This window comes from Streptomyces sp. NPDC002176, from assembly GCF_044903645.1.
Lineage (GTDB): Bacteria > Actinomycetota > Actinomycetes > Streptomycetales > Streptomycetaceae > Streptomyces.
Genome location: NZ_JBJDQW010000001.1, coordinates 509,359 through 565,750 on the forward strand (window position 1 = coordinate 509,359; position 56,392 = coordinate 565,750).

Sequence of the window (56,392 nt, forward strand, 5' to 3'; positions counted from 1 at the left end):
GGCTCTCCGATCGTGCTCGGGATCGAGTCGTCGTGCGACGAGACCGGGGCGGGGCTCGTCCGTGACGGGCGCCTGCTGGGACATGCGGTGGCGTCGAGCATGGACGAGCACGCCCGCTACGGCGGAGTGGTGCCGGAGATCGCTTCCCGCGCCCATCTGCACGCACTGCGCGCCGTCGTCCGCCAGGCGCTGGACGACGGCGGACTGCGGCTCGGCGACATCGGTGCCGTCGCCGTCACCACGGGTCCCGGGCTGTCCGGCGCCCTCCAGGTGGGGCTGGCCGGTGCGAAGGGGATCGCGTACGCGCTCGGAGTGCCGCTGTACGGGGTGCACCATCTCGCCGGGCACGTGGCCGCCGACACCCTGGAGCACGGGCCGCTGCCGGACCCCTGCATGGTGCTGATCGTCTCCGGCGGCCACACCTCGCTCCTCCTGGTGCGCGATCTGGCGCGGGACCCGATCCTCCACCTGGGCGACACCCTCGACGACGCCGCCGGAGAGTGCTTCGACAAGGTCGCCCGCGTCTTCGGGCTGCCCTATCCCGGCGGTCCCGCCGTCGACCGGGCCGCCCGCGACGGAGATCCGCGCGCCGTGTCCTTCCCGCGCCCGCTGCCCGGCTCGTACGACTTCTCGTTCTCCGGGCTGAAGACCGCGGCCGCGCGCTGGGCGGAGAGCCATGCGGACCGTGAGCTGCCGGTGGCCGACGGCGCGGCCTCCCTCCAGGAGGCCATCGCCGACGTGCTGACCCGCAAGGCGGTGGCCGCCTGCGCCGAGCACGGTGTGAACACACTTGTCGTGGTGGGCGGCGTCGCGGCCAATTCACGGGTGCGTTCACTCGCCGAGGAGCGCTGCCGGGCGGCCGGGATCGAGCTGCGCGTGCCACCGCTCCGGCTGTGCACCGACAACGGCGCGATGATCGCCGCCGTGGGCGACCTCCTCGTACGGGCCGGGGCGCGCCCGGCGCCGCTCGACATGTCGATCGACCCGTCGGCGCCGCTGGAGTACGCCGCGCTGCATCCCGGCTCGGCCCTGGCGGGTGCGGGGCGATGAGCATCCGGGTGTACGCGGGGGCCGAACTCCTCGAACTGGGACCGGCCCTGCGGTCGGCCTATCTGGACACCTTCAGCGCACCTCCCTGGTACGAGGGCGAGGCGGAGGCGGACGCCTTCGCGGCGCGGCTCGTCACGAACGTCGAGCGTCCGGGGTTCGTCGCGGCGGTGGCCGGGGAGGAGGTCACCGGCTTCGCCACCGCCTGGACCACCCCCGCGCCGTTCCCCACCGACCGCTCCTACGCGCAGGCCGCGGCCGCACTCGGCCCGGACCGGACCAGCGCCTGGCTGTGCGGCGCGCTCGAGATCGACGAACTGGCCCTGCGCCCGTCCGCCCAGGGCACCGGCCTGGGCGCCCGCCTCCTCGACGCCGTCACGCGGGACTGTCCGGAGGGCAGGGCCTGGCTGCTGACCTCCCAGCGGTCCGCGCGCGCCATGTCGTTCTACCGCCACCTGGGCTGGCACCAGGCCAGCCACCCCTGCGCCGACGGTGACGGCCTCGTCGTCTTCCTCGGCCCCCGTCATCCCGCCCGGCATCTGACCGTCCAGCCCCTGTAGTCACCCGGAGGACGCGGCTCACGTTCACGACGTGGGCGGCACGAAGGTGACCGGTGCCCGGAAGCGGGCTCTGCGTGCCGCTCGGCGGAAGGTGGTGAGGACGGCGGGGCCCGCGAGCAGGACGCAGACGAAGTTGGTGACGGCGCGGCCGGTGTCCCAGCCGAGCGAGGTGGCCAGGTCGAAGGCGACGTAGCGGTGCCACTGCTCGGTGAAGGGCAGGCCGGGCAGGTAGGCGATGGAGCTGTTCGGGTCGAGGGAGAACGGCCAGAAGGACAGATTGAGCAGGAAGCCGAAGAGGTAGCCCGAGACCGACCCGTATCCGGCCAGGAGAAGGACCTCCCGGCGGCCGGTGGCCCTGGGCAGGAACCCCGCGAGCATCCCGACGAACGCGCAGCCGAACATCTGGTACGGCATCCAGGGGCCGACTCCGCCGGTGATGAGGGCCGACGCGAACAGGGAGGTGCAGCCCAGGGTGAACCCGAAGCCGGGGCCGTAGACGCGTCCGGCCAGGACGAGGACGAAGAAGACCGTCTCGATACCGGCGGTCCCGGCGCCGAGGGGCCGCAGCGCCGCGTTGACGGCGGACAGGACGCCCAGCATGGCCAGCGCCTTGGAGTCGATGCCTCCCTCCGCGATCTCGGACAGCACGACGCACAGCACCAGGACGAGCAGCACGCCGAAGATCAGTGGTGGCGCGAAGTGGGAGCCGAACGTGCCGGGGGCCACGACGAACGGCCAGAAGAAGGCGACGGCGCCCAGGAACGCGGCCAGGGCGATGACGACGCCGACGCGGGGCGTGAGCCGGATGGCGGCGTTCATGGCGTCGCCCCCTCGTGTTCCGCGCCGTCGAGCGCTGCGGTGACCTGGCCGACGGTGAGGAACGGCAGCGGCGCCAGGATCTTCGCGGTCTGCGGCGCGAAGACCGGCGAGGCCACGATCACCTCGGCGGTGGGGCCGTCCGCGACGATGTCTCCCTCGGCCATCACCACGACCCGGTCGGCGGCGCGGGCGGCGAACTCCACGTCGTGGGTGGAGACGACGACGGTACGTCCCTCGGCGGCCAAGGCGTCCACCACAGCGATGAGTTCGCTCTTCGCCCGGTAGTCGAGGCCGCGGGTCGGCTCGTCGAGGAACAGGACCTTCGGCGCGGCGGTGAGCTGGATGGCGAGCACCAGGGCGAGCTTCTGCCCCTCGGAGAGGTCCCGTGGGTGGGTGGCGTCGTCGATGCCCGGCGCGAGCCGGTCGAGGACGGCCCGTGCGCTCACCCCGGTCGCGGACTCGGCCTCCGCCTGGCCGAGTTCGTCTCCCACGCTCTCCAGGTACAGCAGATCCGCCGGGGTCTGCGGGACGAGACCGACGAGCTGCCGGGCGTCGGCGGCGCGCAGTTCGTGCGGGTCCGCCGTGCCCGCGCCCCGCGTGACGGCGACCGTTCCGGCGCGGCGCGGACCGGTGCCCTGCAGGGCCCACAGCAGGGACGACTTGCCCGAGCCGTTGCGTCCCATCAGGGCGGTCACCTCGCCCGCGCGCAGCACGAGGTCCACCTCACGCACGGCGGGCACGCCCTGGTACGCGACGGTCACCTTGCGGGCGGTGAGCAGCGCGGGCCGGTCAGCGCGAGGGGCGGGGCGCACGGGTGCCGGTGCGGTGAGCCGTGACCGCAGCGGGGCGGCCTTCCTGCGGGCGTCGCGGATGGACAGCGGCAGGGGCTCCCACCCGGCCGCACGGCCGAGGTCGACGATCGGCGGTGCGATGGACGAGGTACGCAGGATCTCGGCGGGTGCGCCGATGCGGGCGTGGCCGTCGCCGGGGAGGTGGATGATGCGGTCGGCGTACTGGACGACGCGTTCGAGCCGGTGCTCGGCCATGAGGACGGTGACGCCGAGGTCGTGCACGAGGCGGGTGACGGCGGCGAGGACCTCCTCGGCGGCGGTCGGGTCGAGCGCGGAGGTCGGTTCGTCCAGCACCAGCACGCGGGGGTGGGCGGTGAGGACGGAGCCGATGGCGACGCGTTGCTGCTGTCCGCCGGAGAGTTCGTGCAGGGCGCGGTGGCGCAGCTCGGCGAGGCCCAGCAGGTCGAGGGTCTCCTCGACCCGCTTGCGCATGGTGCCGGGCGGGATCGCCAACTGCTCCATGGCGTAGGCGAGTTCCTCCTCGACGGTGTCGGTGACGAAGCCGTCCAGCGGGTCCTGGCCCACCACGCCCACGACGTCGGCCAGTTCGCGGGGCGGATGGTGCGCGGTGTCGCGTCCGTCGACGGTGACCCTGCCGTACAGGGTGCCGCCGGTGAAGTGCGGGACGAGACCGTTCACCGCGCCGAGAAGGGTGGACTTGCCGACCCCCGTGTGCCCGACGACCAGGCACAACTCACCTTCCTCGACGGTGAGATCGACATCGCGCAGGGCCGGTGCGGGGGCTTCGTCGTAGGCGACGGTGACATGTTCGAAGGTGATCACGCGGCGGCGGCTTCCGGTTCGGTGCGAGGGGCGTGCGGTGGCGGTGCCAGGAAGGCCGCCGTCCCGGCGAGCAGGATGGCCGCGGTCGGTACCAGCGGCAGTTCGGGCCAGGTCAGCGGATAGAAGGTCGGGTTGAGCTGGGCCGCGTCGTAGCCGAGGTGGGTGAGGAGCAGGACGGCGGAGAGCAGTCCGCTGCCCGCCACCGTCCACTCGGGCAGCAGCCAGGGGTCGGGGCGGTAGGTCGTGCGGGTGACGCGGCGGCCGCCGATCCGCAGTCCGGCGACGCACAGCGCCGCGCCCACCATCATGGCGGGCAGGCCCAGGAAGGCGGGCGCGGTCGCGTCGAGGAGCCCGTAGGCCCCCGCGCACAGTCCGCACATGCCCAGCAGCATGAGGGCGCCGGTGATCCGCCGGGACCGGCGGGTGGCGGTGCCCGCGCGCCCGTAGCCGCGGGAGTCCATGGCGGCCGCCAGCCGCAGCGAGCGCTCCAGGGCGTCTTCGAGGACGGGTACGACGATGCCGCGCAGCGCCCGCAGCCCTCGGGTACGTCCGGCGCGCAACTTCCGTGCCCGTGAGACCCGTTGGACGCTCTGCACCAGTTGCGGCGCCACGCTGATGGCGACGGTGACGGCGACGCCGAGTTCGTACAGGGCGCCGGGCAGCACGCGCAGGGCCCGTTTGGGGTTGGCGAGGGTGTTCGCGGCGCCGATGCAGCACATCATGCAGGCCAGGCGGAGCCCGTCCGTCGCGGAGGAGAGCACGGCCTCCAGCGAGACGGGACCACCGATCTGGATGCCCGCGTACCAGTCGGGGGTGGGGAGGTGCGGCAGGGCGAACAGGAAGTGGTCGTGCGGGGTGATGCCGGTGGCGAAGACGGCGCGGAACACGACCCGGACGGCCACGACCGTGAGCGCCAGGTACAGGTAGTACTTGAAGCCGCGGGCCCAGGGTGCGGTGGTGCGGCGGGCCGTGACGACATGGCCGAGGACGGCCAGGACGAGGAACAGCAGCAGCGGGTTGGCGGTGCGGCTGACGGCGGTGGCCAGGGCGAGGGCCCAGATCCACCAGGCGAGCGGATGCAGGGTGCGGGGCAGGCGACGGCCGCCCTGGTCGGTCCTCGGACCGGTCCGGGCGGCCGTCGTGTCCACGGAGGTCTGGGCCACGGGCGTCACTCGTGCGGTCTGCGGCGTGCCGAGTACACGCCCGCGCCCACGATCATCAGGACGAGGGCCGCGCCCGCGACCACGGGCAGCACGGAGCCGGTGTCGTGCGGGGCGTCGGCGGCGGGCTTGGCGTCGAGTACCTGGGGCGTACGGCTGGTCGTGGGCGAGGGGGTGACGCTCACCGTCCCGGTGGGGCTGGGGGACGCCGAAGCGGACGGCGAAGGACTCGGTTCCGGCTTCTTGGACGGCTTCGGCTTCGTGGTCGCGGGCGTGGGCTTCTTCGCCTCCTCGGTGGGAGGCCGTTCCGGTGCCGGGCCGGTGTCCACGCCCGGTGGCGGCTGGTGGGCCTTGGCGGTGGAGGCGGGACGGCCGGTGCCGCTCGGCCTCGCGTTGTGCGCGCGCAGCTGGTCCGGGGTGACCGTCGGGCGGCCCTGGGTGCCCTCGATGTTGGTGCCGCCGAAGATCCACAGGTCGACGCTGCCGGGCCTGGGCTTGTAGAGCATCGCGCCGAGCTGGCTGTACGTCCAGGTCGTGGCGCCGGGGTCGGCGTGCCAGTACGACCAGTACGCGGATGCGGGCGGGGTGAGCACGCAGTCGTCCTGGGCGGCGGTCGGGTACTGCCTGCCGCTCTGGTAACCGCTGTAACCGATGCGGCAGATGAACGCCGGGCCGTCGTGACCGGTGCCGGTGGTGCGCCAGCCGCCCTGGTTGAGCAGCTCGTAGCCGGTGGTCGGTGTGGTGCCGCACGACCGGTAGACGGGACCGCCCCAGTGGCTGAAGTCCACGGCGAGGACGACCCCGGAGGTGGTGGTGCAGCGGCCCATCGCCTGCGGGTCGGCCCCCGCCGGAGCAGCGGTCGCACCGAGCCCGGCGACGGTCAGGCCGAGCGCGGCCACCAGCCGGGCCGTCGCGCGCGTGAACCGTCGGGTGCTCATCGCTTCTCCAGGGCGTCGGTACGTCGCCGTGCGAGGACGACGGTGCGCCAGCCAACGCCACACAGCAGCGCGGCGACCCCGGCGAGCGCCCCCGCCTGTACGCCGGTCGAGGCGAGGACACCGTCACCCGTGCCGCCGTTCGCGTCCACGGTGTTCGGCGCGTCCGTACCGCCCGTCGTGTCTCCGGGCGTGACGATCTCCGGCGCACCGCCGCCACCGCCGCCGGCCGTCGGGGTGGGCTGCGCCGACGTGCCGTCCAGGCTCCGCTTCAGCGTGCCGAAGGAGATGCCGGTGGCACCGCCGACGGCCTGGGTGGAGGCCCGCAGGTCGGAGCCGCGTTGGCCCTCCTTGGCGACGTTGAAGCCGCCGTCGGGGTTCTGCTGCGAGGCGAGGAACTTCAGGGCCCGGGAGATCTCGTCCCCGTACTCCGCCTTGTCCAGGGACAGGCCCTGTACGGCGAGCGCGGCCGAGTTCACCGAGTCTCCGGCCGCGCCGGGGAAGCCGCCGTCGGCCAACTGCTTCGAGGCGAGCCACTTCAGTGCCTTGTCGACGGCCTTGTCGGCCTGGTCGCCGCCCGCGAGATCGAGAGCCATCGCGGCGATGGCGGTGGAGTCGACGTCCGCGTCACCGGTCGGCGGGATCAGGCTGGGCCAGGCGCCGTCGTCCCGCTGGAGGCTCTCCAGGTAGGTGATCGGGGACCGGGCGGCCTCCGCCTCCCCGGCGCGCAGCTGGGCCATGACGTCGAGGGCCTGGGAGAAGACCGAAGGGGCGTAGGTATAGGCGCCCTTGGCGGCGCAGGAGCGGTCCGGCGCCGTGCTGGGCGCCGCGCATACGGCCTTGTCGAGGGCGGCGATCAGGTCGTGTCCGGCGAAGTCGCGCGGGTCGCGGCCCACGGCCTCGGCGAGCAGCGCGGTCTTGCCGATCGAGCCGCCGCCCGCGTACCGGGTTCCGATGCCCGTCCAGTCGTCGACGGTGCGGCCTTCGCCGTCCTTGCCGCGCTGGTCCAGGAAGTCGACGATGCCGCGCAGCCTGGCGTTGTCCAGTCCGGTGGCGGCGAGTGCGTAGGCGCCGTCGATGGTGAGGCCGAAGTCGGCGCGGCCGGAGCCGGTGCCGGTCGGGTAGTACCGGCCCTGGGCGAGCCGGGTGGCGCCGGTGAGGTAGGCGACGCCCTTCTCGAGGTCCGGCCCCTTCTCCGGTGCCGGGGTGTGGCTCGGGGTGGTGGTGGCGGGCGGGGTGGGCTCGGCCTTCTTGGTGGTGAGTGCCGTGAGGTCGGTGCGGGCGCCCGCGAGGACGGCCACCGGGGTGGCGTAGAGGGTGGAGTCGGTGGCGGCCTGGTCGAAGCCGAAGCCGCCGTCCTTCAACTGGGCGCGGGACAGCCAGCCTTCGGCGGCGTTCGCCCGCTTGGTCAGGCCGAGGGCGCGCAGGGCCTGGGCGGCGTAGGAGGTGGCGATCACATCGCCGGTGTCCGATCCGGTCCAGCCGGGGAAGGCGCCGTCGTCCCGCTGGTTCTTCGCCAGGTAGTCGCGGGCCTTCGTCACCGCGGCGGTGTGGCCGCCCGCCGTGTTCAGGGCGAGGGCGACCAGGCCGGTGGTGGCGGCGTCGCCGTCGCAGTTCTCGCCCGGCTGGATCAGGATGCTGGTGACGCCGCCGTCCCCGCACTGCACCTGGGTGAGCCGGTCCAGCGTCTCAGCTGGGGGTTTCTGGCCCGCCCGGACCAGCGCGATGACCGCGCGGGCCTGTTCGTCGGCGTAGCCGATGCCGCGGATGTCGCCGCGCGCGGTGCAGCCGTCGGCGGGTGCGGCGGCGGTGCACACACGCGCGGTGAGGTCGGCGATCAGGTCGCGTCCGCCGAAGGCGCGCGGGTCGCCCCCGGTGGACTCCGCGAGCAGGCCCAGCCGGGCGGCGGCCGCCGTCTCGGGCGCCTGGCCGTTGCCGCCCGGGGTCACATAGTCCTCGACGTGTCGCGCCAGGAAGGACGTGACCTTGTCCAGGGCGGTGCCCTTGCCGTCGGCGGCGGCCAGCGCGTAGGCGCTTTCCACGGTGAGCGGGTAGTCCGGGCTTTCGGCGCCGTCGTCGACGACGCGTTCGCCGTCGGTCAGGCGCCCCTTGAGCCAGGTGGCGGCGGCGGCCACGCCGACCGTGCCGGGAGCCCCGGTGGGTTCGCCGCCGGGGTCGGGCGTGGTCGTGCCACCGGCGCGTACGTCGTCCGGCGTGAAGGCGGGCCTGCCGCTGGTGCCGCCGATGTCGGTGCCGCCGTAGACCCAGGCGTCGACGTCACCGTCCTTGAGCTTGCGGTCCATCGCGCCGTACTGGCTGTACGTCCAGTCGTGCTGGCCGGGCGACGCGGTCCAGTAGGACCAGTAGGCGGTGGCCTGCGGGGTCAGCACGCAGGATTCCCGGTCCGGGGTCGGGTACGGGGTGCCCGAGTCGAAGGTGCCGAAGCCGATGCGGCAGATGAAGGCGGGGCCGTCGTGCTGGGTGCCGGTGGTGGTGAAACCGCCGTCGTGGAGGAGCGCGTAGCCGGTGGTGGGGCTGGTGTCGCAGCCTCGCTCGACCTTGCCGCCGAAGGGCTTGAAGTCGACGGCGACGACGGCGCCCTTGCTCGCGGTGCAGTCGCCGAGCGGGTCGGCGGCGGCGGGCGGAGCGGTGGACAGGAAGGCGAGGCTGGCGGCGGCCGTGACGAGCATCGCGGACAGCGCGGCCGTCACAGCTCTCGGCCGTCTTCGTGCGTGTGCGTCCGTGCTCCCCATGGTCCTCACCACGGCCCCCTCGGTGTGTGGCCGAGGCGGGGGAACGAACACGTGGCGCACGCCTCGCGCCGGGACGAGGCACCGGGCGGCGGAGCGGGTCGCACCACGCCGTAGTCCGCGACGGCGTCTGTTGCTGTGGATCACGCTCCAGGCATTCCGGCTCGCCCGACGAATCGGGCCCACGGTTGCGGGTCAGCGCCGGAATTCGACCGGCTTCCCCTGGAACTGCGTTGCGTATCAGGCGGATTGGAACACGGGTTCACAGAACCCGTCAAGGCGTTCGCACTGTGGCGGGATCGGGCGCGCGTCGGGTACTGTCCCGCCCTGCCGAGTGGGGGAACCCGGTGGGAATCCGGGGCTGACGCGCAGCGGTGTGGGGACGACTGGTCGTCGCCGAGCCCGAATGCCCAGACGGCACAGGTTGGTTGGAAGTCGGTCCACGCGTCCCGGACGGCGGCCATGTCCCGCCGCGTGCACCCGTCAGGGACCCGCTCGGGCCGGTCGGCGTCCCCCTATTCCTGGAGCACGCCATGCCCCGTCCCCTGTCCGTCCGCCGCGTCGCGTTCACCGCGGCCGCCGCCTGCGGCGCCTTCGCCCTGACCGTGCTGCCCGCCGCGGCCACCGCCACCCCGGCCCAGATCGCCACCTCGAAGACCAACGGCGTCGCGTACCTCAAGTCGCTTCAGGCGTCGGACGGTTCGTACGCGGGCTCGGGCCTGTCCAACGAGTGGGCGTTCAGCGCCTTCGCCGCGGCCGGGACCGCCGCGGTGGACGTCACTCCGGGCGGTGACACGACGAAGAACGCGAGAACGGTCTACAGAAACCTGCTGGCCACCGGCACCTGGCCGTCCGCCTCCCCCGTGGTCACCGACTACGAGCGCGCCACCCTCAACGCCTACGCGGCCGGGATCGACCCCGCACGTGTCTCCGCCTCCCGCAATCTGATCGCCGACGTCTACCGGTACTGGCAGACCGCCGAACCCGGCTACTTCGGCCCCTCCGCCAACTTCAACGGGACCGTCTTCGCCGCCCTCGCCCTGGGCGGCGCGAAGACCACGTCCGCCCAGCCTCGCGTCCCCCAGGCGCTGCGCGACTCCCTGATCACCCGGCTACGCGCCAACCAGCACGACGACGGCGGCTGGAACTACGGCAAGGCCGAGGGCGACCCGTCCCAGCTGGCCACCGCGAGCGACATCGACATGACCGGCGCCGCGATGGCCGCGCTCTGTGTCTCCGGCGTGCCGAACACGGACACGGACATCGCGCAGGCCAAGGCGTTCCTCAAGGGCAAGCTGATCGCCAACACCGGTGCGTTCAACGCCATGTTCGGCGTCAACACCGACTCCAACGGCTGGGCCGTCTCCGGCCTCAACGCCTGCGGCGTCAACCCACAGACCGGCGACTTCCTCACCTCCAAGGGCAAGACCCCGGTCGACTTCCTGATCAGCCAGCAGTTCAACCCGGGCGGCGGCTTCAAGTACCTGCCGAGCGACACCTCGCCGCAGGCGTACGCCTCCATCGACGGTCTGCGCGCGGTCGCCGGAGGCGGCTTCACCGCCACTCCCCCGGTGCCGGTCACCTCGGGCGCTTCGCAGTGGGTCGCGCAGGGGTCGCTGACCGCGGGGACGGCCACCTCGTTCGCGCTCACCGTGGACGACGGTTCCGGAAACCTGAAGGTCTGCTCCGTCGCCCTCACCCCGACCGGCACCACGACCACCCTCGGCGCGGTCCTCGACGCGGCGACCGGTGCGGCGACCCCCTCCGGCTGCGTCAGCGGTGTGACGCCGTCGTCCGGCACGGGTCAGATCACCTCGCTCAACGGCAAGGCCAACAGCGGCTCCAACACCTGGAAGGTGAGCGTCGACGGTTCGTCGTTCGCCTCGGCCACCCGTGGCAAGAGCATCGCGGTGGGCGACACGATCGCCGTGCGCTGGGGCGCCTGAGAACCCGCCGGGGGCAGGGCCTGCTGCCTACGGCGGCCCTGTCCCCGGTCTCAGCCGGTCTCCTCGACCACCGGATACGGGACGAACGTGCTGGCGTTCTGGTCGATCAGCAGCTCGCGCCCGAGCGGCGGGGCGGCCCGCTGGGGGCAGTCGAGGCGTTCGCAGACCCGGCAGCCCATGCCGATGGGGGTGACGGCGGAGCCGCTGGCGAGGTCCAGGCCGTCGGAGTAGACGAGCCGGTGGGCGTGGCGGATCTCGCAGCCCAGCCCGATGGCGAAGGTCTTGCCGGGTTCGCCCCAGCCGCCCCGGTGCCGGGTGAGTGCGCGTGCGGTCCACAAGTAACGCTGTCCGTCGGGCATTTCGGCGAGCTGGACATGGATGCGGCCGGGCGCGGCGAACGCCTCGTACACGTTCCACAGCGGGCAGGTGCCACCCGCCCGGGAGAAGTGGAAGCCGGTGGCGGACTGCCGTTTGGACATGTTGCCCGCGCGGTCCACCCGGACGAAGGAGAACGGCACCCCGCGCAGCCGGGGGCGCTGGAGGGTGCTCAGGCGGTGGCAGACGGTCTCGTAGCCGAGGCCGTAGCGGTCGGTGAGGCGCTCGATGTCGTAGCGCGCCTCCTCGGCGGCGGTGTGGAAGGCGCGGTACGGCAGGACCAGCGCGGCGGCGAAGTAGTTCGCGATGCCGATGCGGGCCAGGGCGTGGGCGGGAGTGCCGGGGGCGAAGTCCTCGGCGGCGAGGCGGTCGAGGCCGTCGGCGTGCTCCAGCAGGGCGAGCTGGGTGGCGAGGCGGAACGCGCGCTGGCCGGGGCGGAGCCGGGTGGAGAGGTGGAGGGTGCGGGTCGGCTCGTCGTAGTGGTGCAGCCGGTCGCCGGGGTCGCCGGTGAGGCGGACGCCGTGCTGGTCGGCGAGGCGGGCGGTGAGGGCACGTTCGACCTCGCCGGGGCGGATGCCGATGCGTGCGGCGAGGTCCTCGGCCGCGAGGTCGGTGTCGTGCAGGTAGTTGCGGCGGCGGTAGAAGAAGTCGCGGATCTCCTCATGGGGTGAGCGCGGCTGGTCGGGGTCCGGGGCGCGGCCGTCCGTGGCTCCGGTGAGGCGTTCCGCGAGCCGCTGATTGCGGCGGCCCAGGCTGATGAGGGTCTCGGCCACGGCCGGGGTGCGCCCGGCGAGTTCGGCCAGTTCGGCGGCGGAGACGCGGCCCTCGGCCAGTTCCCCGGCCAGCGCTTCCCGGAGGTCCGCTACGAGGCGGGTGGTGTCGCGCTCGGAGAAGAACCCCGGATCGACGCCGAACGCCTCGGTCAGCCTCAGCAGCACCGGCACGGTGAGTGGGCGGGAGTCGTGCTCCATCTGGTTGAGATAGCTGGGCGAGATGGCCAGCACCCGGGCCAGCTCCGCCTGGCTCATCCGGCGTTCCTCGCGCAGTCGGCGCAGCCGCGCCCCCGCGTACGTCTTGCCCACCTCGTGCGCTCCTCCCGTTGCGACCGCGCTCAGCGTAGGTGATCCACGGGCGCCGGGACCCTTCGCAACCTTGGCAGAAGGCGGCCCGAAGATTCACAGAAGTTGGCAATCGTCCACGGTTGTTGGCACTCAGTGCCAGTGCCAGAGTCGTAGTGCGGCCCGCCGGATACCGGCAATGTTGCTCACACCGCCCCATGTCAACGGCGAGCCGCACCTTCTTCAGCGACACACAGTGCCACCCCCGCTCGCGACGACGACGGGATTGGCAGACAGCGCAGACAGCACACGCAGCGCAGGCAGCACAGACAGCACAGCCAGCAAGGAACGGACCCGAGGAGACGGTGACAGTCATGGCAGAGGCGAGGACACAGGCGGCTGAGGAACTCGCGCGGCGCTGGGCCACCGACCCCCGGTGGCAGGGCATCGAGCGCACCTTCGGCGCCGAGGACGTGGTCCGGCTCTCCGGGAGCGTGCGTGAGGAGCACACTCTGGCCCGGCGCGGCGCCGAGCGGCTGTGGCGTCAGCTGCACGAGCTGGACTACGTCCACGCGCTCGGCGCGCTGACCGGCGGCCAGGCCGTGCAGCAGGTGAAGGCGGGGCTGCAGGCGATCTACCTGTCCGGCTGGCAGGTGGCCGCCGACGCCAATCAGGCCGGGCACACCTACCCGGACCAGAGCCTGTACCCGGCCAACTCCGTTCCCCAGGTGGTCCGTCGGATCAACAACGCCCTGCTGCGCGCCGACCAGATCGCCACCGCCGAGGGCGCCGGTGACTCAACGGACTGGCTGGCGCCGGTCGTCGCCGACGCGGAGGCCGGGTTCGGCGGCCCGCTGAACGCGTTCGAGCTGACCAAGGCGATGATCGCGGCCGGGGCGGCGGGCATCCACTACGAGGACCAGCTCGCCTCGGAGAAGAAGTGCGGCCACCTCGGCGGCAAGGTGCTGGTCCCCACCTCCCAGCACATCCGCACCCTGAACGCGGCCCGCCTCGCGGCCGACATCGCGGACGTGCCGACGGTGATCGTCGCCCGTACCGACGCCCTCGCCGCCAACCTGCTGACCAGCGACGTCGACGAGCGCGACGCCGAGTTCGTGACCGGCGAGCGCACGGCGGAGGGCTTCTACCGCGTGCGCAACGGCATGGCCCCGGTGATCGCCCGCGGACTGGCCTACGCCCCGTACGCCGACCTCATCTGGGTGGAGACCGGCACCCCGGATCTGGCGCAGGCCCGCGAGTTCGCCGAGGCGATCCACGCCGAGTACCCGGACCAGATGCTGGCCTACAACTGCTCGCCCTCCTTCAACTGGAAGGCCGCCCTGGACGACGACCAGATCGCCAAGTTCCAGCGCGAACTCGGCGCGATGGGCTACAAGTTCCAGTTCATCACCCTGGCCGGGTTCCACTCCCTCAACCACGGCATGTTCGACCTGGCTCGTGGCTACGCGGACCACGGCATGACCGCGTACGTCGACCTCCAGGAGCGGGAGTTCGCGGCGCAGGAGCACGGCTTCACCGCCGTGAAGCACCAACGCGAGGTCGGCACGGGCTACTTCGACCTGGTCTCCACGGCCGTGAACCCGGCCTCCTCCACCACCGCACTCTCCGGCTCCACGGAGGAGGAGCAGTTCCACTAGGCCGACCTCCGGGCGGGGGTGCCGCGCCTCCGCCCCACCCTCTCAGGAGACCCGAGATGTCCACCCGTGAACTGACCCACCACGTCCGTGTACTGGCTCCGCGGGCCGACCGGCACGACGAGATCCTCACCCCGGCCGCCCTGGACTTCATCGGCCGACTGGCCGCCGAATTCGAGCCCCGACGGCGGGAGTTGCTCAAGGAGCGGAAGCGGCAGGCGCTCCGGCTGGCCGCCGGTGCCCCGCTCGACTTCCCCATGGTCACCTCCGCCATCCGCGGCGACCCCGACTGGCGGGTGGCTCCGCCCGCGCCTGGCCTGACCGACCGCCGGGTGGAGATCACCGGCCCGCCAGAGCGCCGTATGGCGGTGCACGCCCTCAACTCCGGTGCCCGCGTGTGGATGGCCGACTTCGAGGACGCCACCGCGCCCACCTGGGCCAATGTCATCGCCGGGCAGCTCACCCTGCTCGACGCCATCGAGCGCCGTATCGACTTCACCACCGAGGACGGCAGGGAGTATCGGCTCGGCGACGATCCGGCCACCATCGTCGTGCGGCCACGCGGCTGGCATCTGGACGAGGAGCACCTGGAGTTCGACGGCCGCCCGGTCCCGGCCGCGCTGGTCGACTTCGGCCTCTACTTCTTCCACTGCGCCCGGCGCCAGATCGACGCCGGACACGGCCCGTACTTCTACCTGCCAAGCTGGAGAACCGCTACGAGGCCCGGCTGTGGAACGACATCTTCGTCCGGGCCCAGGAGTTGCTGGACATCCCACGCGGCACCGTCCGGGCCACCGTGCTCATCGAGACGATCACGGCCGCGTTCGAGATGGAGGAGATCCTCTACGAGCTGCGGGAACACAGCGCCGGGCTCAACGCGGGCCGCTGGGACTACCTGTTCAGCCTGATCAAGACCTTCGGCCACCGCACCGACTTCCTGCTCCCGGACCGCGCGAAGGTCACCATGACCGCGCCGTTCATGCGGGCGTACACCGAACTACTCGTCCGCACCTGCCACCAGCGGGGCGCGCACGCGATCGGCGGCATGGCCGCGCAGGTGCCCGGCAGGGAACCGGAGGCCCGCGAGGCCACGTTCGCCAAGGTGCGCCTGGACAAGGAGCGAGAGGCCGAGGACGGCTTCGACGGCTCCTGGGTGGCCCATCCGGCGCTCGTCCCGGTCTGCCGCGAGGTCTTCGACGGGGTGCTCGGCGAGCGGCCCCACCAACTCGACCGTACGCGGGACGACGTGGCGGTGACGGCGGCCGACCTGCTGTCCGTGCGCCGGATCAGCGGGCCGCCCACGGAGGAGGGGGTGCGCACCGACATCGCGGTGGCGCTGCGCTACTTCGCCGCCTGGCTACGCGGGCAGGGCGCGGTCGCGCTGTACGGCCTCATGGAGGACGCGGCCACCGCAGAGATCGCCCGGGTGCAGGTCTGGCAGTGGCTGCGGCACCGGGTGGTCGACCGGGAGACGGTGCTGCGGCTGCTGGACGAGGAGACGGCCGCGCTCGGCGCCGAGTATCCGTTCGCGCCGGTGGACGAGGTGCGCGCGCTGTTCGAGCGGACCGCGATGGCCATGGAGCTGCCGTTGTTCTTCACCCCCGACGCCTACGCCCGTCACCTGGTGCGGCGCGCGGACTGAGAAGCGGCCGGGTTCGAGGGAGCCCGGGCCCCGCGCGCACCGGTTGAGGGACCGGTTGGGCGCGGACAGGGGAAGGGCGGGAGACGCGCGCCGCGTCTCCCGCCCTCGGTGTTCCCGTACCGTGCGCAGGCCGGTCAGCGTTCGGGCGTGCCGTCGCTCCCGGTCGTGCCGTGGCTTCCGGCGGTGCCCTCGCTGCCGTAGGAGCGGCGGATGGCGTCGGCGGCCTTGTCGGTCTGGGAGTCGTACTTGTTGCCCGTACGCTCGTCGATCAGTCGTTCGGCACTCTCCACGCCCTTGTCGGCCTGGTCAGGGTGGCCCTTGGCCAGGTCCTTGGCCTTGTTCGCCAGATCCCCGAACTTGCTCATGGGAAGCCTCCTGCGTTTCGGTGCGTACGTCGTTCCCGGCTACGCCTACCCGCCGATTACGCCCTGAATCAGGGCGCTTTGAACAGCGTGGGGAAGCGGGGTGCGAGCCAGGGCTTGCGGCCCCAGGCGAGCACGCCTCCGCGGGCCATGGCCTGCCAGGGGCCGAGGCGGCCCAGCGCGATGAGGAGGAAGGTGACCGGCTCGGTCAGGATGGTGCAGTCGGAGCGCTCCGGCGGGCCGGGGAGCACCTCGACCGTGCCGTCGGTGAAGGTGACGCCGAACGTCTCGCCGCCCCGGACGCGCAGGGTGTAACGGGCCGTCAGCGTGGCGGGGGCGACGGCGACGCGCGGCATAGCCGCCTTCAGGAACGGCAGGCACAGTCCGACCCGCGCCGGATCGATCATGTGCGGGCGGCCCACCCCGCGGGCGAGGTCCCAGCCGTGGCCCAGCATGTGGGTCAGCAGGTACGAGGCGAGCACGTCGTTGCCCATGGGCCCGAGCGGGGTCAGCGGCGTCCGGTCCGGCTCGGCCCGGCCCACCGCGTCGAGGAACGCCTCGGCCTGCTCCACGATCATCGCGGCCAGCGGTTCCGCCGCGCGCTCGGGGAACGCCGTGAGGCTCCGCGCGTTGGCCGCCGCGAGGCTCTGCGGTGTGCCGTCGCCGTAGGGGCGTTCCTGTCCGGCCGCGAGTTCGGCCATCAGGCCGTTGGCCAGGGCCAGATGGGCCGCGGTCTCACCTACGGTCCAGTCCAGCCCAGGTACCGGGGCGCTCGGGTCCGTCGCGCCGTCCAGGAGGGCGGCGATGGCCCCGGCCGTCTCCCGAATCGCCCGGCCGAGCCCCTCGGGCAGGGAATCCCTGGTGCCGCTCTCCGTTCCCCGCTCCACGCCGTCCGCTCTCCTCATGTCCGCGTGATCATGTACTCGTCGCGCGGTACGAAACCAGACCCGCCTGCTCAGGACAAGGGGCGCGGCACCGGCAGCGGCGGTGGGACCGACCCTCGCTCCTGGGCCGGTCCCACCGCTCGCCGGGTCAGTGCCTTCCGGGAATCCTGCCGAACAGGCCCCGCCGCGCCCTGACTTGGCGCGTGGCGGCGATCCGGCGCAGGACGTCGTCCCGCGAGGCCGGGTGGGGCGCCGAGGGCGCGGCGCGGGGGCCCGTCGGGCCGTTCTCGTCGTTCGTGGTCATACGGTCCCCCTGTCGGTCCGTCGGTCCCGGTGAAGCGGACCCGCCCAGGCCGTCGGCAGCCTGGGCGGGAGCATGTCCGTCCAGGTCAGCTCTTGGGCATCAGGACGGTGTCGACGATGTACACGTTGGCGTTGGCGGTCTTCACGTTGCCGCAGACGACCTTCGAGGAGCCGTTGACGGTGTACGACTCGCCCATGCCGGAGGTCATGACCTTCGACTTCTCCAGCGTGTCGAAGGAGCCCTTCTCCAGGTCCTTCGGCGCGAGCTTCTGGCCGACGACGTGGTAGGTCAGGATCTTCGTCAGCTGGGCCTTGTCGCTGAGGACCTTGTCCAGGGTCGCCTTCGGGATCTTGTTGAAGGCGTCGTTGGTCGGCGCGAACACCGTGATGTTCTGCGCGTTGTTCAGCGTGTCGACCAGACCGGCCTTCTTCACCGCCGTGACCAGGGTGGAGAGCGCCGGGTTGTTGGAGGCGGCCGTGGCGACCGGGTCCTTGGCCATGCCGTCGAAGGAACCGGCACCGTCCTTCGGCACCGACGAACAGGCCGGGCCGAAGGGCTGGTCCATGCTGCTCATGCCCTCGCTGGCCGCCGGGGCGGACGCCGACGCCGACGCCTTGGAGTCGGACTTCGCCGAGTCGCTGTCGCTGTCGCTGCCGGAGCAGGCGCTGAGCGCGAGGGGCAGCATGACGGCGGCCGAGACAAGACCGGCGGTGCGACGGATGCGAGCGTTCATTGTTTTCTCCTGTGAGGGAAAGGCAGCAACGGGCTGCGTTGTGTGGGGTGTTGGTCAGGGGGCGGGGAGCCGGTCCGGGCTCACTCCGCGGTCACCACGACGGAGTGCCAGCCGCTGGCGCCGTCGGGGATGGTCCGTGCGCGCTTCTCCGTCTGCACGCTTCCGGTGCGGTCGGTGGCGCGCACGGTGAGGGTGTGGGACCCCGTGGTGGCCTGCCAGGGGAAGGACCACTGGCGCCAGGTGTCACGGGTGTCCTCGTCGGCGAGGTGTGCCTGCTGCCAGGGGCCGTCGTCCACCCGGACCTCGACCTTGTCGATGCCCCGGTGCTGGGCCCACGCGACACCGGCCACCATCACGGTCCCGGTCTTCGGCCGGGCGAACGGCTTGGGCGTGTCGATCCGGGACTGCGTCTTGATCGGCGCCTTCCTCGCCCAGCCGCGCTTGACCCAGTAGGGGTCGTAGGAGTCGAACGTGGTGAGTTCGATGTCCTTGATCCACTTGCAGGCGGAGACGTAGCCGTACAGGCCGGGGACGAGCATGCGGACCGGGAAGCCGTGCTCGAAGGGCAGCGGTTCGCCGTTCATGCCGACGGCGAGCATGGCGTCGCGGCCGTCCATGATGTCCTCGACGGGCGTGCCGATGGTCATGCCGTCCACCGAGCGGGCCACCAGCTGGTCGGCCGGGCCGCCGCGCGAGGGAGCCTTGACCCCGCATTCGGCGAGCAGGTCGGCCAGGCGGACGCCTGTCCAGCGGGCGTTGCCCACGTACGGGCCGCCGACCTCGTTCGACACGCAGGTCAGGGTGATGGTGCGCTCGATCAGCCGTCGGCGCAGCAGGTCGTCGAAGGTGAAGGTGGTCGGCCGGGTCACGCCCTTGCCGTGGACGCGGAGTTGCCAGGCGGTGGCGTCCACCTTGGGCACCACCAGGGCGGTGTCGACGCGGTAGAAGCTCTTGTTGGGCGTGACGTACGAGCTGACACCGTCGACCCGCAGGGCCGCTCGCTTCGGTGTCGGCCTGGCGGGCGAGCCGGGGCTGGGCAGGACGACCTGCTTGCGGGAGGCGACGGCGTCCCCGGCCCGGTTGCCGCTCAGTGTCCGGCCGACCCCGCCCACGACGGCGGACGCGGCGGCCGCGGAGGTGGCCGCGATGACGAAGCCACGCCGGTCCCAGGTGCCGGGTTCGCTGTCGGGGACCGGTACAGGAGTGATGAGGCGTCCGGCCAGGAAGTACAGGAGCAGCGCCCCAACGACGGCCCCGATCAGGGACGGCAACGCGTCCGTGAAGCCCCGGTAGTCCGGGCGGGTGAAGGCGGCCGTCGCGCCGATGGCGCCGAACAGCAGGACACCGGCCGCTCCGGCGACCCGGTGGCGGACCGCCAGTGCGCCCAGGCCCAGGGCGAGCAGTGCGAGGACGACGAGGATGCCGAGCTGGAGCACCAGCTTGTCGTTGGTGCCGAAGTGCCGGATCGCCCAGTCCTTGACGGCCGCCGGGGTCTGGTCGATGGAGGCTCCGCCGACCACGACCACCGGACTGGCCTGCGGACGTACCCCCGCCGCCACCAGCTCGGCCACCGCCAGCGCGGCGAACCCGGCCAGCAGGCCGCTCAGCGCCCCCAGCGCTGTCCGCACCGGGCCCTGTGATGTCCTGGGGTCCCTCTGTTCCTCGCTCACGGGGGGAATCCGGGGCCGGGAGGGGGGCCGGATTGGTGACTTCCTCAGATCGGAGGAAGACGCATCTCACACCAATCCGGGGGCCGTTCGGCGACGGATCATCTGGTCAACGAGTGCTCGCGCCCCTCCCCACGACCTGCCCGAACATCTCCTCCATCGACGCCTGCGCCGGGCGGTACCGCACACCCAGCTCGCGGCGGCTCTTCATGGTGTCCACACGGAGGTCGTAGCCGATGTTCCGCCGCAGGTAACCGCGTTCGAGCCCCGCCGCCGGGGCGAGGGCGACCGCCACGGGCTTGGGAAGCTCGCCGCGTGGCAGCGGGTACGTGCCGTAGACCGGCAGCAGGCGCCGGGCGAGGTCGACGATGTCGGTCGACTCCGCCACGAGGAGGTGGCGTCCCTCCGCCTCGGGCCGGAACGCGGCGGCGAGGTGGGCGTAGGCGACTTCGCGCACGTCCACGACGGTCAGCGCGACACGCGGTGCGCCCAGGCGCATCCGGCCGCTCGCCATCTGCCGGGCGATGCTGAAACTCTCGCTGGTCGGGGCGGAGTTGAGCGCGGGACCGATGACCAGCCCCGGATTGACGGTGACCAGGCGCCAGCGGTCCTGCTCCTGCGCGATCCGCCATGCCTCCAGCTCCGCCAGGGTCTTGGAGTAGCTGTAGGGCTCGCGGGTCAGCGAGGAGGTCGTGTTCCAGCTCTCCTCGGTCACGGTCCGGCCGGGGAGCGCGAGGATGTCCTTCGCGTCCCCGATCATCGCGGCGACGGAACTGGTCAGCACCACCCGCTCGACCCCGCCCACCTCGCCCGCGGTGCGGAGCACGTTCCGGGTGCCCTGCACGGCCGGGTCGACCAGGTCCCGCTGGGGGTCCCGTACGGACCGGACGAACGGGGAGGCGGTGTGCAGCACGGTCCGGCACCCGCGCATGGCCTCCGTGTACGAGCCCTCGCGCAGCAGGTCGGAGGCGAACAGGCGCAGTGTTCCGGGCGAGGCGTCGGCGGCGGCCAGCAGGTGCCCGACCTTCTTCGCGTCGCCCGGATCGCGGACGGCGGCGTGCACGGTGACCCCGGCGTCGAGCAGGGCCTGCACGATCCAGCCCGCGACGTAGCCCGTGGCACCGGTGACCAGGACCGGGGCGCTCGTGTCGACGGGCAGGTCACCGAGATCGACGTGGGTGTCCATGGGGTGCTCCCTCGCGCTACTCGTTCACCAGGAGGATCTTGCCGACGTGGCCGCCCGCCTCCATCAGCCGGTGTGCCTCGGCGGCCTCGGACATGGGCAGGCGCTGGTCGATCACGAGGCGTACCGCGCCGCTCTCGATCATCGGCCAGACCGCGTCCCGCACCTGGGCGATGATCTCGGCCTTCTGCTCCTTGGACCGCGTGCGCAGGGTGGTGCCGTGCACGGACAGGCGCTTGAAGACCAGCTCCGCCAGGTTGAGGTTGGCCTCCAGGCCGTCCTGGAGGCCGATGAGCACCAGGCGTCCGTCGGGGGCGAGGGAGCGCACGTTGCGCTCGAGATAGCTGCCGCCGACGACGTCCAGGATCACGTCGTAGGGGCCGTGTTCGGTGAAGTCCTCGGTGCGGTAGTCGATCGTGACGTCGGCGCCCAACTCCTTTGCGCGGGCGGCCTTCTCGGGACCGCCTGCCGTGGTGACGACGCGGGCCCCCAGCGCCTTGGCGATCTGGAGGGCGAAGGTGCCGACGCCGCCGGCGCCGCCGTGCACGAGGAGGGTCTCACCCTTCTTCAGGTGGGCGGTCATGACGATGTTGGACCAGACGGTGGCCACCGCTTCGGGCAGACCGGCCGCCTCGACCAGGCCGATGCCCTCGGGCACGGGGAGCAACTGCCCTTCCGGGACGGCGACCTTCTGCGCATAGCCGCCTCCCGTGAGCAGCGCGCAGACCTCGTCGCCCACCTGCCAGCCGGTCACGCCCTCGCCGAGGGCGCTGATCCGGCCCGAGACCTCCAGACCGGGGTACGGGGAGGTGCCCGGCTGGAGGGGGTACAGGCCGTAACGCTGCATGACGTCCGCGCGGTTGAGGGCGCTGGCGACGACGTCGACGACGACTTCACCGGCGGCGGGCGGCGGGTCCTCGACGTCCACCCACTCCAGGACCTCGGGACCGCCGGGCTCCTTGATCGACACTGCCTTCATGACGCTCCGTTCATCGAACCGCGGGCACCCGGGCCCGCATGTTTACAGCACACACATTAGGCAGCGAGTGTGTGCACTGTCAACATGACCTCGGCCCCTACCCGGCCGCCGACACGCTGAACAGCGCCTGCACCGCCGCGCGGACCTGGGTGTCCACCACCTCCGGCGTCGAGGAGTCGAGCTTGCCGTCCAGGTGCAGGAAGGCCAGGCCGTGGACGAGTGCCCACACCGTGGTCGCCAACGCGTCCGGGTCGGCGCCCGGGAAGGCGGCCTGCACGATCCCGCGGACGTAACCCGAGATGGCGGCGGTCGCCGCGACCCGCTCCTCGCTGTTCGGATCGCACGGCTCCGCGAACATCACCCGGAACATCGCGGGCCGGTCCAGCGCGAACCGCACGTACGCGACGGCGACCGAAGCCAGTTCGTCCGGGGTCCGGGGGTCGGGGTGGGCGGCGGCCAGGGACTCGGCGAGTTCGCGGTACCCCTCGGCGGCCACCGCGGAGACCAGGGCGTCGCGGTCCGCGTAGTGACGGTAGGGGGCCGTGGCCGACACGCCCGCCCGGCGCGCCACCGCGCGCAGCGACAGCCCGGCGCTGCCGTCCTCCTCCAGCAGCTCCCGCGCGGCACGCAGGCAGGCCGCGCGCAGATCGCCGTGGTGATACGAGCTGCTCGCTTGCGGCATAGGTCACACTCCTTGAAGTTTACGGCGCTTACATTCCTGACCTAATGTGAACGCTGCACACATTGTAAGCGATGGAGATCGAGAGGGGAAAGCAGGATGACCAGCGAACTGTTCTCGCCGTTGTCCCTGCGCTCCGGGCAGGTACTGCGCAACCGGATCGCCAAGGCGGCCATGGAGGAGAACATGGCGGCCGACGGCCAGTTGCCCGGAGCCGAGTTGTTCGGGCTGTACCGGCGCTGGGCCGAGGGCGGTGCCGGACTGCTGATCACGGGCAACGTCATGGTCCACGCCGAGGCGCTGACCGGTCCGGCCGGTGTCGTCCTCGACGAGGCCGCGCCGCTGGAGCCGTTCACCGAGTGGGCGAAGGCCGGAAAGGCGGGAGGCGGGGCGATCTGGATGCAGATCAACCATCCCGGCCGCCAGATCGGCTCCGACATGCCCGGCGTCGTTTGGGGACCGTCCGCGGTCGGCGTCGACCTGGGCAAGCACAGCGGCCGCTTCGGCCGCCCGGTCGCCATGACCGCCCGGCAGATCGAGGAGACGGTCACCCGGTACGCGGTGACCGCCCAGCGCGCCGAGCGGGCGGGCTTCGACGGGGTGGAGGTGCACGCGGCGCACGGCTATCTGCTCTCGCAGTTCCTCTCCCCCCTGGTCAACAAGCGCACCGACCAGTGGGGCGGCTCGCTGGAGAACCGGGCCCGGATGCTGCTGGACGTGGTCCGCGCCGTACGGGGTGCCGTGTCGCCCTCCTTCGCGGTGGCGGTCAAGCTCAACTCGGCCGACTTCCAGCGCGGGGGCTTCGACGCGGACGACGCGCGCCAGGTGATCGAGATGCTCGCGCCGCTCGGGGTCGACCTGGTCGAGCTGTCCGGCGGCAGCTACGAGAGTCCGGCGATGTCCGGCCGGGCCGCCGACGCGCGTACCCAGGCCCGTGAGGCGTACTTCCTGGACCTGGCGAAGGACCTGGTCGGGTCCAGCCCGGTGCCGCTGATGCTGACCGGTGGCATCACCCGGCGCGAGACCGCCGAGCGCGTCCTCGACAGCGGGGTGGCGGTCATCGGCATGGGCACCGCCCTCGCGGTCACCCCGGACCTGCCCGAGCGCTGGCGCACCGGCGGCGAGGCCGAGCGGCAGCTCCGGCCGGTGACCTGGTCGGACAAGGCGCTCGCCTCGGCCGCGAGCATGGCGCAGGTCCGCCACCAGATGCGCCGGATAGCGCGCGGCAGCCGCCCCACGCCCGGCACCCACCCGGCGGTCGCCCTCCTCGCCGAGCGCGGCAAGCAGCGCAAGGCGCTGCGCCGCTACCGCACCTGGCTGAGCACGGAACGGCTCGCCGCGTAACGCGGACCGCACAGCACAAGGCGGCGCGGCTCCCACCGGAGCCGCGCCGCCTTGTCGTCGGTTCAGCGGGAGCCGACCGCCTTCAGCACCTTCAGCGCGCCGGTCAGCAGCGCCGCCCAGGTCTCGGGCGGGATGCTCCTCGGCGGGGTGAACCCCTGGACGCGCTGGTGGGCGACGTTCTGGGCCTCGGTGTACTTGAGGATGCCCTCGGCGCCGTGCCGCCGACCGAGCCCGGAGTCCCCCATGCCGCCCATCGGCGCGTCGACACTGCCCCACGCGGCGGCGAACGCCTCGTTGACGTTGACGGTGCCCGAGTGCAGCCGCGCGGCCACAGCGCGACCCCGGGAGGCGCTGCGGGACCAGACGCTGGCGTTGAGGCCGTACGGCGTGGCGTTGGCCCGCGCGATGGCCTCGCTGTCGTCGCGGACGGGGTAGACGGACACGACCGGCCCGAACGTCTCGTGCTCGTACAGCGTCATGTCCGGGGTGACACCGGCGAGGATGGTCGGCTCGTGGAACAGCGGTCCCAGGTCGGGGCGCGCCCTGCCGCCCGCGAGGACCTTGGCGCCCTTGGCCACGGCGTCGCCGACGTGCTCGGTGACGGTCTTGAGCTGGGCGGCCGTGGTGAGGCTGCCGACGTCGCAGCTGAAGTCGTACGCGCCGCCGACCTCGAGCCGCTCGGTACGGGCGACGAAGGCGTCCACGAACTGGTCGTGGACCGATTCCGCCACGTAGAGACGCTCGATGGAGACGCAGAGCTGCCCGGCCGAGGGGAAACAGGCGGCGACGGCACCTTCGGCGGCCTTCTCGATGTCGGCGTCGTCCAGGACCAACATGGCGTTCTTGCCGCCGAGTTCGAGGGAGGAGCCGATGAGCCGCTCCCCCGCGTCCCGGGCGATCTTCCGGCCGCTGGCGGTGGAGCCGGTGAACATCATGTAGTCGGCGTTGTCCATCAGCGCGCCGCCGATGGAGCTGCCCCGCCCGATCACCATCTGCCAGACACCGGAGGGCAGTCCGGCCTCCCGCATCAGCTCCAGCGACCACAGCGCGGTCAGCGCGGTCTGGGTGTCCGGCTTCTGGACGACGGCGTTGCCCGCCATCAGCGCCGCGATCGCGTCGCTGGCAGCCATGCTCAGCGGGTAGTTCCAGGGCGAGACGACCGCGACGACGCCCTTGGGGTGCCGCAGTTCGGTGGTGTGGGTGAGCAGCGGGATCGCGCCCCGGCGCCGCTTGGGCGCGAGGTAGCGGGCGCCGTTGCGGGCGTAGTAGCGGGACACGATGGCGATGTCCACGACTTCGAGGAACGCGTCCCGGCGGGTCTTGCCGTTCTCGGCCTGCATCAGGTCCAGCGCCTCGTCCTGGCGGGCGAGGACGAGGTCGTGGAAGCGGAGCAGGATCTGCTTGCGGCGGCGCAGCGGGGTGGCGGCCCAGTTCCGTTGGGCGATCCTGGCGCGGGCGAAGGCGTCCTCGACGTCGCCGGGCGTGGAGACCGGCAGGTCGGCCAGGGGCGCGCCGGTGTAGGGGGCGGTGGTGGTCACGCGTACGGCGTCGGGCGCCGCGCTGACGCGTGCCGCCAGCCGCTCGATCCGGGCCGGTGTCAGGGACGCGGGCAGCGGGGCGTGGGTGGCTTGGGCGGTGGCCATGGCGGGGCTCCTCTCTACCGCGTACGGACCGAGGTCGGGACCGGCATGTGCAGGGCGAGCTGCCCCTCGGTCACGACGTCGAACTGGATGGTCCGCATCGGCTTGAGGGCGCGCAGATCGTCGGCCATGCGCCCCTGTCCGACCGTGAGCTGGAGGTCGCGCGGCAGGAGCGCGGTACCGGCCGAGAGCACGTTGGTCTGGCTCAGGGTGGAGTGCCAGGCGCCGTCGATCGCGGTGTACGAGGTGAGCGACGAGACGCGCTTGCCGCTCGGGAAGCTGTTCTGGGCCGGGGTCGGCGCGGAGAGCGCGAGGTCGGTCCCGCCCGCGTCGTTGGCCACCCGGGCGGTGGTGCGGTGGGCGTCGATGTCGACGTCCAGGCCGGTCACCCACTTGGGGAAGCCGTAGCCGTCGTGGCCGCGCACCTGGGCGATCTCCGTGCTGACCGGCAGGGAGAGCACGTAGGAGTCGAGGTGGTCGTTCTTCAGCGCGGCGACGAGGTCGAAGAAGCCGAGCTTGCCGTGGCGGGCGGGCTTCACCGCGATGCCGACGGCGGCCTCGGTGTAGAAGTCGATGTCGCACACGTCGTACCGGAAGAACATCGCCGAGACCAGGCCGAGCCCGGGCGCGACCTCCAGCGGGGCCAGGTCGCGGGGCAGCCGGGAGCGGATGGCGCGGGTGGGCGCGAGCATCGTGAGCCGGGCGGTGGAGACGCGGTAGTAGAAGTTCGGGGTCAGCGTGGGGCCGATCGGGGAGTCGACCCTGGTCTTCGGCAGCTTGCGGAAGAAATCCACGCCGCTGACGCGGGGGTCGCGGGCGACCTCGTCGAGGTCGGTCTCCATCCGGTACCGGTCGTACAGGCCCCCCTTGGGGACCGTGACCGAGCGGCCGCCGAGGTCGACCTTGACGGTGTCGTGCTGGGGCTGGGGCTGGGACGAGGGCATGACGCGGCTCCTGGCAACGCATGTTGACGGTGATTACATCAGCGTAGCCACCGATGTAAGCACCGTCAACACATAGCCGCGGGGGCTGCCTCAGTCGTCCTGGTGCAGCGCCGATCCGAGGAAGTCGATGGCGATCTTGCGGGCGATGTTGGCCGCCCGGGTGTCGCGCAGGCTGTCCAGGAGCAGGAAGTCGTGGACCATGCCCGCGACCCGGACCGAGGTGACGTCGTTGCCCGCCTCGCGGAGCTTGTTGGCGTACTCCTCGCCCTCGTCGCGCAGCACGTCCGCCTCGTCGGTGATGACCAGCGTCGGCGGCAGGCCCTTCAGCTCCTCCAGCGACGCCTGGAGCGGGGCGGCGTACTTCTCGGAGCGCTGGGACGGGTCGGAGTAGGCGTCCCAGAACCACTTCATGCCGTCACGGGTGAGGTAGTAGCCCTCGGCGAACTGCTCGTAGGACGGCGTGTCGAAGCCCGCGTCGGCCACCGGGTACAGCAGGCACTGGGCCTTCAGGTCGATCCCGCCGCGGTCCTTGTTCATCAGCGCGAACACCGCCGACATGCAGCCGCCGACGGACTCGCCGGTGACGGCGATGTTCGAGGTGTCGAGGCCGTGCTCCGCGCCGTGCTCGAGGACCCACTGGCCCACGGCGTAGTTCTGCTCCACCTGGGTGGGGTACTTCGCCTCCGGCGCCCGGTCGTAGACCGGGAAGACGCCCGCCGCGCCCGCGCCGACGGTGAGTTCACGGAAGAGCCGGTCGTGGGTCTTGTCGTCGCCGAAGACCCAGCCCGCGCCGTGGATGTAGATCAGCACCGGCAGCGGGCCGGAGACACCCTTGGGCCGGATGATGCGGGTGCGGACCGTCCCCCACTTCCCCGCGTCCACGTCGACCCACTCCTCGTCGACGTCCGGCCGGGGCACGCTGGTGTCGCTCTGCAGGTCGGCGAGGATGGCCCGGCCCTGCTCCGGCGGGACCTCGTAGATCCGGGGGTGCGGATCGGTCGCCTCGGTCAGCTCCTTGGCGGCGGGTTCGAGGTACGGGGTGACGGGCGGCGGGATTTCGGTCATGGCCACTCCTTGGGCTGGGCACGCGAGTGCCTCGTCGCGCGGCCGGTCCGGCCGCTGGTGGTGACGGCTACCCCGAGTCGAGGATCACCCACGCGCGGGTCCGCGCCGCAGGTCCCCTCGTCCATGTTTGGGGGCCCCGCCGAGGAGCGCAACCGGCCACCACGGGCCCCGCCCGGCTCAGGCGTGCGGGACGCGCACGAAGCCGAACACCTCACCGACGAGAACGGCCAGCGACCGGTCCTCCTCGTCCTCGGCCCAGTTCTCCAGGGCTACGTCGAAGCAGGCGAGGGCGGTGTTGACCATGGTCTGCGCCTTCAGCCGGGCGACCGGGCCGCCGGGCTCGGTCCGTGCGGCGAGCTCCGGCACGAGCATCCCGGTCCACGCGAGGTGCTTCTCCAGGTACCGGGCACGCAGGGCAGGGGTCCGGCAGATGACGCGGGTCGCCCGCTTCCAGCGCCCCGCGTCGGCGTCCATCTGCTCGGCCGCGACGACGAAGGTGTCACGCAGGGCGTCCCAGGGCGTGTTCCCGGCGAGATGGCGGCACAGCTCGTCGCGGACCTCCTCGGCGGTGGGGACGCGGTCACCGAAGACCACGTCCTCCTTGTTGCCGAAGTAGCGGAAGAAGCTGCGCGGGGAGATGCCCGCCGCCCGCGCGATGTCGGCGACGGTCACCTGGTCGAAGCCGGACGCGTCGAACAGCTCCAGGGCCGTGTCGGCCAGCGCCTCCGTGACGAGTCGGCGGGTCCTCAGTCGCAGCCCGGGCGTGGCGGTCTCCTTCATACCCGAGAGGCTAGCAGTGCCATAGCTGTCACACTGTGCCAGAAATGGCGTACGGTGCTACGCGTTGACGATGAAGGTTGGCGATGAAGGGAGAACCAGCCATGACCAAGGTCCTCTTCGTCGTGTCGGCGGCCCATCACTGGACGCTGAACGACGGAACCAAGCACCCCTCGGGCTACTGGGGCGAGGAGTTGGCGATGCCGCACAAGATCTTCAACGAGGCGGGCTGGGAGATCACGATCGCCACACCGGGCGGCAAGCCCCCGACGCTGGACCGGCTGAGCATGTCCCGCACGGCGGGCCTGCCCGGCAAGCTCCGCGAGGTGGGCCGGTATCTGGAGTCGATCCAGGCCGAGTTGGACAGCCCGCTGCCACTGGACGGCGTGCACCCGGCCGAGTACGACCTGGTCTTCTACCCCGGCGGGCACGGCCCCATGGAGGACCTGGCCCACGACGAGGTCTCGGGCGCGCTGCTCACCCGAGTCCTGCACTCCGGCAAGCCGCTGGCCCTGCTGTGCCACGCCCCGGCCGCCACCCTGGCCTCCCGGAACACGGACGGCTCGTGGCCGTTCGCCGGGTACCGGATGACGGGCCTGTCCAACACCGAGGAGAAGCTCAACAGCTTCGGCCGCAAGGCACCTTGGCTGCTGGAGGACCGTCTGCGCGAGCTGGGCGCGGACTACGGCAAGGCCCGGCTGCCGCTGCTGCCGTACGTGGTCGTCGACCGCAATCTGTACACCGGCCAGAACCCGGTCTCCTCCGAACGCCTGGCCAAGCGGCTGGTGTCCGACCTGAGCGGAAGCTGAGCCGTGGCTTCTACGGAGAACAGCCGCATCTTCCTTCTGGGTGCCACGGGCTACACGGGCGGTCTCGTCCTGGCCGCCCTCCTGCGCCGGGGCGCCCGCCCGGTCCTGGCAGGCCGCAATGCCACCGCCCTGGCAGCCCTCGCCGAACGCCACGGCGGCCTGGACCACGTGGTGGTGGACGCCACCCAACCCGGCTCCCTCCAGCGGCACTTGAGGCGTGGCGACGTACTCGTCACCACCGTCGGCCCCTTCGAGCGCCTCGGGTACCCGGTCGCCGAGGCCGCCGCCGAGGTGGGCGCCCACTACATCGACTCCACCGGCGAGGTCGGCTTCGTCCGCGCGGTGCGCGACCGGTACGACGAGCGCGCCCGGGAGACCGGCGCCGTCATGCTCCCGGCCTTCGGCTACGACTACGTCCCCGGCATCCTCGCCGGAACCCTCGCCGCCCGCCGCGCCGGTGACGCCGTACGCGCCCTGGACATCGGCTACTTCGCCACCGGCCCGCTGTGGCGCGGCATCAGCCACGGCACGCGTACGACCATGCGCGACGGCCTCACCCTCCCCTCCCCCACCTGGCGCGGGCACCGCCTGGTGGACGAACGCACGGCGTCCCGCGTACGCGGCTTCGACCTGCGCGGCCACCGGAAGTCCGCCTTCCTGGTCTCCGGCACCGAAGTCCTCTTCCTCCCCTCGGACTTCCCGTCCCTGACCGAACTCACCGTGTACAACGGCTGGTTCCCCACCTTGAGCCGCCCCCTCTCCCTGATCTCGGCTGCGGCGAACACCCTGGTACACCTCCCCGGCGGCCGCGGTCTGACCGACGCCCTCACCCTCCCCCTGACGTGGGGCCCGACAGGCGGCCCGGACCCCACGGAACGGGCCCGCACCCGGTCCTACGTCGTGGCCGTCGCCTCAACCGGCACTCCGGGCCAACCGCCGCTTGCCGAGGTCCACTTGGAGGGGCCGAGCGCGTACACCCTGACCGGGGAGCTGATGGCTTGGGCCGCGGAGTCACTCGTCGGGCGGTCCGGCGGGGCGGCGGGGGTGGTGGGGCCGGTGGAGGCATTTGGGCTGGAGACGCTGCGAGAGGCTTGCGCGGGGATGGGGTTGGCGGCTGTGTGAACGCGCCTTCGGCGTGTCACCGCCCTCGACGGCGAGATCGCCGGGGCCGTGGACCTCAGCGGGCCCAGGCCGGACCGTTCGCCTCTGTATGCAGAACCGCCGCCTCGTCGTACCGGCGCAGTACCAGTTCCGCGACCGACGGATGCGTGCCCAGAGGGGACGAGGTCCAGCGGGCGGGGGTGTTGGTCAGGGTGTGGGCGAAGTGGCCGGGGGCCAGGAGGTGGGTGGCCAGGGAGACGTCCGGGTGGCCCGAGCTGTGCCAGGCGGCTATCGCCTCGGCGGGGGTCGGGCCTTCGCCGGAGGCGAAGGACGCCGTTACCGGGGCGTTCAGGTGGGTGGACAGGAGGCGGGCGGACTCCGTGGTGTCCGCTCGTGCGCGGGGGTCGGAGGAGCCGGTGGCGGCGAGGACGACGGGGGACGCGTTCGGTGGGCGGCCTGCTTCCGCAAGGCGGGACGCCAGGGCGTCGGCGAGCAGGGGGGACGGGCCCAGGGCCGGGGTCACGCGTACCGTGCCGGGGTCCGCGGCCGCCAGCAGGGCCGGGAGGTCGGACCGTACGTGGTAGCCGCTGGCCAGGAGGAGGGGGACGGCCACGACCGGGCCGGACAGCGACGCCAGCGCCTGCGGCACGGAGGGTTCGACCAGGCCCAGCCAGGCGAGCCGCACCCGTAGGCCGGGGCGCAGGCGGCGGACCTCGTCCAGCAGGGCGCGTACCGTGCGGACGCCCGCCGGGTCGCGGGTGCCGTGGGCGACGGCGAGCAGCGTGGCGTTCATCGGGGGCATCCGTCCGGTTCCGTCGCCAGGCGGTAGCCGCGTTTGGGGACCGTGCGGATCAGGCTGGCGTAGGGGCCGAGGGCCGCGCGCAGGCGGGTCACCGCGGCCTCGACGGCGTGTTCGTCCGCGCCCCGGCCCGGCCATACCCGGCGCAGCAGTTCGGGGCGGCCGACCACCCAGCCGGGGCGTTCGGCGAGGGCCCGGAGCACCCGTGCCGAGCCGGGCGTCAGCCAGACCGCCTCCGCCTGGGCGTCATCGCCCAGGAGCAGCGCGTTGCCCTGGAGGATCAGCGTGCGGTCGCCTGCCGGGACCGGGTGGCGGTCGCGGCCGGGGAGCGTGGCGGTGAGCAGGTGGACCATTGCTCCCAGTCTGCCTCGCCCGGGCCAGACCGGCTCCGCGCCCACCTCCAGCAGCGGCCGGGCGCACACCGGTCCGACGCACAGGGCCAGCACGTCCGTACGCAGCCGCTCCAGGACGGTGTCGTACCGGCCCGCCGCCTCCGCGTGCTCCAGGAAGGAGGTGATGGCGGGCGCCGAGGTGAACAGCAGGGCGTGCACGTCACCGCGCGCGGTGGCCTCCGCGAGCCGTCGTACCGGCTCGGGGTCCTGGGGTGGCGCCCAGCGGTACACCGGGACCTCCACCACCTCCGCGCCCCGCTCCCGCAGCGCCGCCGCGAGGCCCGGCAGCGGCGCCCCGTGTTCCTGGACCGCGACCCGCCGCCCCCGGAGATCCCGGGCGAGCAGCCAGGTGCGGAGTTCGTCCACCGCCTCCGAGGCGGGCGAGTACGTCTCGGTCGTGCCGCAGGCCCGTACCGCGCCCGTCGCCTTCGGGCCCCGCGAGAGCACCTCGGCGTCGCGGCAGGCGGCGGTGAGGGCGGCGCCGTACCCCCAGCCCTCGGCGGCGCTCATCCAGCCCCGCCAGCCGACGCCGGTGGTCGCCACCACGTAGTCCAGCGGGGCGGCGAGGCACCGTTCGGTGGCCGCGCGCAGTGCCGCGTCGTCCTCGAGCGGCACGATGCGCAGCGCGGGCGCCTCCATCACCCGTGCTCCGCGTCGGCGCAGCAGCGCCGTCAGCTCCTCACGCCTGCGTGCCGCCGTGACGCCCACCGTGAAACCGGTGAGTTCGGCGGCCGTCTCCCTGGTACCGGCCTTCATGCACCGAGGCTCCGTGGGCGCGATTTCCCCGCCGTTGCCCGCCGGTCACGTCGTGGTTACCTCAACGGGCGTGCGTGTTACGGAAGATGTCTTCCCCCGCACACCGCTCCGGCGGGGCTGTGCGCGTCCCGTTCCGCACGGGCAACGCGGCCGAGCGCGGACGGTAACGGGGGCGCGCCAGCCTCGTCGCCATGACCGACACTCACTGCCCGTACTGCTCCCTCCAGTGCGGCATGCGGCTCCGTCCGAGCCCCGCCGGAGGGGTGCCCGAGGTCTCCGGGCGCGACGACTTCCCGGTGAACCGGGGCGCGTTGTGCGGGAAGGGGCAGACCTCGGCCGCGCTGCTGGCGCCCGGTGTGCGGCTGACCGCGCCGCTGGTGCGCGACGCGGACGGTCTGCGCGAGGCGTCGTGGGCGGAGGCGCTGGACCGGGTCGCCACGGCGCTGCTCGCCACCGCCGACGCCCATGGGCCGGACGCGAACGGGGTGTTCGGCGGGGGCGGGCTCACCAACGAAAAGGCTTATCTGCTCGGCAAGTTCGCCCGTGTGGCGCTGCGTACCCGCTCGATCGACTACAACGGCCGTTTCTGCATGTCCTCCGCGGCCGCCGCCTCGCGCGCCGCCTTCGGCCTCGACCGCGGTCTGCCCTTCCCGCTCGCGGACGTGGCCCGCACCGGCTGCGTGATCCTGGTCGGCGCCAACCCGGCCGAGACGATGCCGCCCGCCGTGCGATACCTGCGCGAACTACGGGAGAACGGCGGCACCTTGGTCGTCGTCGACCCGCGCCGGACCCGTACCGCCGAACTGGCCGACCTCCACCTCCAGCCCCTCCCCGGCACCGACCTGGCCCTGGCGCTCGGGCTGCTCCATCTCGCCATCGCCGAGGGGCACGTGGACGAAGAGTTCATCGCGGCCCGTACGACGGGATGGGCCGAGGCCCGCGCCGCCGCCATGGCCCACTGGCCTGAGCGCGTGGAGGCGCTGACCGGGGTTCCCGTGCCCCAACTGCGCCAAGCCATCGCCCTGTTCACGCGCACCCCGCACTCCATGGTGCTCACCGCGCGCGGTCCCGAGCAGCAGAGCAAGGGCACGGCGACCGTCGGCGCCTGGATCGACCTGTGTCTGGCCACCGGCCGGGCGGGGCGGCCGCTGAGCGGCTACGGCTGCCTCACCGGGCAGGGCAACGGCCAGGGCGGCCGCGAGCACGGGCAGAAGGCGGACCAACTCCCCGGCTACCGCTCGCTGGAGGACCCCGAGGCGCGGGCGCGGGTCGCCGCCGTCTGGGGCGTCGACCCCGACTCCCTGCCCCAATCGGGGCCATCGGCGTACGAGTTGCTGGACTCCCTCGGCCGGCCCGGCGGGGTCCGCTCGCTGCTCGTCATGGGGTCCAACCCGGTGGTCTCCGCCCCGGACGCCGCCCGCGTCACCCGGCGGCTGGCCGCGCTGGACCACCTCGCGGTGTGTGACGTGGTGCTGTCCGAGACGGCGCTGCTGGCCGATGTCGTGCTGCCGGTGACCCAGTGGGCCGAGGAGACCGGCACCCTGACCAACCTGGAGGGCCGGGTCCTGCTGCGGCGGGCCGCCGTCACGCCGCCGCCCGGCGTCCGCGGCGACCTGGCCGTACTGCACGGTCTCGCCCGACGCCTCGGTCACGCGACGGGGTTCCCCGACGCCCCCGAGGAGGTCTTCGCCGAACTGCGCCGGGCCACCGCCGGGGCGCCCGCCGACTACTCCGGCATCACCTACGACCGCATCACGGCCGAGGACGGCGTCTTCTGGCCCTGCCCGGCACCCGGCCACCCCGGCACCCCGCGTCTCTTCCTCGACCGCTTCGCCCACCCCGACGGCCGGGCCCGCTTCGCCGCGCCCTCGCACCGGCCCGCCGCCGAAGAACCCGACGACGCGTATCCGCTGTACCTGACGACCGGGCGCACCGTCACCCATTACCAGAGCGGCGCCCAGACCCGCCGGGTACCGGAACTCGCGGCCGCCGCGCCGGGACCGTACGTCGAGCTGCACCCGGATCTCGCCACCGGTCTCGGCGTGCGGGACGGGGACCTGCTCACCGTCACCAGCCGCCGGGGCACCGTCACCGCCCCGGCCCGGCTCACCCCCGCCATCCGGTCCGACACGGTCTTCATGCCGTTCCACTGGCCCGGCGAGGGCCGCGCCAACCTGCTCACCAACCCGGCGCTCGATCCCGTGTCGCGGATGCCGGAGTTCAAGGTGTGCGCGGTGCGGGTCGAGAAGGCCGTCCTCCCCCGGGTCGCCGCACCCGCCACGCCGGTGGCGGTCACCGCGTGATGTCCCGCCGTATCGCCGTGGTCGGCGCGGGGATGGCCGCCGCGCGCCTCGCCCAGCAGCTCGCTGCCCACGCCGGGCCCACGGAGACGACCCTCTACGGCGCCGAACCCCACGCCCCTTACAACCGCGCCCTGTTGGCCGATGCCCTCGCCGGGCGCTTCCGGGCCGACGCCCTCACCCTGCCCACCGGGGACGCGAAGGTCCGCACCGGGACCGAGGTGGTCGCCGTCGACGTCCGGGGCCGCGCCCTCACCCTCGCCGACGGCAGCCGCGAGACCTACGACGACCTGGTCCTCGCCACCGGCGCCGAGCCGGTGCTGCCGCGACTGCCCGGTCTCAAGGGCGTGAAGGGCGTGCACACGCTGCGCTCCCTCGCCGACCACGCCCGCCTGTCGCACCACGCGGACACCGCCACCCGCGCCGTGGTGATCGGCGGCGGTGCGCTCGGCGTCGGCGCCGCCTGGGCCCTCGCCGCCCAGGGTCTGCCGGTGGACCTCGTCCACCGGGGCGCGCACCTGGTGGAGCGGCAGCTCGACAGCCTGGCCGGTGCGGCCCTGCGCACCACGCTGGCCGGTCTCGGCGTCACGGTCCACCTCGGCGAACACGCCCCGGCCCTGGACGGCGGCTCCGGCGTCATCCTGACGAGCGGGCACCGCCTCGACGCCGACCTCGTGGTCCTCACCTGCGGGGTGAGCCCCCGCACCGGCCTCGCCCGCGCCGCCGGACTGCCCGTACGGCGTGGCGTCCTCGTCGACGACACCCTGGCCTGCGCCCCGCACACCTACGCCCTCGGGGACTGTGCCGAACACCGCGCCGCGCCGTACGCCCTCGCCACGACCGCCTGGGAGCAGGCCGACGTACTCGCGGCCCGCCTCTCCGGCGCCGATCCCGAGGCGCGTTACACCGGTTCCCCGCCGATGACCCGGCTCACCGCGGGCCCGGTGGAGTACGCCGCGTTCGGCGCGTGCGACGACGCCGCCGAGGAGGGCGCCGACGTGGTGCGCATCGGGGACGCCACGCGCGGCGCGTACAAGAAGCTCGTGCTGCGCGGCGACCGGATCGTCGGCGCCCTCCTCGTCGGCGACCTCGCCACCGCGGGCACCCTCACCCGCGCCTGGCTCACCGGCCGCCCCGTCGGCCCGGACCCGTTGTCCCTGCTCACCGTCCCGCCGTCCGCCCGAGTCCGCGAGGAGTCACGCCCATGACCGACCCCACCACCCGGCCCCCGAGGGAGCTGGTGCTCATCGGCCACGGCATGGTCGGCCAGCGCTTCCTGGAGGCGCTGTACGAGCAGCCCGGCGCCGACGCCTGGCACGTCACGGTCCTCGCCGAGGAGCCCCGGCCCGCCTACGACCGGGTCCATCTGACCAGCTGGTTCTCCGGCACCACCGCCGGGGAACTGAGCCTGGTGCCCGACGGGTTCATGGTCCGGCACGGCATCACCCTGCACCTGGGGGACCCCGCGACCGCCGTCGACCGCGCCGCCCGCACCGTCACCAGCGCCTCCGGCCGCGTCCTGCGCTACGACGCGCTGGTGCTGGCCACCGGCTCGTACCCCTTCGTGCCGCCCGTGCCCGGCCACGACACCCCCGGCTGCCATGTGTACCGCACGCTCGAGGACGTCGGCGCCATCCGCGAGGACGCCGTGCGCGCCCGTACCGGGGTCGTCGTCGGCGGCGGGCTGCTCGGGCTGGAGGCGGCCGGTGCCCTGCGCGCCCTCGGGCTGGAGACACATGTGGTGGAGTTCGCCCCGCGGCTGATGGCGCTCCAAGTCGACGAAGGCGGCGGCGCGGTGCTGCGCCGGAAGATCGAGGAGCTGGGCGTGCGCGTGCACACCGGCGCCGGTACCTCTGCCGTCGACGCGGGCGCCGACGGACGGGTCCGCGCGGTCCGGCTGTCCGACGGCACCGAACTCCTCGCCGAACTGGTGGTGTTCTCGGCCGGTGTCCGCGCCCGCGACCAGCTGGCCCGTGACTGCGGCCTGCCGGTGGGAGAGCGCGGCGGCATCACCGTCGACGCCTCCTGCCGCACCGCCGACCCGCGTGTCTGGGCGATCGGCGAGTGCGCCCAGGCGGCCGACGGCCGGGTCTACGGACTGGTCGCGCCCGGCTACGCGATGGCCGAGACCGCTGCCCGCCGACTGTGCGGCGAGAAGGGCGAGTTCACCGGCGCCGACCTCTCCACCAAGCTGAAGCTGCTCGGCGTGGACGTGGCCAGCTTCGGCGACCCGCACGGCACCGCCGACGGCTCCCTGGACGTCACCTTCACCGACAGCCGCTCCGGCGTCTACAAGAAGCTCGTCATCGGCGCCGAAGACACCCTCCTCGGCGGCGTCCTGGTGGGCGACACCGAGGCGTACGGCCTGCTGCGGCCCCTCGCGCTCGCCGGAAAACCACTCACCGTGCCACCGGAACAGCTGGTGCTGCCCGCCACGCAAGGCGGCGCCGTCACACCGGAGTTGCCGGACGACGCGGTGCTCTGCTCCTGCCACCACGTCACCGGGGGCGCCGTCCGCACCGCCGTGCGGGAACAGGGGCTCACCGAGGTCGCGGAGGTCAAGAAGTGCACTAAGGCCGGTACCGGCTGCGGCAGCTGCCTGAAGGCGCTCACCACCGTGGTGCGGGACGAACTCGCCGCTTCCGGAGCCGAGTTGTCCCGCGATCTGTGCGAGCACTTCGCGCATACCCGCGCCGAGCTGTACGAGATCGTCCGGGTCCGGGGCATCAGCGACTTCAGCACGCTCCTCGACCACCACGGCACCGGGGAGGGCTGCGAGGTCTGCAAGCCGGTGGTCGCCTCGATCCTGGCGAGCCTGGGCAACGGCCATGTCCTGGACGGCGAACAGGCCGCCCTTCAGGACACCAACGACCACCATCTCGCCAACATCCAACGCAACGGCTCCTATTCGGTGGTGCCGCGGGTACCGGGCGGCGAGATCACGCCGGAGAAGCTCATCGTCATCGGAGAGGTGGCCCGCGACTTCGGCCTCTACACCAAGATCACGGGCGGTCAGCGCATCGACCTGTTCGGCGCCCGGGTCGACCAACTCCCGGCCGTCTGGCGCCGCCTGGTCGACGCCGGTTTCGAGTCCGGCCACGCCTACGGCAAGTCCCTGCGCACCGTGAAGTCCTGCGTCGGGCGGACCTGGTGCCGCTACGGCGTACAGGACTCCACCTCGCTCGCCATCGAACTGGAGCTGCGCTACCGGGGGTTGCGGGCCCCGCACAAGCTGAAGTCCGCCGTCTCCGGCTGCGCCCGCGAATGCGCGGAGGCCCAGTCCAAGGACTTCGGGATCATCGCCACCTCCATCGGCTGGAATCTCTACGTCGGCGGCAACGGCGGCACCACCCCGCGCCACGCCGACCTGCTCGCCACCGACCTGGACAAGGCGACGCTGGTGCGCACCATCGACCGGTTCCTGATGTTCTACATCCGCACCGCCGACCGCCTGGAGCGCACCGCGCCCTGGCTGGAGCGGCTGGAGGGCGGCCTGGACCATCTGCGGGCCGTCGTGCTGGACGACTCGCTGGGCATCGCCGCCGACCTGGACGCCCAGATGGCCCGCCATGTCTCCGGCTACACGGACGAGTGGGCCGCCGTCCTGGACGACCCCGACCGGCTGCGCCGCTTCACCTCCTTCGCCAACGCCCCGGACGTGCCCGACCCCACGGTCACCTTCGTCCCCGAACGCGACCAGATACGCCCCGCCCGGCCCGGCGAACCGGGACGCCCGCTGCGGGACCTCGTCCTCGTCCCCGCCCAGGAGGCCGGCCGATGACGGACGTCCTGGTCGAGGTGTGGCACGGCGCCCGCTGGGTCCCCGTCCTGCGGTACGCCGATCTCGTCCCCGGCCGGGGCGTGGCCGTACTCCTCGGCGACGATCAGGTCGCCCTCTTCCGCGGCCGGGACGGACATCTCCACGCGGTGGGCAACCGCGATCCGTTCAGCGGCGCCCATGTCATGTCCCGTGGCCTGCTCGGCAGTCGGGGGGCCACGCGAGTCGTCTCGTCCCCCATGTACAAGCAGGTCTTCGACCTCGGCACCGGCACCTGTCTCGACGAACCCACCGCACCCGACGGCACGCCCGCCCGGCTGCCCGTGTGGCAGGTGCGCACCACTCACCACGAAGGCGGCCTCGCATGCCCGTGACCCACCCCACCAGCTCCCCCGACCTCCATGAGACCGCCCCGCGCAGGCTGCTCCCCGGCCGACGCCGCGAACTCACCGACTGGCGCCCCGAGGACCCCGCGTTCTGGCAGGCGGGCGGCGCCAAAATCGCCCGCCGCAACCTGCTGTGGTCCGTCGTCGCCGAACACGTCGGCTTCTCGGTCTGGAGCCTGTGGTCCGTCCTCGTCCTCTTCCTCGGCCCCGCGTACGGCATCGACCCGGCGGGCAAGTTCCTCCTCACCGCCCTGCCGACCGCGCTCGGCGCACTGCTGCGCGTGCCGTACGCCCGCGCCGTGGGCGTCTTCGGCGGGCGCACCTGGACCGTGGTCAGCGCGCTGCTCCTGCTCGTCCCCACGGTGGCGACCGCCGTCGTACTGAAGCCCGGCGCCTCGTACGGCACCCTGCTGCTCACCGCGTGCCTCGCGGGGGTCGGCGGCGGCAACTTCGCCTCCTCCATGGCCAACATCAACGCGTACTACCCACAGGCCCTCAAGGGCTGGGCCCTCGGCGTCAACGCGGGCGGGGGCAACCTCGGTGTGCCAGCAGTGCAGTTGGCGGGGCTCGCCGTCCTCGCCACGGTCGGCGCCGGGCATCCCCGGCTACTGGTGCTGCTCTACGTGCCGCTCATCGTCGCCGCCGCGGTGTGCGCGTTCCTCCGCATGGACGACCTGCGCCTGCCCCGGCCGCCCGGTCGGCTGGGTGTCCTGCTCAGGTGGCGGCACACCTGGCTGATCTCGCTCCTGTACGTGGGCACCTTCGGGTCGTTCATCGGCTTCTCGTTCGCCTTCGGGCAGGTGCTCCAGGTGCAGTTCGCGGACCGGTTCGCCACGCCGGTCAGCGCCGCGTACCTGACCTTCCTCGGCCCGCTGCTCGGGTCGCTCGTGCGTCCGGTGGGCGGCCGCCTCGCCGACCGCTTCGGCGGGGCACGGGTGAGTCTGGCGGCCTTCGCGGCGATGGCGGGCGGCGCCCTGCTGGCGCTGGCCGCCTCCCGGGTCCACTCGCTCCCCCTGTTCGTGACGGCGTTCACCGCCCTGTTCGTCCTCAGCGGCCTCGGCAACGGCTCGACCTACAAGATGATCCCGACCCTGTGCCGCGCCACCCCCGACGCCGAGTCCCGCACCCCGGCCCTCATCGGCTTCGCCGGGGCCGTCGGCGCCTTCGGCGGAGTGCTGGTCAACATCGCCTTCCGCCAGTCGTTCCTCGCGGTCGGGAACGGCGACGGGGCGTACGTCGCGTTCGTCGCCGCGTACGTGGTGTGCGCGGGCGTGACCTGGACGGCGTACGTCCGCCGGTCGGGCTGACGGTGCCGCGGTTCAGGAGAGTTCCTCCACCTCCGGCACGTCGAACGCCTCGAGCCCGGTCTCCGCGCCCAGTCGCTGCTCGGACCAGATCGTCTTGTCCTGGTGGCTGTGCCGGACGCCCCAATGGGTGCTGAGGCGCATGACGATGTACAGGCCGCGCCCGCCCTCGTCGCTGTCGCGGGCGTGGCGCAGGTGGGGGCTGGTGCTGTTGGCGTCGGTGACCTCGGCCAGAAGCCGTCCGCTGTCGTGGATGAGGCGCAGCTGGATGGGCCCGGTGCCGTAGCGGATGGCGTTGGTGACGAGTTCGCTCACGATGAGCCCGGTGGTGTACGCCGCCCCCTCCAGGTGCCAGACGGCGAGCTGCTGCTCCACGAGCCGCCGCGCCGTGCTCACCACGGACGGCTCGGCGGGCAGCGTCCAGTCCGCGACGTTCTCCTTGGCCAGGGTGTGGGTGCGGGCGAGCAGGAGGACGGCGTCGTCGTCGCGGGAGGGTGCCAGGCGGTACACGGCGTCGTCGCACAGTTCCCGCAGGGGCCGCGCGGGAGAGGCGAGGGTCTGTGCGAGCCTGCGCCGGGCGGCGGCCGGGTCGTGGGCGTGGGCGCCGAGGAGGCCGTTGGTGTAGTGCGCGAGCAGGGTCCCGGCGGGCAGGTCGATCAGCGCCGGGGTGAAGACCCGCCCGCCCCCTGCGCCGAGCGGTGGCCCGAGCGGTACGTCCACGGGGACGGGCGAGCCGTGGGGGTCGACGATCACCGGCGCCGGATGGCCCGCCCGCACCATGGCGCAGCGGCGCGAGACGGGGTTGTAGACGGTGACCGCGCAGGTCGCCACGTACGCGTCCGAGGGGTCCGCGAGCTGGGCGGCGACCTCGTCCAGGTGGGTCAGCAGCTCGTCGGTCTCCAGGTCCTGGAGGGCGAGGGTGCGCAGGGCGATGCGGAGCTGGCCCATCGTGGCCGCCGCCTCGATGCCGTGCCCGGCGACATCGCCGACGACGAGCGCGACACGCGTACCGGACAGGGGGATGACGTCGTACCAGTCGCCGCCCGCGCTCTCGGGCAGATACATGTGGGCGGTCTCCACCGCAGAGAGGCGCGGGGTGGTGCTGGGCTGGAGCTTGCGCTGCAGAGTGGAGGCCACGGTGTGCTCGCGGCGGTAGCTGCGGGCGTTGTCCAGGTGGGCGGCGGTGGTGGCGGCCGCTTGCCGGGCCACGTCGAGGTCGGCCTCGTCGAAGGGGTCGGTGCGGTGCCGGTACAGGGTGAGCAGGCCGAGCACGGTGTTCCGCACGGTGAGCGGTACGACGATCATGGAGTGCACGTTCGCCCTGAGCAGCGGCTCGAACATGTCCGGGTCGGTGGCCAGCCAGGGCGCGTCCGGCGTGACCTGGACGATCCGGGCCTCGGTGTCGTTGAGCGCCTGGGTGTACGGCGTGGGGAAGGGGAAGGGACGGCTGTCTCCCTCCTTCCTGGCGGTCACGGTGTCCGACGGGACGAAGGAGATCCGGCGCAGCGGAACCCCCGACGTCAGGGGGCCGAAAGCGGGGCCGTCGTCCACCAGGTCGACGCTCGCCCCGTCGGCGAACGCCGGGACCAGGGCCCGCACCAGCTCGTCGGCGGTGGTCCGTACGTCCAGCGTGGAACCGACGGTCCTGTGCACCTTGCTGAGGACGGCGAGCCGGTCCGCCGCGGCCTGCCTCTCGGTCACGTCCTCGACCACGCCCACCAGCGCGGGGGCGCCGTCGTGCGCGTCGGGCAGCGGGAAGAGCGACACCTCGAGCGCGAGCGTCCGGCGCGGGTCCGACGGCGACAGCCCGCGGATCAGGCGGCGCCGCAGCGGAACGCCACCGGCGAACGCCTCGTCCATCAGGGCCCTCAGCTCACCCGGGTCGAAACCGGGCGAGAAGTCCTCGGGGTCATGCCCGACGACCTCCTCGGCGGCCAGCTTCCGCACCCCTCGTCCGGACGGGTTGTAGCGCGTGACCTTCCGCTCGGAGTCGAAGACGAACAGCCCTTGCGGAGAGTTGCCGAACAGCGCGTTCAGCACCGCGGAATCGTCGATGGGATCGCTCGCCACCCCACGCTCCCTTCCCGGACGTCCCTCCTCACCTTCTCGCATCGACGGGTCCCAGCAACTCGACCGGAGCGCGGCGACCTGTCTCACTTCTCAGCCGACTCGTTCCGCCACACTGGACTCCCGGCCGCTGCGGCCGCGCCCACTCCGGTCCGGCGTGCCGGAGGTGGGCCGCGCCGACCGGCTCTGAGCGGCACAGGCGAGTGCGCCGCAAGTGAGGCCGACGGCTGTGGTCAGGTCGAGGGGCGCGCCCTGCAGGCCCCAGGCCGCGATCACGGCGGCCGCCGGGATGAGGGCGAACAGGATCGACGCCCCTCGCGCTCCCCTGCTCCGTACGCAGGCCGCGTAGCAGACCATGCCCACCGCGCTGGCCAGTACGAGCAGCAGGAGCAGGGCGACGGCGGGCAGAGGGTCGGTGAGGTGCTGCGGGGTGGTGAGGGCGAGCGCGGCGGCCGGGAGTACGGAGACGGTGACGCCGATCGCGGTGAACACGAAGGGGTCGACCGCCCGCAGCTTCCGTTCCTGGAGGAGGGAGCCGCCGGACAGTCCGCCGAGCGCGATCAGGACGGTGATCAGTCCCGGTCCGACGGACGGGTCGGCCAGCAGCCGTGGCAGGCAGGCCGCCACCACGCCCACCGTGCCGAGGGCGAGCGCGACGAGTCCCCAGGAGTTCTCGCGCCGACCCAGCACCAGCCGGGCGAGGACCGCGGTGGTGACGGGGTTCATCGCGATCACCAGCGCCGCGACGCCCGGGCCCACCCCGTGCGCCATGCCCCAGTAGAGACCGAGGAACTGCATCCCCTGCACCAGCAGTCCGCCGGTGACCGTCCAGGCGAGCAGACGTCCGCGCGGCAGCGGCGTCCGCCGCACGGCCACTACGGTCCACATCAGCACGGCACTGATCAGGAAGCGCAGCAGGATGAGGAGGAACGGCGTGACATGGCCGAGGGTGAGCGCGCCCAGGGGATAGCCGAGGGCGTACAGCAGAACGGTCAAGGCCGGGAGAAGTCGCTGGAACATGCTTCGACCTCAGCACCGGCACCGGCCGCCGTGCGTGACCGATCGTGATTCGTGAACGATCCTCCTTCCATACCTCGTCCACCGGTGACAATGAGGCATGGCGACCCTCGACATCACCTGTCTGCGCAGCCTGGTCAGCGTGGCCTCCTTCGGCGGGGTCCGCAGGGCCGCCGAGGTCCTGCATCTGTCACAGGCGGGGGTCAGCGGTCATCTGCGCCGCCTGGAGGCGGAGCTGGGCTTCCCCGTCGTGACCCGGCAGGGCCGGAACATCGCCTTCACCTCCCGGGGCGAGGACGTGCTGCGGGAGGCGTACCGGCTGCTCGGTGAGCACGACGACGCGCTGCACCGCCTGCTGGGCCGCACGAGCGGGGAGTTGCTGGTCGTGTCCACCGAGCACGCGACCGAGGCGCTGCTGCGCGCGGTCGCGCGTGTCCTCTCGCGAGACCACCCGGACCGGCCCGTCCGTTTCCGGTTCCACCGCAGCGCCCGCGTACGCGAGTTCGTGCACGACCACTCGGCGGACGTGGCGCTGGGCATCGGGGACCTCGGTCACGGCACCCGGCACATCACCGATCTGCCTCTCACCTGGGTCGGCCCGTCGGACCGCGCTCCGGACACGGGCGCGCTGGTCACCTTCACCGCCCCCTGCACCGTCCGGGACCACATCCTGGCGTCCGAAGCGGCGGCGGGCGGATCAGTGGTCCGGGAATGCGCCGATCTGGTCAGTCTCCTTTCCGCCGTCAAAGCAACCGGGGGCATCACGGCTCTACCGCAAGCCCGGATGACCGAGCCCGGTCTGCTGACGATCGACTCCCTGCCGCCTCTCCCCTCCATCCCCCTGACGCTGGTCACCAGCAACCGTCTGGCCTCCCGGACCAGGGACGGCATCATCGCCGCGCTTCTCTCGACCGCCTGAGAGCCCATCGGTCAGCCCGGCAGCGTGCTGAGTTCTCCTCCGTCCGCGTACAGGATCGCCCCGTTCATGTAACTGCTCGCCGGGCTGACCAGGAAGCCGACTATCTCGGCGATCTCGCTCGGCTCGCCCACCCGGCCGCGGGCGTTGACCTGGTCCAGGACGGCGGTGCGGTCGCCGAATATCGCGGTGACGCCCTCGGTGCGGACGGGGCCTGGGGAGACGGTGTTGACGCGGACTCCGTGGGGGCCGTACTCGGTGGCCCAGTAGCGGGTGAGGATCTCGACGCCGGCCTTGGAGGCGCCGTAGGCGGCGCCGATGGGGGCCGGGAGGCGGGCGGCGCTGGAGCCGATCGTGACGATCGAGCCGTGGCCGCGCTCGGCCATCGCGGGAGCGAGCGCGCCGACCAGGAGGAAGGGGGCGCGGGTGTTCACCGCGACATGGCGGTCGAACGCGGCGGCGTCGGTCGCCGCGGTGGGAGCGAAGTCGTAGACACCCGCGCTGTTGACGAGGATGTCCACCTCGCCCGCCTCGGCCGCCAGCCGGAGGACCTCCTCGGCGTCGGTGAGGTCCGCCGCGATGAAGCGGGCGGCTCCTATGCCCCGCGCCAGCGCCTCACCTCGGGCACGGTTCCGGCCGTGCAGGATCACCTTCGCACCGCGGGCGGCCAGGCTCTCCGCCACGGCGCGGCCGATGCCAGAGGTGGCGCCGGTGACCAGGGCGGTACTGCCGTGCAGGTCGTTGCTGTCGTTCGTCATGGCGCGGTTCTCATTCCTGCTCTGCGTCTCGTTCGTGCGCCGCGCATGCGGGCATCGGTTGGCCGGTCTCGGGTCCCGTCGCCGGGGCCTCACAAAAACTATGCACCACAGATGTTCTGTCCGCAAGACTATCTGTGCATCCGCAGGAATCTGCGCTACATTGGTCCGGTGACCGCTTCAGACACCGCCGCCACCGACGACTCGGGCCTCGAGACCGACCTGGGCTGGGCCATCCGCCAGGTCTCCTCGGCGTTCCGCCGGATCGCCACCAGCTCGGTCGCCGACCTGCCCGGAGGTCCGCGCGGCTACCTGGTGCTGGTCGCCCTGGCGACAGGCGAGCCGCCGTCCCAGCTCGCCCTGGCCCAGCAGGTCAGCCTGGACCGCACAGTGATGACGTATCTGCTGGACGATCTGGAGAAGCGCGGACTGATCACCCGTCGCCCCGACCCCCGCGACCGCCGCGCCCGGCAGGTCCTCATAACCGAGGAGGGCCGGGCGGAGCTGGAGCGCAGCCGCCGCCAGCTCTCCACCGCCGAGGCCCACCTCCTGGCCGATCTCGACGAGCACGACGAGGGCCAGCTCCGCCGTCTCCTGACCCGCGTCGCCCAGACCACCCAGCGCGACGACTCCCCCGGCACCACCCCCGACTGCTGACGCACGCCCGCGGGCAGGCGGAACAGCCCCACCGGAGTGGGCTGCCGGGAGGGCACCGAGCCGCCACTCCTCACCCCCGCACACCCCGTACCGCTGGAGCCGCCGTGTCCCCGACCTCCTCCCCCGCCTCCGGCGACCCCGACGCCCTCTTCGGGCTGACCGAGCTGCTGGGCGCCGAGGACCACACCGAGGAACAGGAACCGGAGCCGGACGCCACCCCCGAGCAGGTGTCCCGGCTGCTCGACGTGCGGGAGATCTACGCCGAACCCGCCGCCGCCCTCTCCCCGCGCGGCCGCCAGGTCATCGCCCGCTTCCCCAAGGCGCGCGTACTGGAGGTCGGCTCTCACTGGAACATCCCCCACCTGCACGGCAACGAGGGAAACGCCGACCGCTGGGTGCGGGTCAAGCGGCAGACGCTCGTCCTCGGCGTGCGCAAGTCACTGACCGTGCGGCCCAACGGACGCTCGGCCGACTGGATCGCCCCCGGCGCCTCCAACGGCTGCGCGATGTCCTGCGCGTACTGCTACGTCCCGCGCCGCAAGGGGTACGCCAACCCGATCACCGTCTTCACCAACATCGGGGACGTCGTCGGCGCCCTGGAGAGGCACATCACCTCCCTCGGCCCGAAGCAGGAGCCCACGCAGTGCGACGAGGAGCGCTGGGTGTACGACACGGGGGAGAACGGGGACTGCTCGGTGGACGCGCTGATCAGCGACAACACCGCCGACCTCATCGCGGCCTTCCGGCGGTGGCCCACCGCGATGGCCTCCTTCGCGACCAAGTACGTCAACCGGGATCTGCTCGCCCTGGACCCGCGCGGCTCGACCCGTATCCGCTTCTCGCTGATGCCGCCCGGCGACTCCCGGCTGCTGGATGTGCGGACCAGCCCGGTGGCCGAGCGGATCGCCGCCGCCGGGGACTTCCTGGACGCGGGCTACGAGGTGCACTTCAACCTCTCCCCCGTCGTACTGCGCCCCGGCTGGGAGGAGGACTGGGCGGAGCTGCTGCGCCACCTCGACGACGTACTGCCCGCGCGGGTGAAGGCGCAGGCGGCGGCCGAGGTCATCATGCTGACGCACAACCGCCAGTTGCACGACGTCAACCTGCGCTGGCACCCGCGCGCCGAGGACGTGCTGTGGCGGCCGGAGATCCAGCAGGCCAAGCGCTCGGAGAACGGCGCGCTGAACGTGCGGTACCGCAACGACGTCAAACGGCAGGGCGTACAGCGACTGACCGAGCTGGTCGCGGCGCACGCGCCCTGGCTGCGGGTGCGGTACGCGTTCTGAGCGGCGCGCGTGCCCGCGAATCGACGGACCGAGGGAAACCGAGGGGAGCGCCGCCAGGGAATCCATGGCTCCTGCACCTTGTTACCCGAGTCGGTCCGCCGCCGCCACGGTGGGCCGCCATGCCGACCCACGACCCCCGGGAGCCCCGCGTGAGCGTCCTGTTCGAACCGCTGTCCCTCCGCTCGCTGACCGTGCGGAACCGCCTGTGGATGGCGCCGATGTGCCAGTACTCCGCCGCGCCCGAGGGCCCGGAGACCGGCGCGCCGAACGACTGGCACTTCCAGCACCTCGCGGCACGCGCGGCGGGCGGCACCGGCCTGATCCTCACCGAGGCCACCGCCGTCAGCCCGGAGGGCCGTATCAGCCCGTACGACCTGGGGCTGTGGAACGACACCCAGCAGGCCGCGTTCGCGCGCATCACCCGCTTCCTCAAGTCCCAGGGCACCGTCCCCGGTATCCAGATCGCGCACGCCGGTCGCAAGGCGTCGACCGAGCGGACCTGGGTGGACCGGGGCGCCCCGATCGCGCCCGGTGACGGCTACGGCTGGCAGCCCGCCTCCGCCAGCGCACTCCCCTTTGACGACGGGTACACCACCCCCGCCGAGCTGACCACCGCCGAGATCGACGCGATCGTGGAGGAGTTCGCCGCCACCGCCCGGCGCGCGCTCGCCGCGGGCTTCGAGGTCGCCGAGATCCACGGGGCCCACGGCTACCTCGTCCACCAGTTCCTCTCGCCGTACTCCAACCACCGCACCGACGCCTACGGCGGTTCCTACGAGGGGCGTGCCCGGTTCGCGCTGCGGGTCGCGGAGGCGGTCCGCGCGGTGTGGCCCGACGAACTCCCCCTGTTCTTCCGGGTGTCGGCCACCGACTGGCTCACCGAGGACGAGAGCGACGACCGTACGGGCTGGACCGCGGACGACACAGTCCGGCTCGCGGCCGACCTCGGCCATCGGGGCGTCGACCTGATCGACGTCTCCAGCGGCGGCATCGCGCCCCGCGCCCGCATCGAGACCGGCCCCGGTTACCAGGTGCCCTTCGCCGAGCGGGTACGCCGTGAGACCGGACTGCCGGTCGCCGCGGTGGGGCTCGTCACGGAGGCGCGCCAGGCCGAGAAGATCGTCACCGACGGTCAGGCCGACGCCGTCCTGCTCGGCCGTGAGCTGCTCCGCGACCCCTACTTCGCGCTCCACGCCGCCCGCGAACTCGGCGCCGAGCCGTACGTCCCGCAGCCGTACCACCGGGCGTTCTGACCGGGCGCCGGGTCACTCCAACTCCATTCGTACGGGTGCCTGTTCCGGCCGCGCGGGCAACCTGAGTCCGTCGCGGCCGGGGGTGAGCGAGCCGAGGACGCTCGGATGGCGGGCGCCCGTGCTGACGGGGTCCGTCCCGGCGAGGCCGTGCAGGGTGAGGAAGCCCAGGACGGCGAAGGCGTGCGCCTCCTTGGCGGCCGAGGGGAGGCCCAGCTCGTCGGAGACGCGGACCGGGATGCCGGGGAGTGCGGCACCCAGGGCCCGCATCAGCGCGGGGTTCCGCGTGCCGCCGCCGGAGGCGATGACCTCCGTGGCGGCGACCGACCGCACGGCGTCCGCGATCGTGCGGGCCGTCAGCTCGGTGAGGGTGGCGAGGGTGTCCTCGGCCGAGACACCGGCCAGCGAGTCGGCAGCCGTCGCCCGGAGATAGCCGGGGTGGAAGAGTTCCTTGCCCGTCGTCTTGGGGGCGGGGCGCGCGTAGTACGGGTCGGCCGACAGCCTTTGCAGCAGCGGGGGATGGACCCGGCCGCGAGCGGCCAGCGCGCCGTCGGCGTCGTACGCCAGTCGGCCCCCGCTGAACTCCCGCGCCGCCGCGTCCACCAGGGCGCACCCCGGACCGGTGTCGAAAGCCGTCCCGTCCGGCGCGGTGAGGTTGGCGATGCCGCCGATGTTCAGCGCGACGGGCGTTCCCGGCCTGCCGCGCAGCCAGAGCAGGTCGACGAGGCTGACCAGCGGCGCGCCCTGGCCGCCCGCGGCCACGTCACGGGGCCGGAAGTCGGCGACGACGGGCAGCCCGGTCGCCTCGGCGATCCAGGCGGGCTGCCCGAGCTGCAGAGTGCCGTGGACCCGGTCGCCGTCCACCCAGTGGTAGACCGTCTGCCCGTGCGAGGCAATCAACTCGGCCGATCCGCCGCACAGTTCGGAGTCGGCCCGAGCGGCGGCCGCCGCGAACGCCTGCCCGATCCGGGTGTCGAGACGGCACACGTCGGCCACCGGTACGGCCGCCGGGGGCAGCGCTCCGGCAAGCAGCTCCCGCAGCCCGTCGTCGTACGGCTCGCTCACCATCCCGAGCGGCTTCAGCAGGAGCGTGTCCCCGGCGAGGCGCAGCTCGGCCGCCGCCGCGTCAATCCCGTCGTACGACGTTCCCGACATCAGGCCGATCACCAGCATCCGCCCCACCCGCCTTTCCCGAAGTACCCTTGAAAGAAGTGCCCTTGAAAGAAGTGCCGTTGAACGCGGTGCTCTTGAAGAGGGCGAGCATGCTCAGCGCGCAGGCCGCCGCCGCGTAGTAGGCGGGTACGTCCACGTTCCCGGTCCGCTTCACGGCCTCCGTGATGATGAGCCCCGCGCAGCCCGAGAACACGGCATTGGACAGGGCGTAGGCGAGTCCGAGGCCCGTGCAGCGCACCCGCGTGGGGAACATCTCGGCGAGCAGCGCGGGGCCCGGCCCGGCCATCAGCCCGACGATCGCGCCCGCGAGCAGCACGGCCAGCCCCTTGAGCGGTGTCGAAGTGCCGTCGCTCTGCAGGAGGTTGAGGAGGGGAACCGCCAGGACCACGACCAGGGCCGCCCCTGTCAGCATCACGGGCCGCCGCCCGATCCGGTCGCTGAGCAGGCCCGCCGGGATGATGGTGGCGGCGAAGCCGAGGTTGGCCAGTACGGTCGCGGTCAGCGCTTCCCGGAAGGTGGCGTGCAGGGCCGTCTGGAGGTACGAGGGCAGCACGACCAGGAAGGCGTACCCGGCCGCCGCCCAGCCCATCACCCGTCCGGCACCCAGCGCGACGGCCCACACCACCTGCCGGGTGGGCAGGGACTCGGTGGGCTCCTGTTCCCGGAAGGTCGGCGTCTCGTCCAGCCGCAACCGGAGCCACAGCGCGCCCAGCCCCATCGGCAGCGCCAGCAGGAACGGCAACCGCCAGCCCCACGAGTGCAGTTGGGCCTCGCTCAGCGCGCTCGCCAGCGCCGCCGCGACCCCCGCCCCGCCCAGCAGCCCGAGCGCCACGGTGAACGACTGCCACGCCCCGTACAGTCCCCGCCTGCCCGGCGGCGCGAACTCGGTCATCACCGCGACCGCGCCCCCGAACTCCCCTCCCGCGGAGAGCCCTTGGAGCACGCGGAGCAAGGTCAGCAGCCAGGGTGCCAGGACGCCCACCGTGGCGTAGGTCGGCAGCGCGCCGATCAGCGCCGTGGTCACCGTCATCAGCGAGATGACCAGGATCAGCACCGGGCGCCGCCCCATCCGGTCCCCGAGCCGACCGAACAGGGCCGCGCCGACCGGGCGGAAGAAGAACGCGAGCGCGAAGGCGGCGTACGCCTTGACCAGGCCCTCGACCGTGCCGCCCCCGGCCGGGGTGAAGAAGCGTTCCGCGATCACCGTGGCGAAGTAGCCGTAGACTCCGAACTCGTACCACTCGATGAAATTGCCCACCGACCCGGCGGCCAGCGCCCGTACCGACGGCCCGCGGCCCGCGGTCGCCCGCTCCTCTTGGTCCAGCTCCATGGCAGCGCCCTCGCCCGTCGTCGCTCCCCTCGCGCCCGGCACACGGCCGGACCATCCGACCCGCCCGCACCTCCGGCCACCCGTCAGGGCCATGCGTGCCCAGCCGGGCCCCCGCTTACCCGGGCGGAGAGCAGGGCCTATCGCGCGGGCCCCTCCCCCGGCTGCTCCTGGTACGAGTAGCGCTGCTCCCGCCAGGGGTCGCCGATGTTGTGGTAGCCGCGTTCCTCCCAGAAGCCGCGGCGGTCCTCGGTGAGGTACTCGATGGCGCGCAGCCATTTGGGGCTCTTGTAGCCGTAGAGGTGGGGGACGACCAGGCGGAGCGGGAAGCCGTGTTCGGCGGTGAGGGGTTCGCCGTTGTGGTGCGTGGCCAGGATGGTGTCGGGGGTGTCGAAGTCGGACAGGCGCATGTTGGTCGCGTAGCCGTACTCCGCCCAGGCCATCACATGGGTGACGCCGGGTGCCGGTGGGACCAGGGCGAGGAGGGCGCGGGCCGGAATGCCGTACCACTCGTGGTCGGTGGAGGTGGTGCCCGTCGCGCAGTGCAGGTCGGCGACGACCGTGCCGTGCGGGAGGGCCGTCAGCTCGTCGAAGAGCCATATTCGCTCCTCGGCGTCGGCGGTGGCGCCGATGACGCGGAGGTTCCAGCGTGCGGGGCGGAAGCGGGGCACGGAGCCGTAGTGCGAGACGGGCCAGCCGTTGACGCGGCGCTGGCCGGGCGGGAGGCGTCCGGGCAGGTCGGCGATGGTGCCGGTGGTGTCCTGTCGGTTACCGGCCACGTGGGAGCCCCTCTCCGCCGGTCCACGGCTCGGATGTCTTCCCTTGCAGCGTATGTGCCCCCGCGCGGACGGGCGCGGCCCGGGGTCGGCACGCGCCCGCCGCGCGAGCCGGTCACCGGGCTCTACACGGCCCCGTCGGGCCCTACACGGTCGCCAGCGACACCTCGGTCGACTTGATCAGGACGACGACGGGTGAGCCCGCCGTCAGGTTGAGGTCGGTCACCGCGTCCCGGGTGACGGCCGCGGTGAGCGTGCCGCCGTCGACGGTGACGGTCACCGTCGCCATGGCTCCGCCGAGGGCGACGGAGCTGACCGTGCCGGGCAGCTGGTTGCGGATGGACAGCCCCCGCACCCGCTCGGTGGCGAGCGCCACCTCGGTGGCCTTCATCAGCGCGCGGACGGCGGAGCCCTCGGCCAGTCCGAGGTCCTTGACGGACTCCAGGGTGATCGCGGCGGTGAGGTCGTGGCCGCCGTCGAGGCGCACCTTCACGGTCGCCATCACCTCACCGTGGGCGATGTCGGTGACGGTACCGGCGATCTGGTTGCGGATGCTCAGGCTCATGGCGCTCCTCGCGGGACGAGACGTCTGTTGGCTGTGCGCGTTCGGCTGTGCGCGTTCGGCTGTGCGCGTTCAAAGTAGTCGCGGCGACCGCGCCCGCCGCGACCCCCGTCGCATCCGCCACCCGCCGTCCCGTACCGGGCTGGCAAACCAGAGGATCACCCGCGATACGGACCGGGCGCCTCCGCAAAACGCCTGCCGATCAGCGCACGACCAGCGTGTATTCCCCCGCGGGCACCAGTTCCCCGACGACCGGCGCCCCCGGCACCTCCCCGGCGACGAGCAGCCCGCCGGAGGTCTGCGCGTCGGCGAGGAGCAGCCGGGTCAGCTCGGCGGTGTCCCCGAAGTCCGTGTGCGGGGCGACCCAGTCGAGGTTCCGGCGCGTCCCGCCGCTGATGTACCCGTCGCGCGCGGCCTCCTCCGCGCCGTCGAGGTACGGGACGGCGGCGGCGTCGATCACCGCGGTCACGCCCGAGGCGCGCGCCATCTTGTACAGGTGGCCCAGCAGGCCGAAGCCGGTGACATCGGTGGCACAGACCGCGCCCGCCGCGAGCGCGGCCAGTGCCGCGTCCCGGTTGAGCGCCACCATGGTCTCCACCGCCTGCGGGAAGACCTCGCCGGTCGTCTTGTGCCGGTTGTTGAGCACGCCGAGCCCGAGCGGCTTGGTCAGCGACAGCGGGACCCCCGGCCGTCCGGCGTCGTTGCGCAGCAGGCGGTCCGGGTCGACGGTGCCGGTGACGGCCATGCCGTACTTGGGTTCCGGGTCGTCCACGCTGTGCCCGCCCGCCACCGCGCAGCCCGCCCCGGCTGCGACGTCCAGGCCGCCGCGCAGCACCTCGCGCGCGAGGTCGAACGGCAGCACGTCGCGCGGCCAGCACAGCAGGTTGACGGCGACCAGGGGTGTGCCGCCCATGGCGTAGACGTCGGAGAGGGCGTTGGCGGCGGCGATCCGGCCCCAGTCGTACGGGTCGTCGACCACGGGCGTGAAGAAGTCGGCGGTGGCGACGGCGGCGGGCAGGCCGGGGCCGCCGGGCAGCCGGACGACCGCGGCGTCGTCGCCGTGGTCGAGGCCGATGATCAATTCACCGGCGGCTCCGGTGAGGACGGGCCGGGCGAGTCCCGCGACCATCTCCTCCAGCTCGCCCGGTGGGATCTTGCAGGCGCAGCCGCCGCCGTGCGCGTACTGCGTGAGGCGCACGGCCTCGGGTCCGTGCGCCGGTCCGGCATCGGTCCGCGTGTCCGTCATGGCTGTATCAGTCCTCGTCAGCTGGGGGTGGACGCCGTGTGGCGCGTTGACTCGGGTGGGGAGGCGGCGGTTCCATGGCGGTATGGCCGCCGCGTTCCCAGGACGGTCGTCGGGGAGGCGTAAGGGTGCCTGGTGGCCCTCCCGGTCTTCAAAACCGAGGTGTCCGAGCAACTCGGGCAGGCGGGTTCGATTCCCGTCCGTCTCCGCCACCTCTTCCCGTACCTCATAGCGTGTCCCGGCAGCGGCGCAGCGTGCCGTCCAGGCGTTCGGTGTGGCCGTGCCGGTCGAGGTACTCCAGCAGCGGGATGACCACCCGGCGCGTGGTGTCCAGCGCGCGGCGAGCCTGGCTGGCGGTGAAGGGCTGCTCCAGTCGGGCGAGGACGGCGGCGGCCTGGGCGTCCGCACCGGGCAGCAGCACGATCCCCCGGTCGATCCGCAGCAGGGCCCCGGCCGCCTCGGCGGCGGCCAACACCTTCGCGTCCAGGTCGAGTTCGGCCAGCCGCTCGGCCTCGGGGGCGCGGAAGGGCTGCCGGGCGAGGTCCGCGCGTACGGCCTCCACGGCGGCCTCGATCCTGGGCGGCAGCGTGGGCCGCGCGTGACTGCCGTAGAGGCGGCCCTCGCTGTACCGCAGCTCGGGCGACCGCGCCAACAGGGCTTCCACCAGGCTCCGTTCGGGCAGGTCGAGCGCCCGGCGGGCCGACTCCAGGGGCAGGCCGGGCTCCAGCGGGTGCCGGGCGGCGTGTTCCTCGACCACGGCGCCGAGGCGCTCGCGCAGGGCGGCCCAGTGGTCCGGGTCGGCCAGCCAGTCCCCGGCGACCGGTTCGGCGGGCGGGGTGACGCCCATGGCGAGCAGCTCCGCGCGGCGGATCAGCCCGCGCCGCCGCAACTCGGCGGCGCCGTCCGCCTCCCGCAGCTCCTCGTCCCGTGCGGCGGCCGCGCCGCGCCGGGTCAGCCGGGGCGGGCGTACGTCCAGCACGGTGACGCCCGCCGGGATGCGGTGCCGACCGGGGTCGCGCAGCAGCGCGCCGTCTCCGACGCGCAGCGGGAGGGCGGCACCGAGCCGCAGCCGTGCGGTGTCCTCGCCCAGTGGGCGGACGGTCACCGGTACCGCCGCCGAACCCATGTGCAGGGTGAGTTCGCGGGGCAGGTCCCCGGCCGGTTCGCCGCGCAGCCGTACGTCCACGGTGTCGGTGGTCAGCCACCGGTCCGGGGTGAGCAGCGCGTCCCCCCGGCCGAGTGTCGCGGCGCCCGGCCCGCTGATGTTGACCGCCACCCGGGCGACCGCGGCGGCCTCCTGCCGTGACTCCTTGAGGCACTCGAGACCGCGCACCCTCAACAGCGCTCCATCGCGGGCGAGTTGCAGCCGGTCGCCGACGCGCAGGGTGCCCGCGCCGAGGGTGCCGGTGACGACCGTGCCGTGGCCGCGCACGGTGAACGCCCGGTCCACCCACAGCCGTACGTCCGCCTCGTGGTCGGGCATCGGCAGCTCACCGGCGAGCAGGACCAGCGCGTCGCGCAGTGCGTCGAGTCCCTGTCCGGTCACCGAGCTGACGTCGACGCCCGGCACCTTCCCGAGGGAGGACTCGGCGATCCGGGCGAGGGCCTCGGCGCGGGCCGCGTCCGGTGCGGCGAGGTCGCTGCGGGTGACGGCGAGGACGCCGTGCCGTACGCCGAGCGCGTCCAGGATGGCCAGGTGCTCCTCGGACTGCGGCTGCCAGCCCTGGTCGGCGGCGACGACGAACAGCACGGCGGGGACGGGTCCGGCCCCGGCGAGCATGTTGCCGACGAGGCGTTCGTGTCCGGGTACGTCCACGAAGGCGACGTCTCCGGCGGCGGGCAGCCGGGTCCAGACGAAGCCGAGGTCGATGGTCATGCCCCGGCGCCGTTCCTCGGCCCAGCGGTCGGGTTCCATGCCGGTGAGGGCGCGCAGCAGCGCGGACTTGCCGTGGTCGACGTGGCCCGCGGTGGCGATGACGTGCACGGTCAGCTCCCCGTCCCCGGCGCGACCCGGCGCACGGCCCGCGCCAGCTCGGCGTCGGCGTCCTCCGGTACGGCCCGCAGGTCCAGCAGACAGCGGCCGTCCTCGACGCGGGCCATCACCGCCGGGTCGGTGCCGCGCAGGAGGGCCGCGTACGCGACGGGCAGGGAGACCGCGGCGCTGGGCAGTGCCACCCCCGGCGCGCCGCCCCCGCCGACCACCGCCTCGGTGTCGACGGCGTGGCTGTCCAGCCCGTCGGCGCGCAGGGACGCGGCCAGCCGGTCGGCGCGCTCGCGCAGCGCCTCCGGGTCGGCGCGCAGCGCGGTCAGGGTCGGCGGCAGCGGGCCCCGTACCGTCGCCTCCAGGGCGGCGAGGGTCAGTTTGTCGACGCGGAGGGCGCGGGCCAGCGGATGCCGGGCCAGGGTCCGTACGAGGTCGGCGTCGCCGAGCAGCAGCCCGCACTGGGGGCCGCCGAGGAGCTTGTCGCCGCTGGCGGTGACCAGGGAGGCTCCGGCGCGCAGCCAGGTCGTCGCGTCGGGCTCGTCGGGCAGCGCCGGTTCCGGGGTGAGCAGTCCCGAGCCGATGTCCGCGACCACGGGCACACCGAGCGGGGCGAGTTCGGCGACGGACGCCTCCCGGGTGAAGCCGGTGACCTGGAAGTTGGAGGGGTGGACCTTCAGGATGAAGCCGGTGTCCGGGCCGACGGCGGCGGCGTAGTCGGCGGGGGTGGTGCGGTTGGTGGTGCCGACCTCGCGCAGCCGGGCGCCGGTGGAGACCAGCAGGTCGGGCAGGCGGAAGCCGTCCCCGATCTCCACCATCTCGCCCCGGCTGACGATGATCTCCCGGCCCCGAGCGAGCGCGGTGGCGGCCAGCACGAGGGCGGCCGCGCCGTTGTTGACGACATGGGCGGCCTCGGCGGCGGGTACGGCCCGCAGCAGCGCGTCGAGCGCGGAGCGGCCGCGCCGGGCGCGCACGCCGGTGGCGAGGTCGAGTTCCACGTCCGTGGTGCCGGACGCGGCGAGCACGGCGTCCCGGGCGGCCTCGGAGAGCGCGGCGCGGCCCAGGTTGGTGTGGAGCAGCACGCCGGTGGCGTTGATGACGGGGCGCAGCGCGGACGCGGTGGCGGGCAGGGCGGCGACGGCGCGGTCGGCGATCTCGGCGACGGGCACCTCGCCGGTGCGGGCCTGGGCCTGCACCCCGGCGACCACGTCCTTGACCAGCCCCCGCCCCAGCCGGAGCGCGGCGGCGTCCAGCCGTGGATCGGCCAGCAGCGCATCGGTACGCGGCAGCCGCCGCCGCTCGTCAGCGGGCGGGGCGGTGGAGGTGTGGTCGCGGTCCATCTCGGGCACCCTCGTTCCGGCCGTGCCGACGGAAAATCCCCTCTGCCAGGCTACGACCGCCCCGCTCCCCGGTGCCCGCGCCACACCGGGGTGCTCCGGGGGTCACCGCTCGTCCTGCTCCGCCCCCGACTCCCGCACCCGCCGCGCCGCCTGCTCCTCCTGCTCCCGGCGGCGGGCGTCGAGGCGTTCGCGCTGCGGCTTCACCACGTAGATCGGGTCCTTGGTGGACTCCACGCCCGCCTCGAAGGTGCCGAACCGCTGGAACCCGCTGCCCG

47 protein-coding genes, 1 tRNA gene, 1 pseudogene and 2 riboswitches (2 of these 51 running past the window's edge) are annotated in these 56,392 nt (G+C 73.1%); of the genes and pseudogenes, 18 read left to right on the forward strand and 31 right to left on the reverse strand.

The features are described from left to right. Together tsaD and ACI2LY_RS02260 are read left to right on the forward strand one after the other, a co-directional pair. On the forward strand, positions 1-1,050 hold the 3' portion of the coding sequence (gene tsaD / locus ACI2LY_RS02255; RefSeq protein WP_404705429.1) for a tRNA (adenosine(37)-N6)-threonylcarbamoyltransferase complex transferase subunit TsaD. It extends 3 nt beyond the left edge of the window; the window shows 1,050 of its 1,053 coding nt (coding positions 4-1,053); its start codon lies off the left edge, out of view; it ends in the stop codon at positions 1,048-1,050. Then, positions 1,047-1,607 (forward strand): GNAT family N-acetyltransferase, encoded by a 561-nt coding sequence (locus ACI2LY_RS02260; protein ID WP_404705430.1) that lies wholly within the window; start codon positions 1,047-1,049, stop codon positions 1,605-1,607. The genes tsaD and ACI2LY_RS02260 overlap by 4 nt, the downstream gene beginning before the upstream one ends. Positions 1,608-1,631: 24 nt before the next feature. On the opposite strand, the gene ACI2LY_RS02265 is transcribed toward ACI2LY_RS02260, so the two are convergent. From ACI2LY_RS02265 to ACI2LY_RS02285, 5 genes are read right to left on the reverse strand one after another with little or no spacing between them, the layout of a single operon-like run. Then, the gene (locus tag ACI2LY_RS02265; protein WP_404705431.1) at positions 1,632-2,426 is read right to left on the reverse strand and encodes an ECF transporter S component; all 795 of its coding nucleotides are present in this window, start codon (positions 2,424-2,426) and stop codon (positions 1,632-1,634) included. After that, positions 2,423-4,060: an ABC transporter ATP-binding protein gene (locus ACI2LY_RS02270; RefSeq protein ID WP_404705432.1), complete on the reverse strand. Its 1,638-nt coding sequence runs from the start codon at positions 4,058-4,060 to the stop codon at positions 2,423-2,425. Before ACI2LY_RS02270 ends, ACI2LY_RS02265 begins: the two co-directional genes overlap by 4 nt. Next, on the reverse strand, positions 4,057-5,232 hold the full coding sequence (locus ACI2LY_RS02275) for an energy-coupling factor transporter transmembrane component T (RefSeq protein ID WP_404705433.1): 1,176 nt from the start codon (positions 5,230-5,232) through the stop codon (positions 4,057-4,059). Before ACI2LY_RS02275 ends, ACI2LY_RS02270 begins: the two co-directional genes overlap by 4 nt. Beyond that, complete coding sequence (locus tag ACI2LY_RS02280) at positions 5,229-6,158, reverse strand: hypothetical protein (RefSeq protein WP_404705434.1); 930 nt, start codon at positions 6,156-6,158, stop codon at positions 5,229-5,231. The genes ACI2LY_RS02275 and ACI2LY_RS02280 overlap by 4 nt, the downstream gene beginning before the upstream one ends. Continuing rightward, the gene (locus ACI2LY_RS02285) at positions 6,155-8,908 is read right to left on the reverse strand and encodes a prenyltransferase/squalene oxidase repeat-containing protein (protein ID WP_404705435.1); all 2,754 of its coding nucleotides are present in this window, start codon (positions 8,906-8,908) and stop codon (positions 6,155-6,157) included. Before ACI2LY_RS02285 ends, ACI2LY_RS02280 begins: the two co-directional genes overlap by 4 nt. Positions 8,909-9,058: 150 nt before the next feature. After that, positions 9,059-9,127, reverse strand: a riboswitch (cobalamin riboswitch). A 115-nt stretch (positions 9,128-9,242) separates the two neighbouring features. Continuing rightward, a riboswitch (cobalamin riboswitch) is annotated at positions 9,243-9,317 on the forward strand. 121 nt (positions 9,318-9,438) lie between these two features. Here ACI2LY_RS02285 and ACI2LY_RS02290 point away from each other — a divergent pair. Further along, a complete protein-coding gene (locus ACI2LY_RS02290; RefSeq protein WP_404705436.1) occupies positions 9,439-10,851 on the forward strand; it encodes a hypothetical protein in 1,413 nt (470 codons plus the stop codon). A gap of 50 nt (positions 10,852-10,901) precedes the next feature. On the opposite strand, the gene ACI2LY_RS02295 is transcribed toward ACI2LY_RS02290, so the two are convergent. Further along, positions 10,902-12,308 (reverse strand): short-chain fatty acyl-CoA regulator family protein, encoded by a 1,407-nt coding sequence (locus ACI2LY_RS02295; protein ID WP_404705437.1) that lies wholly within the window; start codon positions 12,306-12,308, stop codon positions 10,902-10,904. Positions 12,309-12,658: 350 nt separating this feature from the next. On the opposite strand from ACI2LY_RS02295, the gene aceA reads away from it, so the two are divergent. Together aceA and aceB are read left to right on the forward strand one after the other, a co-directional pair. Then, a complete protein-coding gene (gene aceA, locus ACI2LY_RS02300; RefSeq protein WP_404705438.1) occupies positions 12,659-13,942 on the forward strand; it encodes an isocitrate lyase in 1,284 nt (427 codons plus the stop codon). Positions 13,943-13,998: 56 nt separating this feature from the next. Continuing rightward, a pseudogene (gene aceB, locus ACI2LY_RS02305) lies at positions 13,999-15,581 on the forward strand (malate synthase A). Between the two features lie 134 nt (positions 15,582-15,715). Here aceB and ACI2LY_RS02310 read toward each other — a convergent pair. The 8 genes from ACI2LY_RS02310 to ACI2LY_RS02345 form a co-directional block, all read right to left on the reverse strand. Beyond that, positions 15,716-15,946 (reverse strand): antitoxin, encoded by a 231-nt coding sequence (locus ACI2LY_RS02310; protein WP_393915277.1) that lies wholly within the window; start codon positions 15,944-15,946, stop codon positions 15,716-15,718. Positions 15,947-16,014: 68 nt separating this feature from the next. Then, the gene (locus ACI2LY_RS02315; RefSeq protein ID WP_404705439.1) at positions 16,015-16,830 is read right to left on the reverse strand and encodes a maleylpyruvate isomerase family mycothiol-dependent enzyme; all 816 of its coding nucleotides are present in this window, start codon (positions 16,828-16,830) and stop codon (positions 16,015-16,017) included. 145 nt (positions 16,831-16,975) lie between these two features. Further along, positions 16,976-17,131 carry a hypothetical protein gene (locus ACI2LY_RS02320; protein ID WP_404705440.1) on the reverse strand — a complete coding sequence of 52 codons (156 nt, stop codon included), beginning with the start codon at positions 17,129-17,131 and terminating at the stop codon, positions 16,976-16,978. A gap of 85 nt (positions 17,132-17,216) precedes the next feature. Continuing rightward, positions 17,217-17,864: a fasciclin domain-containing protein gene (locus ACI2LY_RS02325; protein WP_404705441.1), complete on the reverse strand. Its 648-nt coding sequence runs from the start codon at positions 17,862-17,864 to the stop codon at positions 17,217-17,219. Between the two features lie 80 nt (positions 17,865-17,944). Further along, positions 17,945-19,492 (reverse strand): sulfite oxidase, encoded by a 1,548-nt coding sequence (locus ACI2LY_RS02330; RefSeq protein ID WP_404705442.1) that lies wholly within the window; start codon positions 19,490-19,492, stop codon positions 17,945-17,947. 148 nt (positions 19,493-19,640) lie between these two features. After that, positions 19,641-20,717 carry an NAD-dependent epimerase/dehydratase family protein gene (locus ACI2LY_RS02335; protein ID WP_404705443.1) on the reverse strand — a complete coding sequence of 359 codons (1,077 nt, stop codon included), beginning with the start codon at positions 20,715-20,717 and terminating at the stop codon, positions 19,641-19,643. Between the two features lie 16 nt (positions 20,718-20,733). After that, the gene (locus tag ACI2LY_RS02340) at positions 20,734-21,693 is read right to left on the reverse strand and encodes an NAD(P)H-quinone oxidoreductase (RefSeq protein ID WP_404705444.1); all 960 of its coding nucleotides are present in this window, start codon (positions 21,691-21,693) and stop codon (positions 20,734-20,736) included. Positions 21,694-21,790: 97 nt separating this feature from the next. Continuing rightward, on the reverse strand, positions 21,791-22,375 hold the full coding sequence (locus ACI2LY_RS02345) for a TetR/AcrR family transcriptional regulator (RefSeq protein ID WP_404705445.1): 585 nt from the start codon (positions 22,373-22,375) through the stop codon (positions 21,791-21,793). Between the two features lie 96 nt (positions 22,376-22,471). Here ACI2LY_RS02345 and ACI2LY_RS02350 point away from each other — a divergent pair, with 96 nt between their 5' ends. Further along, positions 22,472-23,716 carry an NADH:flavin oxidoreductase/NADH oxidase family protein gene (locus ACI2LY_RS02350; protein ID WP_404705446.1) on the forward strand — a complete coding sequence of 415 codons (1,245 nt, stop codon included), beginning with the start codon at positions 22,472-22,474 and terminating at the stop codon, positions 23,714-23,716. Positions 23,717-23,778: 62 nt separating this feature from the next. On the opposite strand, the gene ACI2LY_RS02355 is transcribed toward ACI2LY_RS02350, so the two are convergent. The 4 genes from ACI2LY_RS02355 to ACI2LY_RS02370 all read right to left on the reverse strand — a co-directional run bounded on the left by ACI2LY_RS02355 (position 23,779) and on the right by ACI2LY_RS02370 (position 28,145). Further along, complete coding sequence (locus ACI2LY_RS02355) at positions 23,779-25,359, reverse strand: succinic semialdehyde dehydrogenase (protein ID WP_404705447.1); 1,581 nt, start codon at positions 25,357-25,359, stop codon at positions 23,779-23,781. Positions 25,360-25,373: 14 nt separating this feature from the next. After that, on the reverse strand, positions 25,374-26,300 hold the full coding sequence (locus ACI2LY_RS02360; RefSeq protein WP_404705448.1) for an acetoacetate decarboxylase family protein: 927 nt from the start codon (positions 26,298-26,300) through the stop codon (positions 25,374-25,376). Positions 26,301-26,390: 90 nt separating this feature from the next. Beyond that, positions 26,391-27,365: an alpha/beta hydrolase gene (locus ACI2LY_RS02365; RefSeq protein WP_404705449.1), complete on the reverse strand. Its 975-nt coding sequence runs from the start codon at positions 27,363-27,365 to the stop codon at positions 26,391-26,393. A 177-nt stretch (positions 27,366-27,542) separates the two neighbouring features. After that, on the reverse strand, positions 27,543-28,145 hold the full coding sequence (locus ACI2LY_RS02370; RefSeq protein ID WP_404705450.1) for a TetR family transcriptional regulator: 603 nt from the start codon (positions 28,143-28,145) through the stop codon (positions 27,543-27,545). A gap of 101 nt (positions 28,146-28,246) precedes the next feature. Between ACI2LY_RS02370 and ACI2LY_RS02375 the strand changes: the two genes are divergently transcribed. After that, positions 28,247-28,951, forward strand: coding sequence for a type 1 glutamine amidotransferase domain-containing protein (locus ACI2LY_RS02375; protein ID WP_404705451.1), 705 nt, complete (start codon positions 28,247-28,249; stop codon positions 28,949-28,951). A gap of 3 nt (positions 28,952-28,954) precedes the next feature. Further along, on the forward strand, positions 28,955-30,073 hold the full coding sequence (locus ACI2LY_RS02380; protein ID WP_404705452.1) for a saccharopine dehydrogenase family protein: 1,119 nt from the start codon (positions 28,955-28,957) through the stop codon (positions 30,071-30,073). A 55-nt stretch (positions 30,074-30,128) separates the two neighbouring features. On the opposite strand, the gene ACI2LY_RS02385 is transcribed toward ACI2LY_RS02380, so the two are convergent. Beyond that, positions 30,129-30,845 (reverse strand): sirohydrochlorin chelatase, encoded by a 717-nt coding sequence (locus tag ACI2LY_RS02385; RefSeq protein WP_404705453.1) that lies wholly within the window; start codon positions 30,843-30,845, stop codon positions 30,129-30,131. Beyond that, complete coding sequence (locus ACI2LY_RS02390; RefSeq protein ID WP_404705454.1) at positions 30,842-31,999, reverse strand: uroporphyrinogen-III synthase; 1,158 nt, start codon at positions 31,997-31,999, stop codon at positions 30,842-30,844. Before ACI2LY_RS02390 ends, ACI2LY_RS02385 begins: the two co-directional genes overlap by 4 nt. A gap of 191 nt (positions 32,000-32,190) precedes the next feature. Here ACI2LY_RS02390 and ACI2LY_RS02395 point away from each other — a divergent pair, with 191 nt between their 5' ends. From ACI2LY_RS02395 to ACI2LY_RS02415, 5 genes are read left to right on the forward strand one after another with little or no spacing between them, the layout of a single operon-like run. Beyond that, the gene (locus ACI2LY_RS02395; RefSeq protein WP_404705455.1) at positions 32,191-34,302 is read left to right on the forward strand and encodes a molybdopterin oxidoreductase family protein; all 2,112 of its coding nucleotides are present in this window, start codon (positions 32,191-32,193) and stop codon (positions 34,300-34,302) included. Beyond that, positions 34,302-35,507, forward strand: a complete 1,206-nt coding sequence (locus ACI2LY_RS02400) for an NAD(P)/FAD-dependent oxidoreductase (protein ID WP_404705456.1) — start codon at positions 34,302-34,304, stop codon at positions 35,505-35,507. Before ACI2LY_RS02395 ends, ACI2LY_RS02400 begins: the two co-directional genes overlap by 1 nt. Then, positions 35,504-38,080, forward strand: a complete 2,577-nt coding sequence (gene nirB / locus ACI2LY_RS02405; protein ID WP_404705457.1) for a nitrite reductase large subunit NirB — start codon at positions 35,504-35,506, stop codon at positions 38,078-38,080. The genes ACI2LY_RS02400 and nirB overlap by 4 nt, the downstream gene beginning before the upstream one ends. Continuing rightward, complete coding sequence (locus ACI2LY_RS02410) at positions 38,077-38,451, forward strand: nitrite reductase (NAD(P)H) small subunit (RefSeq protein ID WP_404705458.1); 375 nt, start codon at positions 38,077-38,079, stop codon at positions 38,449-38,451. The genes nirB and ACI2LY_RS02410 overlap by 4 nt, the downstream gene beginning before the upstream one ends. Next, positions 38,442-39,770, forward strand: a complete 1,329-nt coding sequence (locus ACI2LY_RS02415; protein ID WP_404705459.1) for an MFS transporter — start codon at positions 38,442-38,444, stop codon at positions 39,768-39,770. The genes ACI2LY_RS02410 and ACI2LY_RS02415 overlap by 10 nt, the downstream gene beginning before the upstream one ends. Positions 39,771-39,782: 12 nt before the next feature. Here ACI2LY_RS02415 and ACI2LY_RS02420 read toward each other — a convergent pair whose 3' ends face one another. Further along, positions 39,783-41,837, reverse strand: coding sequence for a SpoIIE family protein phosphatase (locus ACI2LY_RS02420; protein WP_404705460.1), 2,055 nt, complete (start codon positions 41,835-41,837; stop codon positions 39,783-39,785). Between the two features lie 90 nt (positions 41,838-41,927). After that, complete coding sequence (locus tag ACI2LY_RS02425) at positions 41,928-42,854, reverse strand: DMT family transporter (protein ID WP_404705461.1); 927 nt, start codon at positions 42,852-42,854, stop codon at positions 41,928-41,930. Positions 42,855-42,951: 97 nt separating this feature from the next. Between ACI2LY_RS02425 and ACI2LY_RS02430 the strand changes: the two genes are divergently transcribed. After that, the gene (locus ACI2LY_RS02430; protein ID WP_404705462.1) at positions 42,952-43,770 is read left to right on the forward strand and encodes a LysR family transcriptional regulator; all 819 of its coding nucleotides are present in this window, start codon (positions 42,952-42,954) and stop codon (positions 43,768-43,770) included. Positions 43,771-43,781: 11 nt separating this feature from the next. On the opposite strand, the gene ACI2LY_RS02435 is transcribed toward ACI2LY_RS02430, so the two are convergent. Continuing rightward, on the reverse strand, positions 43,782-44,525 hold the full coding sequence (locus ACI2LY_RS02435) for an SDR family NAD(P)-dependent oxidoreductase (RefSeq protein ID WP_404705463.1): 744 nt from the start codon (positions 44,523-44,525) through the stop codon (positions 43,782-43,784). A gap of 168 nt (positions 44,526-44,693) precedes the next feature. On the opposite strand from ACI2LY_RS02435, the gene ACI2LY_RS02440 reads away from it, so the two are divergent. From ACI2LY_RS02440 to ACI2LY_RS02450, 3 genes are all read left to right on the forward strand, one after another. Then, a complete protein-coding gene (locus tag ACI2LY_RS02440) occupies positions 44,694-45,179 on the forward strand; it encodes a MarR family winged helix-turn-helix transcriptional regulator (RefSeq protein ID WP_404705464.1) in 486 nt (161 codons plus the stop codon). Between the two features lie 104 nt (positions 45,180-45,283). Continuing rightward, positions 45,284-46,465, forward strand: a complete 1,182-nt coding sequence (locus ACI2LY_RS02445; RefSeq protein ID WP_404705465.1) for a spore photoproduct lyase family protein — start codon at positions 45,284-45,286, stop codon at positions 46,463-46,465. Between the two features lie 149 nt (positions 46,466-46,614). Then, on the forward strand, positions 46,615-47,718 hold the full coding sequence (locus ACI2LY_RS02450) for an NADH:flavin oxidoreductase/NADH oxidase (RefSeq protein ID WP_404705466.1): 1,104 nt from the start codon (positions 46,615-46,617) through the stop codon (positions 47,716-47,718). 12 nt (positions 47,719-47,730) lie between these two features. On the opposite strand, the gene ACI2LY_RS02455 is transcribed toward ACI2LY_RS02450, so the two are convergent. From ACI2LY_RS02455 to selD, 5 genes are all read right to left on the reverse strand, one after another. Then, a complete protein-coding gene (locus tag ACI2LY_RS02455; RefSeq protein WP_404705467.1) occupies positions 47,731-48,888 on the reverse strand; it encodes an anhydro-N-acetylmuramic acid kinase in 1,158 nt (385 codons plus the stop codon). Continuing rightward, positions 48,842-50,218: an MFS transporter gene (locus ACI2LY_RS02460; protein ID WP_404705468.1), complete on the reverse strand. Its 1,377-nt coding sequence runs from the start codon at positions 50,216-50,218 to the stop codon at positions 48,842-48,844. The genes ACI2LY_RS02455 and ACI2LY_RS02460 overlap by 47 nt, the downstream gene beginning before the upstream one ends. A 137-nt stretch (positions 50,219-50,355) precedes the next feature. Further along, positions 50,356-50,994, reverse strand: coding sequence for a molybdopterin-dependent oxidoreductase (locus tag ACI2LY_RS02465; RefSeq protein WP_404705469.1), 639 nt, complete (start codon positions 50,992-50,994; stop codon positions 50,356-50,358). Positions 50,995-51,136: 142 nt separating this feature from the next. After that, positions 51,137-51,556 (reverse strand): molybdopterin-binding protein, encoded by a 420-nt coding sequence (locus ACI2LY_RS02470; protein ID WP_404705470.1) that lies wholly within the window; start codon positions 51,554-51,556, stop codon positions 51,137-51,139. A 199-nt stretch (positions 51,557-51,755) separates the two neighbouring features. Continuing rightward, positions 51,756-52,799: a selenide, water dikinase SelD gene (gene selD, locus ACI2LY_RS02475; protein WP_404705471.1), complete on the reverse strand. Its 1,044-nt coding sequence runs from the start codon at positions 52,797-52,799 to the stop codon at positions 51,756-51,758. Positions 52,800-52,912: 113 nt separating this feature from the next. On the opposite strand from selD, the gene ACI2LY_RS02480 reads away from it, so the two are divergent. Then, a tRNA-Sec gene (locus tag ACI2LY_RS02480) sits at positions 52,913-53,008 on the forward strand. 14 nt (positions 53,009-53,022) lie between these two features. Here ACI2LY_RS02480 and selB read toward each other — a convergent pair. The 3 genes from selB to nrfD form a co-directional block, all read right to left on the reverse strand. Beyond that, the gene (gene selB, locus ACI2LY_RS02485) at positions 53,023-54,780 is read right to left on the reverse strand and encodes a selenocysteine-specific translation elongation factor (RefSeq protein ID WP_404705472.1); all 1,758 of its coding nucleotides are present in this window, start codon (positions 54,778-54,780) and stop codon (positions 53,023-53,025) included. A gap of 2 nt (positions 54,781-54,782) precedes the next feature. Further along, positions 54,783-56,117 carry an L-seryl-tRNA(Sec) selenium transferase gene (gene selA, locus ACI2LY_RS02490; RefSeq protein ID WP_404705473.1) on the reverse strand — a complete coding sequence of 445 codons (1,335 nt, stop codon included), beginning with the start codon at positions 56,115-56,117 and terminating at the stop codon, positions 54,783-54,785. Positions 56,118-56,219: 102 nt separating this feature from the next. Then, positions 56,220-56,392 carry the end of an NrfD/PsrC family molybdoenzyme membrane anchor subunit gene (gene nrfD, locus ACI2LY_RS02495; RefSeq protein WP_404705474.1) on the reverse strand. Its footprint extends 940 nt past the window's final position, so 173 of the gene's 1,113 nt are visible here — the last part of the coding sequence; its start codon lies beyond the right edge, outside the window; the stop codon is at positions 56,220-56,222.

Bases quoted from the DNA above. Each gene is read 5' to 3' on its own strand.
- ACI2LY_RS02260 (WP_404705430.1), top strand. From the start codon at position 1,047: ATGAGCATCCGGGTGTACGCGGGGGCCGAACTCCTCGAACTGGGACCG.
- ACI2LY_RS02265 (WP_404705431.1), bottom strand. From the start codon at position 2,426: ATGAACGCCGCCATCCGGCTCACGCCCCGCGTCGGCGTCGTCATCGCC.
- ACI2LY_RS02280 (WP_404705434.1), bottom strand. From the start codon at position 6,158: ATGAGCACCCGACGGTTCACGCGCGCGACGGCCCGGCTGGTGGCCGCG.
- ACI2LY_RS02285 (WP_404705435.1), bottom strand. From the start codon at position 8,908: ATGGGGAGCACGGACGCACACGCACGAAGACGGCCGAGAGCTGTGACG.
- ACI2LY_RS02290 (WP_404705436.1), top strand. From the start codon at position 9,439: ATGCCCCGTCCCCTGTCCGTCCGCCGCGTCGCGTTCACCGCGGCCGCC.
- aceA (WP_404705438.1), top strand. From the start codon at position 12,659: ATGGCAGAGGCGAGGACACAGGCGGCTGAGGAACTCGCGCGGCGCTGG.
- ACI2LY_RS02310 (WP_393915277.1), bottom strand. From the start codon at position 15,946: ATGAGCAAGTTCGGGGATCTGGCGAACAAGGCCAAGGACCTGGCCAAG.
- ACI2LY_RS02320 (WP_404705440.1), bottom strand. From the start codon at position 17,131: ATGACCACGAACGACGAGAACGGCCCGACGGGCCCCCGCGCCGCGCCC.
- ACI2LY_RS02325 (WP_404705441.1), bottom strand. From the start codon at position 17,864: ATGAACGCTCGCATCCGTCGCACCGCCGGTCTTGTCTCGGCCGCCGTC.
- ACI2LY_RS02335 (WP_404705443.1), bottom strand. From the start codon at position 20,717: ATGGACACCCACGTCGATCTCGGTGACCTGCCCGTCGACACGAGCGCC.
- ACI2LY_RS02340 (WP_404705444.1), bottom strand. From the start codon at position 21,693: ATGAAGGCAGTGTCGATCAAGGAGCCCGGCGGTCCCGAGGTCCTGGAG.
- ACI2LY_RS02345 (WP_404705445.1), bottom strand. From the start codon at position 22,375: ATGCCGCAAGCGAGCAGCTCGTATCACCACGGCGATCTGCGCGCGGCC.
- ACI2LY_RS02350 (WP_404705446.1), top strand. From the start codon at position 22,472: ATGACCAGCGAACTGTTCTCGCCGTTGTCCCTGCGCTCCGGGCAGGTA.
- ACI2LY_RS02355 (WP_404705447.1), bottom strand. From the start codon at position 25,359: ATGGCCACCGCCCAAGCCACCCACGCCCCGCTGCCCGCGTCCCTGACA.
- ACI2LY_RS02360 (WP_404705448.1), bottom strand. From the start codon at position 26,300: ATGCCCTCGTCCCAGCCCCAGCCCCAGCACGACACCGTCAAGGTCGAC.
- ACI2LY_RS02365 (WP_404705449.1), bottom strand. From the start codon at position 27,365: ATGACCGAAATCCCGCCGCCCGTCACCCCGTACCTCGAACCCGCCGCC.
- ACI2LY_RS02370 (WP_404705450.1), bottom strand. From the start codon at position 28,145: ATGAAGGAGACCGCCACGCCCGGGCTGCGACTGAGGACCCGCCGACTC.
- ACI2LY_RS02375 (WP_404705451.1), top strand. From the start codon at position 28,247: ATGACCAAGGTCCTCTTCGTCGTGTCGGCGGCCCATCACTGGACGCTG.
- ACI2LY_RS02385 (WP_404705453.1), bottom strand. From the start codon at position 30,845: ATGAACGCCACGCTGCTCGCCGTCGCCCACGGCACCCGCGACCCGGCG.
- ACI2LY_RS02390 (WP_404705454.1), bottom strand. From the start codon at position 31,999: ATGAAGGCCGGTACCAGGGAGACGGCCGCCGAACTCACCGGTTTCACG.
- ACI2LY_RS02395 (WP_404705455.1), top strand. From the start codon at position 32,191: ATGACCGACACTCACTGCCCGTACTGCTCCCTCCAGTGCGGCATGCGG.
- ACI2LY_RS02400 (WP_404705456.1), top strand. From the start codon at position 34,302: ATGTCCCGCCGTATCGCCGTGGTCGGCGCGGGGATGGCCGCCGCGCGC.
- nirB (WP_404705457.1), top strand. From the start codon at position 35,504: ATGACCGACCCCACCACCCGGCCCCCGAGGGAGCTGGTGCTCATCGGC.
- ACI2LY_RS02410 (WP_404705458.1), top strand. From the start codon at position 38,077: ATGACGGACGTCCTGGTCGAGGTGTGGCACGGCGCCCGCTGGGTCCCC.
- ACI2LY_RS02415 (WP_404705459.1), top strand. From the start codon at position 38,442: ATGCCCGTGACCCACCCCACCAGCTCCCCCGACCTCCATGAGACCGCC.
- ACI2LY_RS02425 (WP_404705461.1), bottom strand. From the start codon at position 42,854: ATGTTCCAGCGACTTCTCCCGGCCTTGACCGTTCTGCTGTACGCCCTC.
- ACI2LY_RS02430 (WP_404705462.1), top strand. From the start codon at position 42,952: ATGGCGACCCTCGACATCACCTGTCTGCGCAGCCTGGTCAGCGTGGCC.
- ACI2LY_RS02435 (WP_404705463.1), bottom strand. From the start codon at position 44,525: ATGACGAACGACAGCAACGACCTGCACGGCAGTACCGCCCTGGTCACC.
- ACI2LY_RS02455 (WP_404705467.1), bottom strand. From the start codon at position 48,888: ATGCTGGTGATCGGCCTGATGTCGGGAACGTCGTACGACGGGATTGAC.
- ACI2LY_RS02460 (WP_404705468.1), bottom strand. From the start codon at position 50,218: ATGGAGCTGGACCAAGAGGAGCGGGCGACCGCGGGCCGCGGGCCGTCG.
- ACI2LY_RS02470 (WP_404705470.1), bottom strand. From the start codon at position 51,556: ATGAGCCTGAGCATCCGCAACCAGATCGCCGGTACCGTCACCGACATC.
- selD (WP_404705471.1), bottom strand. From the start codon at position 52,799: ATGACGGACACGCGGACCGATGCCGGACCGGCGCACGGACCCGAGGCC.
- selA (WP_404705473.1), bottom strand. From the start codon at position 56,117: ATGGACCGCGACCACACCTCCACCGCCCCGCCCGCTGACGAGCGGCGG.